The organism is Epilithonimonas xixisoli (genome assembly GCF_004365655.1).
GTDB lineage: Bacteria > Bacteroidota > Bacteroidia > Flavobacteriales > Weeksellaceae > Epilithonimonas > Epilithonimonas xixisoli.
Genome location: NZ_SOEO01000003.1, coordinates 288,358 through 346,028 on the forward strand (window position 1 = coordinate 288,358; position 57,671 = coordinate 346,028).

The 57,671-nt window shown below is 36.5% G+C and carries 57 protein-coding genes and 3 tRNA genes (1 of these 60 running past the window's edge); 35 read left to right on the top strand and 25 right to left on the bottom strand.

The window, feature by feature from the left end:
• The 5 genes from B0I22_RS13335 to B0I22_RS13355 all read left to right on the top strand — a co-directional run.
• A protein-coding gene (locus tag B0I22_RS13335) for a type II toxin-antitoxin system RelE/ParE family toxin (protein WP_133945684.1) crosses the window boundary here: on the top strand, positions 1-9 show its 3' portion. It extends 285 nt beyond the left edge of the window; the window shows 9 of its 294 coding nt (coding positions 286-294); its start codon lies beyond the left edge, outside the window; it ends in the stop codon at positions 7-9.
• A 206-nt stretch (positions 10-215) separates the two neighbouring features.
• Positions 216-905 (top strand): ABC transporter ATP-binding protein, encoded by a 690-nt coding sequence (locus B0I22_RS13340; RefSeq protein WP_133946565.1) that lies wholly within the window; start codon positions 216-218, stop codon positions 903-905.
• Between the two features lie 112 nt (positions 906-1,017).
• On the top strand, positions 1,018-2,247 hold the full coding sequence (locus B0I22_RS13345) for an ABC transporter permease (protein ID WP_133945686.1): 1,230 nt from the start codon (positions 1,018-1,020) through the stop codon (positions 2,245-2,247).
• Between the two features lie 74 nt (positions 2,248-2,321).
• Positions 2,322-3,590: an ABC transporter permease gene (locus B0I22_RS13350; protein ID WP_185145348.1), complete on the top strand. Its 1,269-nt coding sequence runs from the start codon at positions 2,322-2,324 to the stop codon at positions 3,588-3,590.
• A gap of 40 nt (positions 3,591-3,630) precedes the next feature.
• Positions 3,631-4,827: an efflux RND transporter periplasmic adaptor subunit gene (locus B0I22_RS13355; RefSeq protein ID WP_133945688.1), complete on the top strand. Its 1,197-nt coding sequence runs from the start codon at positions 3,631-3,633 to the stop codon at positions 4,825-4,827.
• Positions 4,828-4,965: 138 nt separating this feature from the next.
• On the opposite strand, the gene B0I22_RS13360 is transcribed toward B0I22_RS13355, so the two are convergent.
• The 3 genes from B0I22_RS13360 to dapF all read right to left on the bottom strand — a co-directional run bounded on the left by B0I22_RS13360 (position 4,966) and on the right by dapF (position 9,511).
• Complete coding sequence (locus tag B0I22_RS13360) at positions 4,966-7,560, bottom strand: TonB-dependent receptor domain-containing protein (RefSeq protein ID WP_133945690.1); 2,595 nt, start codon at positions 7,558-7,560, stop codon at positions 4,966-4,968.
• Positions 7,561-7,593: 33 nt separating this feature from the next.
• Entirely contained in the window at positions 7,594-8,619 is a 1,026-nt protein-coding gene (gene mltG, locus B0I22_RS13365) for an endolytic transglycosylase MltG (RefSeq protein WP_133945692.1), read from the bottom strand.
• Between the two features lie 64 nt (positions 8,620-8,683).
• On the bottom strand, positions 8,684-9,511 hold the full coding sequence (gene dapF / locus B0I22_RS13370) for a diaminopimelate epimerase (protein WP_133945694.1): 828 nt from the start codon (positions 9,509-9,511) through the stop codon (positions 8,684-8,686).
• 468 nt (positions 9,512-9,979) lie between these two features.
• Between dapF and B0I22_RS13375 the strand changes: the two genes are divergently transcribed.
• Positions 9,980-10,537 (top strand): RNA polymerase sigma factor, encoded by a 558-nt coding sequence (locus B0I22_RS13375; RefSeq protein WP_133945696.1) that lies wholly within the window; start codon positions 9,980-9,982, stop codon positions 10,535-10,537.
• 13 nt (positions 10,538-10,550) lie between these two features.
• A complete protein-coding gene (gene lipA / locus B0I22_RS13380) occupies positions 10,551-11,420 on the top strand; it encodes a lipoyl synthase (RefSeq protein WP_133945698.1) in 870 nt (289 codons plus the stop codon).
• A gap of 33 nt (positions 11,421-11,453) precedes the next feature.
• Here the strand turns inward: lipA and B0I22_RS13385 are convergent, their stop codons facing one another.
• On the bottom strand, positions 11,454-11,642 hold the full coding sequence (locus B0I22_RS13385; protein WP_133945700.1) for a hypothetical protein: 189 nt from the start codon (positions 11,640-11,642) through the stop codon (positions 11,454-11,456).
• A gap of 168 nt (positions 11,643-11,810) precedes the next feature.
• Here B0I22_RS13385 and B0I22_RS13390 point away from each other — a divergent pair, with 168 nt between their 5' ends.
• The 3 genes from B0I22_RS13390 (at position 11,811) to B0I22_RS13400 (ending at position 15,013) form a co-directional block, all read left to right on the top strand.
• Entirely contained in the window at positions 11,811-13,154 is a 1,344-nt protein-coding gene (locus tag B0I22_RS13390; protein ID WP_133945702.1) for an ammonium transporter, read from the top strand.
• A 94-nt stretch (positions 13,155-13,248) separates the two neighbouring features.
• Positions 13,249-13,584, top strand: a complete 336-nt coding sequence (locus B0I22_RS13395; protein WP_133945704.1) for a hypothetical protein — start codon at positions 13,249-13,251, stop codon at positions 13,582-13,584.
• Positions 13,585-13,678: 94 nt separating this feature from the next.
• Positions 13,679-15,013 carry a hydroxymethylglutaryl-CoA synthase family protein gene (locus tag B0I22_RS13400; RefSeq protein ID WP_133945706.1) on the top strand — a complete coding sequence of 445 codons (1,335 nt, stop codon included), beginning with the start codon at positions 13,679-13,681 and terminating at the stop codon, positions 15,011-15,013.
• A gap of 178 nt (positions 15,014-15,191) precedes the next feature.
• Here B0I22_RS13400 and B0I22_RS13405 read toward each other — a convergent pair whose 3' ends face one another.
• Entirely contained in the window at positions 15,192-16,109 is a 918-nt protein-coding gene (locus B0I22_RS13405; RefSeq protein WP_133945708.1) for an AraC family transcriptional regulator, read from the bottom strand.
• Between the two features lie 206 nt (positions 16,110-16,315).
• Between B0I22_RS13405 and B0I22_RS13410 the strand changes: the two genes are divergently transcribed.
• Complete coding sequence (locus B0I22_RS13410; protein WP_133945710.1) at positions 16,316-17,845, top strand: aldehyde dehydrogenase family protein; 1,530 nt, start codon at positions 16,316-16,318, stop codon at positions 17,843-17,845.
• Between the two features lie 233 nt (positions 17,846-18,078).
• A complete protein-coding gene (locus B0I22_RS13415) occupies positions 18,079-18,468 on the top strand; it encodes a DUF779 domain-containing protein (RefSeq protein ID WP_133945712.1) in 390 nt (129 codons plus the stop codon).
• Positions 18,469-18,558: 90 nt separating this feature from the next.
• On the opposite strand, the gene B0I22_RS13420 is transcribed toward B0I22_RS13415, so the two are convergent.
• A complete protein-coding gene (locus B0I22_RS13420) occupies positions 18,559-19,773 on the bottom strand; it encodes a dicarboxylate/amino acid:cation symporter (RefSeq protein WP_133945714.1) in 1,215 nt (404 codons plus the stop codon).
• A gap of 158 nt (positions 19,774-19,931) precedes the next feature.
• Between B0I22_RS13420 and B0I22_RS13425 the strand changes: the two genes are divergently transcribed.
• Positions 19,932-21,182 carry a CinA family nicotinamide mononucleotide deamidase-related protein gene (locus B0I22_RS13425; RefSeq protein WP_133945716.1) on the top strand — a complete coding sequence of 417 codons (1,251 nt, stop codon included), beginning with the start codon at positions 19,932-19,934 and terminating at the stop codon, positions 21,180-21,182.
• A 55-nt stretch (positions 21,183-21,237) separates the two neighbouring features.
• On the opposite strand, the gene B0I22_RS13430 is transcribed toward B0I22_RS13425, so the two are convergent.
• The 8 genes from B0I22_RS13430 to B0I22_RS13465 all read right to left on the bottom strand — a co-directional run bounded on the left by B0I22_RS13430 (position 21,238) and on the right by B0I22_RS13465 (position 28,114).
• Entirely contained in the window at positions 21,238-21,981 is a 744-nt protein-coding gene (locus B0I22_RS13430; RefSeq protein WP_133945718.1) for a dienelactone hydrolase family protein, read from the bottom strand.
• 2 nt (positions 21,982-21,983) lie between these two features.
• Complete coding sequence (locus B0I22_RS13435) at positions 21,984-23,177, bottom strand: MFS transporter (protein WP_133945720.1); 1,194 nt, start codon at positions 23,175-23,177, stop codon at positions 21,984-21,986.
• 3 nt (positions 23,178-23,180) lie between these two features.
• Positions 23,181-24,125: an aldo/keto reductase gene (locus B0I22_RS13440; protein ID WP_133945722.1), complete on the bottom strand. Its 945-nt coding sequence runs from the start codon at positions 24,123-24,125 to the stop codon at positions 23,181-23,183.
• A 20-nt stretch (positions 24,126-24,145) separates the two neighbouring features.
• Positions 24,146-25,141: an alpha/beta fold hydrolase gene (locus B0I22_RS13445; protein ID WP_133945724.1), complete on the bottom strand. Its 996-nt coding sequence runs from the start codon at positions 25,139-25,141 to the stop codon at positions 24,146-24,148.
• A gap of 77 nt (positions 25,142-25,218) precedes the next feature.
• On the bottom strand, positions 25,219-25,785 hold the full coding sequence (locus B0I22_RS13450; protein ID WP_133945726.1) for a hypothetical protein: 567 nt from the start codon (positions 25,783-25,785) through the stop codon (positions 25,219-25,221).
• Positions 25,785-26,198 (bottom strand): DUF6157 family protein, encoded by a 414-nt coding sequence (locus B0I22_RS13455; RefSeq protein ID WP_133945728.1) that lies wholly within the window; start codon positions 26,196-26,198, stop codon positions 25,785-25,787. Before B0I22_RS13455 ends, B0I22_RS13450 begins: the two co-directional genes overlap by 1 nt.
• Complete coding sequence (locus tag B0I22_RS13460; protein WP_133945729.1) at positions 26,198-26,566, bottom strand: hypothetical protein; 369 nt, start codon at positions 26,564-26,566, stop codon at positions 26,198-26,200. Before B0I22_RS13460 ends, B0I22_RS13455 begins: the two co-directional genes overlap by 1 nt.
• Positions 26,567-26,575: 9 nt before the next feature.
• On the bottom strand, positions 26,576-28,114 hold the full coding sequence (locus B0I22_RS13465; protein WP_133945731.1) for a sodium:solute symporter: 1,539 nt from the start codon (positions 28,112-28,114) through the stop codon (positions 26,576-26,578).
• A 614-nt stretch (positions 28,115-28,728) separates the two neighbouring features.
• Here B0I22_RS13465 and B0I22_RS13470 point away from each other — a divergent pair.
• Positions 28,729-28,929: a hypothetical protein gene (locus B0I22_RS13470; protein ID WP_133945733.1), complete on the top strand. Its 201-nt coding sequence runs from the start codon at positions 28,729-28,731 to the stop codon at positions 28,927-28,929.
• Between the two features lie 106 nt (positions 28,930-29,035).
• On the opposite strand, the gene B0I22_RS13475 is transcribed toward B0I22_RS13470, so the two are convergent.
• Together B0I22_RS13475 and B0I22_RS13480 are read right to left on the bottom strand one after the other, a co-directional pair.
• Positions 29,036-30,253, bottom strand: coding sequence for an MFS transporter (locus B0I22_RS13475; protein ID WP_246022240.1), 1,218 nt, complete (start codon positions 30,251-30,253; stop codon positions 29,036-29,038).
• Positions 30,254-30,349: 96 nt separating this feature from the next.
• Positions 30,350-31,867: a trypsin-like peptidase domain-containing protein gene (locus B0I22_RS13480; protein WP_133945735.1), complete on the bottom strand. Its 1,518-nt coding sequence runs from the start codon at positions 31,865-31,867 to the stop codon at positions 30,350-30,352.
• A gap of 310 nt (positions 31,868-32,177) precedes the next feature.
• Here B0I22_RS13480 and B0I22_RS13485 point away from each other — a divergent pair, with 310 nt between their 5' ends.
• From B0I22_RS13485 to mtaB, 3 genes are all read left to right on the top strand, one after another.
• Positions 32,178-32,501: a hypothetical protein gene (locus tag B0I22_RS13485; RefSeq protein WP_133945737.1), complete on the top strand. Its 324-nt coding sequence runs from the start codon at positions 32,178-32,180 to the stop codon at positions 32,499-32,501.
• Positions 32,502-32,537: 36 nt separating this feature from the next.
• Positions 32,538-33,017, top strand: a complete 480-nt coding sequence (locus B0I22_RS13490; protein ID WP_133945739.1) for a hypothetical protein — start codon at positions 32,538-32,540, stop codon at positions 33,015-33,017.
• 303 nt (positions 33,018-33,320) lie between these two features.
• On the top strand, positions 33,321-34,679 hold the full coding sequence (gene mtaB, locus B0I22_RS13495; protein ID WP_133945741.1) for a tRNA (N(6)-L-threonylcarbamoyladenosine(37)-C(2))-methylthiotransferase MtaB: 1,359 nt from the start codon (positions 33,321-33,323) through the stop codon (positions 34,677-34,679).
• A gap of 73 nt (positions 34,680-34,752) precedes the next feature.
• Here mtaB and B0I22_RS13500 read toward each other — a convergent pair whose 3' ends face one another.
• Positions 34,753-35,487 (bottom strand): hypothetical protein, encoded by a 735-nt coding sequence (locus tag B0I22_RS13500; RefSeq protein WP_133945743.1) that lies wholly within the window; start codon positions 35,485-35,487, stop codon positions 34,753-34,755.
• A gap of 58 nt (positions 35,488-35,545) precedes the next feature.
• Between B0I22_RS13500 and B0I22_RS13505 the strand changes: the two genes are divergently transcribed.
• Positions 35,546-35,980 (top strand): RNA-binding S4 domain-containing protein, encoded by a 435-nt coding sequence (locus B0I22_RS13505; RefSeq protein ID WP_133945744.1) that lies wholly within the window; start codon positions 35,546-35,548, stop codon positions 35,978-35,980.
• Here the strand turns inward: B0I22_RS13505 and B0I22_RS13510 are convergent.
• Positions 35,977-36,492 (bottom strand): shikimate kinase, encoded by a 516-nt coding sequence (locus B0I22_RS13510; RefSeq protein WP_133945746.1) that lies wholly within the window; start codon positions 36,490-36,492, stop codon positions 35,977-35,979. The two genes, B0I22_RS13505 and B0I22_RS13510, sit on opposite strands and share 4 nt — an antisense overlap.
• Positions 36,493-36,599: 107 nt before the next feature.
• Here B0I22_RS13510 and B0I22_RS13515 point away from each other — a divergent pair.
• From B0I22_RS13515 to B0I22_RS13525, 3 genes are all read left to right on the top strand, one after another.
• A tRNA-Lys gene (locus tag B0I22_RS13515) sits at positions 36,600-36,672 on the top strand.
• A 35-nt stretch (positions 36,673-36,707) separates the two neighbouring features.
• Positions 36,708-36,790: transfer RNA gene (locus tag B0I22_RS13520), tRNA-Leu, on the top strand.
• 87 nt (positions 36,791-36,877) lie between these two features.
• Positions 36,878-36,950 (top strand) — tRNA-Lys (locus B0I22_RS13525).
• 112 nt (positions 36,951-37,062) lie between these two features.
• On the opposite strand, the gene panC is transcribed toward B0I22_RS13525, so the two are convergent.
• Positions 37,063-37,908 carry a pantoate--beta-alanine ligase gene (panC, locus tag B0I22_RS13530; RefSeq protein WP_133946570.1) on the bottom strand — a complete coding sequence of 282 codons (846 nt, stop codon included), beginning with the start codon at positions 37,906-37,908 and terminating at the stop codon, positions 37,063-37,065.
• Positions 37,909-38,200: 292 nt separating this feature from the next.
• Here panC and B0I22_RS13535 point away from each other — a divergent pair, with 292 nt between their 5' ends.
• The 8 genes from B0I22_RS13535 to B0I22_RS13570 all read left to right on the top strand — a co-directional run bounded on the left by B0I22_RS13535 (position 38,201) and on the right by B0I22_RS13570 (position 48,671).
• On the top strand, positions 38,201-38,971 hold the full coding sequence (locus B0I22_RS13535) for a glycogen/starch synthase (RefSeq protein WP_133945748.1): 771 nt from the start codon (positions 38,201-38,203) through the stop codon (positions 38,969-38,971).
• Between the two features lie 16 nt (positions 38,972-38,987).
• Entirely contained in the window at positions 38,988-40,565 is a 1,578-nt protein-coding gene (locus B0I22_RS13540) for a DUF4270 family protein (protein WP_246022242.1), read from the top strand.
• 18 nt (positions 40,566-40,583) lie between these two features.
• Positions 40,584-42,437, top strand: a complete 1,854-nt coding sequence (gene glmS / locus B0I22_RS13545; RefSeq protein WP_133945752.1) for a glutamine--fructose-6-phosphate transaminase (isomerizing) — start codon at positions 40,584-40,586, stop codon at positions 42,435-42,437.
• A 106-nt stretch (positions 42,438-42,543) separates the two neighbouring features.
• Positions 42,544-43,968: a T9SS ring complex lipoprotein PorK/GldK gene (gene porK / locus B0I22_RS13550; protein WP_133945754.1), complete on the top strand. Its 1,425-nt coding sequence runs from the start codon at positions 42,544-42,546 to the stop codon at positions 43,966-43,968.
• 37 nt (positions 43,969-44,005) lie between these two features.
• Complete coding sequence (gene porL, locus B0I22_RS13555) at positions 44,006-44,683, top strand: type IX secretion system motor protein PorL/GldL (RefSeq protein WP_133945756.1); 678 nt, start codon at positions 44,006-44,008, stop codon at positions 44,681-44,683.
• A 48-nt stretch (positions 44,684-44,731) separates the two neighbouring features.
• The gene (porM, locus tag B0I22_RS13560) at positions 44,732-46,306 is read left to right on the top strand and encodes a type IX secretion system motor protein PorM/GldM (RefSeq protein WP_133945758.1); all 1,575 of its coding nucleotides are present in this window, start codon (positions 44,732-44,734) and stop codon (positions 46,304-46,306) included.
• A gap of 54 nt (positions 46,307-46,360) precedes the next feature.
• Positions 46,361-47,581, top strand: coding sequence for a type IX secretion system ring subunit PorN/GldN (gene porN / locus B0I22_RS13565; RefSeq protein WP_133945760.1), 1,221 nt, complete (start codon positions 46,361-46,363; stop codon positions 47,579-47,581).
• 58 nt (positions 47,582-47,639) lie between these two features.
• Complete coding sequence (locus B0I22_RS13570; RefSeq protein ID WP_133945761.1) at positions 47,640-48,671, top strand: NAD(P)/FAD-dependent oxidoreductase; 1,032 nt, start codon at positions 47,640-47,642, stop codon at positions 48,669-48,671.
• On the opposite strand, the gene B0I22_RS13575 is transcribed toward B0I22_RS13570, so the two are convergent.
• Entirely contained in the window at positions 48,672-49,037 is a 366-nt protein-coding gene (locus tag B0I22_RS13575; RefSeq protein WP_133945763.1) for a VOC family protein, read from the bottom strand.
• A 1-nt stretch (position 49,038) separates the two neighbouring features.
• The gene (locus B0I22_RS13580) at positions 49,039-49,554 is read right to left on the bottom strand and encodes a hypothetical protein (protein ID WP_133945765.1); all 516 of its coding nucleotides are present in this window, start codon (positions 49,552-49,554) and stop codon (positions 49,039-49,041) included.
• Positions 49,555-49,637: 83 nt separating this feature from the next.
• On the opposite strand from B0I22_RS13580, the gene B0I22_RS16180 reads away from it, so the two are divergent.
• Positions 49,638-49,805: a hypothetical protein gene (locus tag B0I22_RS16180; RefSeq protein WP_166668241.1), complete on the top strand. Its 168-nt coding sequence runs from the start codon at positions 49,638-49,640 to the stop codon at positions 49,803-49,805.
• On the opposite strand, the gene B0I22_RS13585 is transcribed toward B0I22_RS16180, so the two are convergent.
• Entirely contained in the window at positions 49,802-51,691 is a 1,890-nt protein-coding gene (locus B0I22_RS13585; protein ID WP_133945767.1) for an ABC-F family ATP-binding cassette domain-containing protein, read from the bottom strand. The genes B0I22_RS16180 and B0I22_RS13585 overlap by 4 nt on opposite strands.
• Before the next feature lie 298 nt (positions 51,692-51,989).
• On the opposite strand from B0I22_RS13585, the gene B0I22_RS13590 reads away from it, so the two are divergent.
• Complete coding sequence (locus B0I22_RS13590; RefSeq protein ID WP_133945769.1) at positions 51,990-52,814, top strand: carboxypeptidase-like regulatory domain-containing protein; 825 nt, start codon at positions 51,990-51,992, stop codon at positions 52,812-52,814.
• 38 nt (positions 52,815-52,852) lie between these two features.
• On the top strand, positions 52,853-53,632 hold the full coding sequence (locus B0I22_RS13595) for an alpha/beta fold hydrolase (RefSeq protein ID WP_133945771.1): 780 nt from the start codon (positions 52,853-52,855) through the stop codon (positions 53,630-53,632).
• Here the strand turns inward: B0I22_RS13595 and B0I22_RS13600 are convergent.
• Positions 53,629-54,489 (bottom strand): glycoside hydrolase family 25 protein, encoded by an 861-nt coding sequence (locus B0I22_RS13600; protein WP_133945773.1) that lies wholly within the window; start codon positions 54,487-54,489, stop codon positions 53,629-53,631. The two genes, B0I22_RS13595 and B0I22_RS13600, sit on opposite strands and share 4 nt — an antisense overlap.
• A gap of 133 nt (positions 54,490-54,622) precedes the next feature.
• Here B0I22_RS13600 and B0I22_RS13605 point away from each other — a divergent pair, with 133 nt between their 5' ends.
• Both B0I22_RS13605 and B0I22_RS13610 read left to right on the top strand, forming a co-directional pair.
• Entirely contained in the window at positions 54,623-55,003 is a 381-nt protein-coding gene (locus tag B0I22_RS13605) for a hypothetical protein (RefSeq protein WP_133945775.1), read from the top strand.
• Between the two features lie 136 nt (positions 55,004-55,139).
• Positions 55,140-55,778, top strand: coding sequence for a LolA family protein (locus tag B0I22_RS13610; protein WP_133945777.1), 639 nt, complete (start codon positions 55,140-55,142; stop codon positions 55,776-55,778).
• A 75-nt stretch (positions 55,779-55,853) separates the two neighbouring features.
• Here the strand turns inward: B0I22_RS13610 and B0I22_RS13615 are convergent, their stop codons facing one another.
• Positions 55,854-56,438: a DUF3109 family protein gene (locus tag B0I22_RS13615; protein WP_133945778.1), complete on the bottom strand. Its 585-nt coding sequence runs from the start codon at positions 56,436-56,438 to the stop codon at positions 55,854-55,856.
• Between the two features lie 23 nt (positions 56,439-56,461).
• Positions 56,462-57,361 carry a DUF6427 family protein gene (locus tag B0I22_RS13620; RefSeq protein WP_133945780.1) on the bottom strand — a complete coding sequence of 300 codons (900 nt, stop codon included), beginning with the start codon at positions 57,359-57,361 and terminating at the stop codon, positions 56,462-56,464.
• Positions 57,362-57,403: 42 nt separating this feature from the next.
• Between B0I22_RS13620 and B0I22_RS13625 the strand changes: the two genes are divergently transcribed.
• Positions 57,404-57,637 carry a hypothetical protein gene (locus tag B0I22_RS13625; protein WP_133945782.1) on the top strand — a complete coding sequence of 78 codons (234 nt, stop codon included), beginning with the start codon at positions 57,404-57,406 and terminating at the stop codon, positions 57,635-57,637.
• Positions 57,638-57,671 lie beyond the last annotated feature (34 nt).

The window sequence follows — 57,671 nt, forward strand, 5'->3', positions numbered from 1 at the left end:
GAAATTTAAAGATTTTATTAAAAAAATTATTACAACATTTAAAAACAATAAAGCTATTCACTGAGTAGCTTTTGTTATTTTATAATCTTAAATGGAAAATCGGAGCTAAAATATGATACTCAATCATTCAACCTTTTCAATAATATTTCTTAATTAATGTAACAAATTGGTATTCGGATTTACTTATATGTAAAATCCAGACAATGTCTCATCCGATTCTGAAAATAGAAGATGTCAACAAATCTTACGATACAGGTAAGAGCAAACTTCACGTGCTGAAAGGTATTAATCTTAATATCAATCAAGGTGAGTTTGTTTCTATTATGGGAAGTTCCGGTTCCGGAAAATCGACTTTGCTTAATATCATCGGAATCTTGGATGAAGCTGATAACGGAATCTATGAGCTTGATGGATTTCCTATCAAACATCTTACAGAAGTAAAAGCGGCGGAATACAGAAGCCGTTTCATTGGATTTATTTTTCAGTCATTTAATTTGATTAATTATAAAACGGCGCTGGAAAATGTGGCGCTTCCACTATATTATCAAAATGTTTCCCGAAAAGAAAGAACCCAAAAAGCTCTCGAATATTTGGAAAAAGTAGGTTTGAGAGAATGGGCAGAACATCTTCCAAGCGAGCTTTCCGGAGGACAAAAACAAAGAGTTGCGATTGCAAGAGCATTAATCTCCGAACCAAAATTAATCCTTGCTGATGAACCAACCGGAGCGCTGGATTCCAAAACGACGCACGATATTATGAAGTTGCTTCAGGAAATTAATAACGAGGGAAAAACAATTGTTGTTGTAACTCACGAAAATGATGTTGCAGCGCAAACCAAAAGAAATGTTGTCCTGAAAGACGGCAGAATAGAAAGTGATGAATTCATTAAGCAAATAGTACTTTAAAACTGGATGATGGAAGTTTAAAAATTGAAAATTTAGAGATTACGAAATAAAAAATAATGCGACAAGCGGGCAACTTCTAACTTCCTGCTTCTAGCTTCCAACCTAAAAAAATATGTTTGATTTAGACCGCTGGCAAGAGATATTTAGTTCCATTCGCAGTAATGTATTGCGGACGGTGCTTTCTGGTTTTACAGTTGCGCTGGGGCTTTTTATTTTCATTGTTTTATTTGGAATTGGAAATGGTCTTAACAACTCATTTGCGAAAGCTTTCACGAGAGATGCTACCAATCTGATTATGATCTGGGCTGGCAAAACCACAGTTCCTTACGCAGGATTACAATCGGACAGAACCATTACTTTTAACAATGATGATTTCGATGCCATTGTCAAAGAAAGTGAAGGGAAATTAGAGTACGCGTCACCAAGATATCAAACCAGTCTTACCGTAAAATATGGTAAGGAAAGCGGAGGATACCAAATCAATGGTGTTTTGGGAGATGAGAAATTTCTTGAAAACAGAACGATGATTGATGGTAGATACATCAATGAACGAGATAACGAACTGAAGCAAAATGTAGCCTCCATCGGAAGAATGGTTTGGAGAGATTTGATTCGAGATGGAAATCCGATTGGGAAAGATTTGGAAATCAATGGAACGATGTTCAAAGTGGTTGGCGTTTTTTCTGACCCAGGCGGTGATTGGGACGAGCGGCATATTTCTGTTCCGCTTTCCACACTTCAGCAGATGAAAAAAAGTTCTGATACAATTAGCACCGTGATGCTTTCTTATAATCCCAATATGACACCGGAAGAAGGTGTAAAATACGGCGATCAACTAGAAAAAAACATCAGAGCAAGACACCAAATTTCTCCGGAAGATCAGCAAGGAATCAGGATTAATAATAATGCGAAAAACACGCAGGATTCATTTGCTTTCTTGTTTGTGATTACCATCGTTGTAGGATTTATCGGGCTTGGAACGTTGTTGGCGGGAATCATTGGAATCAGTAATATAATGGTTTATATCATTAAAGAAAGAACTAAGGAAATTGGTGTTCGGAAAGCAATTGGTGCAAAACCAGCCGGGATTGTCGCCCTGATTTTACAGGAAAGTATTGTGATTACAGTAATTTCCGGAATTATAGGCGTGGGATTGGGCGTTTTGACTTTAAAATTAATTGGAAATAATCTGGAAGAATACTTCATCACAGAACCGTCCGTAGGTTGGGGATTGATTGCGGCAGCATTTTTCTGTCTTGTGCTTTCTGGCGCAATTGCAGGATTTGTTCCGGCTTACAAAGCTTCGAAAATTAAACCGATTGAAGCATTAAGAACAGACTAAAGAAACAATAGTAGAGAACAAATAATCAAGACAATAGATTCCAAAACTTTCAACTAAGAATCATCAACTAAAAAATGAATATACTTTTCAAAAGAGATACTTGGCAGGAGATTTATTATTCCCTTCGGAACAATAAGCTCAGAACGTTTCTTACGATGATAGGCGTGGGTTGGGGTATGTTTTTGTATGTGAGTCTGCTGGGTGCGGCAAAAGGAATGGAAAATGGATTCAACAAGTTGTTTTCCGGCTTTGCAACCAACTCGATTTTCCTTTGGCCACAGAATACCAATATTCCTTACGAAGGTTTTGCGAAAGGCAGAAAAATGGACCTTCATCTAAAAGATATCGAATACATCACGAAGAAAATACCGGAAGTTGATTATATATCGCCGCAGAGTGTGAGGGGAAATTTTGGAACGCCAGGCGAGCAGATTTCCCGAAACGGAAAGAAAAATACTTATATGATTACGGGGGATTTTCCGGTTGGTAATCAGATTTCTAAGAAAAAATTATTATTCGGAAGGTATATTAATGATGCCGATATTCAGTCCAAAAAAAATGTGATTGTAATAGGAGAGGAGATTTATAAAAATCTTTTCGATGCTAAGAAAAACGAAAATCCAATTGGAAAATCGGTCAATTTGAAAGGCATATTTTTCAATGTCATAGGCGTTTTTCGAGTGCCAAGAGGTGGCGGAATGGAAAATGACCAATCGGCTTATATTCCGTTTTCAACTTATTCTGGGATGTATAATGAAGGTGATAAAGTTGGTTTCTTTGCGATTGTTGGAAAACCCAATGCAGAAGCTTCCATTGTAGAAACCAAAGTGAAAGATGAACTTAAAAAAATCAATCACGTTTCGCCAGAAGATACCAATGCATTTGGAAGTTTCAATCTTGCAAAAGAATTTAAAAAATTGACGGGATTCCTTACAGGGATGCAGTTACTGACCATTACTGTGGGAACGTTGACGATTTTAGCAGGCGTTATTGCGATCTCAAATATTCTATTGATTACAGTAAAAGAAAGAACCAAAGAAATTGGAATCAGACGTGCTTTGGGTGCAAAACCAGCTGAGGTGAGAAATCAGATTTTGCTGGAAAGTGTTGTGATTACTTTGTCATCCGGATTGCTTGGATTTCTATCGGGAATTTTCCTTTTGATCATTCTGAATATTGCGACAATGAACAACGATGCTTTTCCTTTCAGCAATCCAACGGTTGACTATGGTAATGTATTTTCTGCAATGGGAATTATGATTTTCCTTGGACTGATTATCGGCTTGATTCCAGCACAAAGAGCGGTAAAAATCAAACCAATTGAAGCTTTGAGAAGCGAATAACGAATAATAAAAAATTAATAATAAACTATATTTCTATATAATGGAAAAAGAAAAGAAGAAATTTACATTCAAAAAAGCAATTTCCATATTTCTGGGATTACTTTTTGCAGTTGCTGTGATCGGTGGAATCGGTTATCTTATCAAATCCAATTCGGCTGAGAACGAAGTGTTTCTTACCAGAAAACCAAGCATCAAAAATCTGGATGACAAGGTAATGGCAACCGGAAAAATCGAACCTCGCGAAGAGATTGAAATCAAACCAAACATCGCCGGAATCATCCAAACAATCAATGTGGACGAAGGCGACAAAGTACAAGCCGGACAGTTGATTGCAACCATCAGAATCGTTCCGAATATCACGGAAGTGAATAATGCGACAATGCAGGTCAGCAATTCTCAAATCCAATTGACCAACGCGAAAGTGAATGTTCAAAATCAACAGAAACAATACGAAATGCAGGCGAAGTTGTACAAGCAAGGTGTGATTTCTAAACAGGAATACATCACGGCGCAACAGCAATTGGAGACAACAATTCAACAACAAAAATTGGCTGCCCAACAACTTAATGCTTCGCAAAAACAATTGCAAATCGTAAGAACGGGAGCAACGCCAGAACTTCAAAGTATGGCAACCACTCAGATTCGTGCAAAAGCTGCCGGAACGGTTTTGGAAATTCCTGTGAAAGTCGGAAGTCAGGTGATCGAAGCTAACTCTTTCAACGCTGGAACTACGATTTGTTCTATCGCAGATCTTAATTCATTGATTTTTAAAGGTAATATCGATGAAGCACAAGCTGGAAAATTGAAACAAGGAATGGATATGAGCGTTGTAATTGGAGCTTTGCAAAACAAATCTTTCCCGGGTAAATTAACATTGATTGCACCAAAAGGAACGGAAGAAAGCGGAACGATTAAATTTGCTGTGGAAGGCGATGTTTATAATAAAACAGGCGAATACATCCGAGCTGGATTCAGTGCGAATGGAGAAATCTTATTGAGTTCTAAGAAAAATGCACTACTTTTAGATGAGTCATTGATTCAATATGAAAAGGGCAACAACAAATCCTTTGTAGAAGTGAAACAACCGAATGGCGGTTTCAAAAAAGTGTATGTTAAGTTAGGCTCAAGTGACGGGATCAATGTTCAGATTCTTTCCGGAATCGATAAGAATGCGGAAGTGAAAGTTTGGAATCCATCAGACAAAGACAAAGAAGAACTGAAGGAACAAAAGAAATAGATAGACCTTTAAATTATAATTGTTAAAAAGATCCGTCTCGTTTTTATAGCGAGACGGATTTTTTGTTTTTATAATTAATGCAAAAAATCCTGCAAAATAATTTGCAGGATTTTTAATTTTATGATAGAGATCCAATTATTATATTGGTCCTTGCTCATCACCGCCAGTTGCATTGGAGTTGATGTCTTTTTTACGCTTAGGTTGATCTACTTTTTCCCCTTGTTTGAATCTATACGTCAAAGAAACCGTGAACTGTCTTGGTTGCCATTGCATATACGTATCTCTTGTACTGTTGGCTGTGTAAGTAGTTGCCTGCATCGCTCTTGTGTTGAAAACATCCTGAATGTTGAAGGCAATAGTTCCATTTCCGCTCCAGATAGTTTTGGAAGCACCAAAATTGATGGCATACATTTCTTTTCTATGTTGGAATTCCGTTTTCGTAGCACCTCTAAAGAAACCTTGAACTTGGAAATTTAATGTTTTATCAAGTTTAAAAGTACTTGTCAATCGACTTCTTGTGGAAACTCCGGTTCCGTTAAAATTGGCTGTACGAACAATATCATTTAAATCTTGATCCAATGTATCATACAAAGTACTTCCTTTGATATTATATCCAAAGACATCCACATTTCCCATAAACTTCAACCAACTGGTCGCATCCCAATTGAAATTAAGATCCAAACCATAAGTTTCTTCTGATCCAAGGTTGATTGGTCTTGTGTGGAATTCTATCCTTTTTCCCGTTTGTTCGATTCCTGCATCATCCAGATATTTATATTCAATCGCTTTATTGTAAACCAACATTTTGGTGTCATCAGTTTTACGCTTATAATATAAAGTCGGATTGATCGTGAATTTTTTCTTAGAAATACTGTATCCAACTTCGAAAGAGTCAACATAAGCAGGATTAAGGTCGATGTTTCCATCAAAAATATTCTGATTATCGCTGTAGCTCGGATTTGGAATCAAGAAAAATCCTCTTGGTCTGTCAATTCTTCTGGAGTAATTTACCAATAATTGATTGTCCTTAGCAAACTCATAGCTCAAGAAGATGCTTGGGAAAAGATTGTTATAAGTTTTCTTATCGTTTACAATGGGTGGTGTGTAACCTGCAGATCCAGGAGTTAAAAGATTTTGATAATCAATTGTTACATTGGAAAGTTCATTTCTAAGTCCCACTTGATAACCTATTTTTCCAATTTTACTTTTAAATTGTAAGTAGAAAGCATTGAATAGCTCTTTATAATTAGCATCATAAGTATACAAAGGTAACAATGCTAAATTTTGAGCAGATGTACCTTCCAAAACATTATTGTCATAGCTATTATCATTGGAATCCAAACGGTAGCCAGCCTCTAATTTTGAAATTTCACCAATTGGCAATTCATAATCAAGTTTTGCAACGATGTTTTGATTCTTAGTTTTTTGATTGATAATGTTTTCAAGGGAAGTTGCAGGATTGAAATTCTCGTATTCCAAGATGTTTGTATCATTGTTGGAACGGTTTCTCTGTAAACTTAATGATAATGATAAGTTCTGTCCTTTGTCATCAAATTTATGATCCAAACCAAAATCTCCTTGGAAAGCCAAGTTGTTATTAGTCCCAATATTTCTTCTCAAAGTATAAGTGCTTGGCGCATTCAGTAGTGAGAAATTATAATCAATATTTCCAACATTGTCGCTTTCAAACGTTCTTACAGTTCCGGAAGCATTTACCGAAGTTTTATCATTGATGTCATAAACAATCCCAGCCGTCGCATTGTAGTTGCTGTTTTTGTTTGTGATTTCAGAATTTTGACGAGATTCTAATTGATTTCCAACTATCGTTACGTCGTTATAGATATTGGTGTTTCTGTTGGTATTTTTAGATTCTCTGTATCCGCCTCCGCCATTTAGAAACCAAGAGAATTTTCCTTTTCTCCAGCTAAGACTTGTATTAAGATTGGTTTGAGGAAGATAACCAAGCGTTCCGATCACACTTCCGTTGAAACCTGTTTTTTTGTTTTTCTTAAGGATGATATTCAAAATACCAGCTGTACCGCTCGCTTCAAATTTCGAAGAAGGATTCGTAATCACTTCAATTTTTTCAATTTGATCTGCCGGAATACTTTGCAACGCATTTGCACCATCATCGATTCCAAGTAGGGCAGAAGGTTTTCCATTGATCAAAAATCTCACATTGGAGCTTCCTCTCATAGAAACTGTTCCGTCCGTATCCACAGAAACTGAAGGTACATTTTGCAAAACATCCTGTAAACTTCCACCTTTGCTCACCAAATCCTGAGAAGGGTCGTAAGTTTTTTTATCGAGTTCTACTTTGTAAGGTTTTGTAGTTGCTGCGGTAATTACAACACCTTGGATATTGGTAGTGTTATTAAGATTGGCTTTCCCATCAGATGTGATCACAAATGGCGCAATGGCTCCTGCTTTTTCAACCCGGATGGTTTGAGTGAATTTTTTGTAATCTACCGCTTCTATGCTTACGTCATAATTTCCTGGCGCCAAGTCCAGCTTGTAATTCCCATCCACATCTGCCAAAACAGCATCGCTTAACTGTGAATTTTGAGTATTCTTAAAAGTGACAGATGAATAGCCAACACCACCATTAGCGTCTTTTACATTTCCCGAAATATTCACTTTCTGCTGCGCCATCACAAAGCTAGCTGCACCTATTGTCAAAGCTAAACCAAAAGCTCTCTTTTGAAATATACTTACAATTTCCGTTCGTTTCATTCTTTTATTTTTTACTGAGTCTATACTCTTTATTTATTTTATTTGTCTGCTGTTCAGCCAGTCTTGATAAGCTTTCGCATTTTTCGCGTGTTCAACATCGCTGTGCGTGAATTTATGATAACCAAATCTCTCAGGATCGGCGCACATAAAAATGTAATTATTATTTTCCGCATCCAGAACCGCATTCAAAGAATTTTTGTCCACAATACAAATTGGTCCTGGCGGAATTCCAACATTGGCGTATGTGTTATATGGCGAAGGTTCTTTCAAATGTTTGTAATAAACACGTTTTATCTTTTGCGTAAAATTATTTGCTTTGTTGATGGCGTAGATTACCGTCGGGTCACTTTGCAGCTTCATTCCTTTTTTATAACGATTCAAATACAATCCGGCGATTGTTTTCTGCTCATCGGGTTTTCCGCCAGATTCTTTGTAAACGATAGAAGCCAAAGCATAGATTTGCTCTCTCGAAAGTCCTGATTGCTTTTCTTTCTCAATTCTTTCCGCAGTCCAAAATGCTTTGTATTCATTATCGAATTTCTCGAAAAATTCTTTTGGCGTCACAGTCCAGAAGAAATCATAAGTATTATTAAAGAAATATTTCTTCAAATCTTCTGCATTCTTATAACCTTTATTGATAGCTATTTTATCCAACTCATTCGCGAATTTTGCAGAATCGATTTCTGTCTTCTTAGAAACTCGTCCGATCATTTGATAAACGTCATCAAAGTCTTTGATTCTGAATGAATTCGGGGTTTGATTTCCTGCGAGAATCATATTTACGATTTCGCGGTTGTTCATTCCGGATTTCAATTCGTAGCGTCCAGCTTTGTAATTTTCAGCGAGGTTTTTATCTTTTGCAACACTGGTGAAGTAATCTTTATTTTTGATGAGAGGCGCAATCGAGTCAAAAATCTGCTGAGGTTTTGCATTGTGCGGAATCAAGACAAATCCATCTTTTTCCACATTGTTCCCAGCATATTTATTGTAAAATCTAATTCCAAAAAATCCCAGAATTACGATGACGACAACAAAAATTATTAGAATTATTTTTTTCATAGTTTAAAAAAGTAAAAGAGATTCAGAATTTTAAAAATCTTTTAATTGCATTCTATTATTTTTATTAAATAGAAATTGTTCCGCTAAAAACCTGACTTGCTGGTCCTTCCAGCCAAATGTTATTAAATCCCGCTCCATTTTTCTCAGCATAAACTTTCAATTTCCCGCCCAAAACCTTGACTGCAACGGAAGTTTGATTGTTTTTATCCATAAAAGTTAAAGCCGAAGCCGTAACGCCAGTTCCGCAACTGTAGGTTTCATCCTCCACGCCACGCTCGTAAGTTCTCACGAAAATCTCTTTATCAGACAAGGCTTCCACAAAGTTCACATTGATTCCTTCTGCTTTGTAAGTCGGAGAATTGCGGATTTCGTTACCGTTTTTGAAAACATTATAATTATTTAACATTTCCACGTATTTCACATAATGTGGCGAGCCGGTGTTCATCACAAAATCTTCTCCGTCATTATTAATATCAATAACATCAATCATTTTAAGCTTCACAATTCCATTTTTAATTTCCGCTCTATGAAGTCCATCGATGGCGTCAAAAGTCGTTTGGTCTTCGAAGATATCCAAGAAATGGGCAAATGCTACGATGCATCTTCCGCCGTTTCCGCACATTGTACTTTCGTTTCCGTCAGAATTAAAATACACCATTTTGAAATCCGATTTTTCATCTCCCTTTAGGGTTGGGGCAAAATCATCTGCATTTTGTCTCGGAGAATCATCATTTTCAAGAAGAATCAAGCCGTCTCCGCCAATTCCGAAACGGCGGTCGCAAAGTTTTTCGATGAGTTCCGTGCTTTGTGGAAATTCGAGGTCGCGGTTATCGATCATTACGAAATCATTTCCGGTGCCTTGGTATTTATAAAATTTGATTTGTTTGTTCATAGTTGTTTCATTTTCAGACAGAACGCGAGTTGCAATTCGGTTTCGTTTAATTTTCTGAATATTAGTCAATTAATAAATTTTCTCTTGCAAAAATCAAGCCCGTAAAAATAACCTTTTTAAAGACAATTCAATCTTGATATTTGTTATTTAAATTAAATCTAAAATGCTAATCTTTTCACAATCTCGGCACATAGATAAATATGCTTTTTTACGAGTGAAAGTGAAAATAGAAATGCAAAATTTTATCTTTCCGCAATTACAAATATCTGATAGAATTGTTTTTCTTTGATGAGTTTACGTCTTTGCGAGTCTTAAAATGTTTTCAATAATGTTAAAAAAAACTTAGCGTGCTTTGCGTTATTTTTTTTCTAAATTCAAATTGTTGATAGTGTCTGTTTAATAGAATTTTTCAATCTTTTAATTGTCTTATCTTTTAATTTATATGCCTTATCTTTGTTCGTCGAAAAAATGAAAGAAGATCAGTTGCTCACACTCATCCTAAAAGCCAGAGACAAAGATCAAAAGGCTCAGACACAACTCATTAATTCTTTTTGGGTGGATGTCTTTTCTTTTGTGATGAACAAAGTGAAGGATGAAAATGATGCAGATGAGATCACAGTTTCGGTATTTTCGAAGGTGCTGAATAAGTTAGATCTTTTCGATCCCAGCTTTCAGTTCAAGACTTGGATTCTTACGATTGCACAAAATACAATCATCGATTTCTGGAGAAAGAAAAGCCGAGAAAACGAAGATCCAAACGCCAACTTGCAGGATTTGAAAAACGAATTTGCAAGATCACCGGAAGAATTATTGATTTCTGAAGAAGATCAGCAAAAAATTATTCAAATCATCGAAACGATGGATGCGAAAAATCAAGACATCATTCGACTCAGGTTTTTCGAGGAAAAAAGCATCAAAGAAATTGCAGAAGAACTCAATCTTTCTGTTGCCAATACAAAAGTGAGAATAATGCGCGCCAAAAAGATCTTGGCCGAATTGTTAAAAGAAGACGAAACCGATTTTTAAATTTAAGATCAAAATGGAGGATTTAATTCAACAAGATACAGCCATTCAAAAACCAAAATGGATCCGCGTAAAATTGCCAACTGGTAAAAATTACCGCGAGCTCAGACATTTGGTAGATAAATATAAGCTGAACACCATTTGCCAAAGTGGAAGTTGTCCAAATATGGGCGAATGTTGGGGCGAAGGAACGGCAACTTTTATGATCCTCGGAAACATCTGTACCAGAAGTTGTGGATTTTGTGGTGTGAAAACCGGAAAACCTTTGGATGTAAATTGGGACGAACCAGAAAAAGTAGCGCGTTCTATCAAATTAATGAAAATCAAACACGCTGTTTTGACTTCGGTTGACCGTGATGATTTGAAAGATATGGGCTCGATTCTGTGGGGCGAAACGGTGAACGCTGTTCGTAGAATTTCCCCAGGAACTACGATGGAAACTTTAATTCCAGATTTTCAAGGCATTACAAAACATCTGGACAGAATGGTAGAAGTTGCTCCAGAAGTGATCTCTCACAATATGGAAACCGTAAAACGTTTGACCAGAGAAGTAAGAATACAAGCAAAATACGAGCGCAGTCTCGAAGTTCTGAGATATTTGAAAGAAGCTGGACAAAATCGTACAAAAACTGGAGTAATGTTAGGTCTTGGAGAAACAAGAGACGAAGTTTTCCAAACGATTGAAGACATTAGAAACGCAAATGTGGATGTGATTACAATGGGTCAATATCTTCAGCCGACCAAAAAACACCTTCCTGTAAAAAGCTTCATCACGCCAGAACAGTTCGACGAGTATGGCGACTTTGCAAGAAGTTTAGGTTTCCGTCACGTAGAAAGTTCGCCTTTGGTGAGAAGTTCTTATCACGCAGAGAAGCATATTCACTAAGATTTTTATCAGATTTAAAATAAAAAAAGACTCCTATATGGAGTCTTTTACTGTTTGTTCTACTGGTTCTATGTTTTCGGTTTTGTTCATTTGTTCAATCTGTTTTGGGATGAACATCATATAACCGAAATAGCCTAAAAGAAATAACACGATGATAACAATGATGGCAATCATCGGGCCTTTGTTGGTTTGGCTGTCTGATTTTGGAATATCTGATCGCATAGCTTGATTTTTTTAATCTATTGCAAAACTAATGCCTGATTGTTATTTGAATAATTTTAATGCGATTAATTTATTTTCTGTAAAAATTATGAGGGTTTAGTTTTTAAAATATATGTTTTTTGAAATTAACCCCATATATTTGCAGGGTTAAAAATTAAAATCATTAAAATGAAAATCGAGAAGCGCTGGATTATTTCTTTTATCATCATCAGTCTTGTTTCAATCACGGCTTTATTCTGGCCAGAGCAAACATCGCTTCCAAAGCCAGGAACATTCTTGGGCGAAGAAGATATTGTAGGTTCGGATGTCGCTTGGATTTTGGCATCTTCCGGTTTGGTTTTGTTGATGACACCTGGGCTTTCCTTTTTCTACGGTGGAATGGTGGGGAAAAAGAATATGATTTCTACGATGTTGCAAAGTTTCATTGCCTTGGGCGTGATTAGTATTTTGTGGGTAGTTGTCGGTTTCAGTTTGTCTTTTGGCGAATCTATTGGGATCACAATTAATGGTCAACATTACGGATTGATAGGAAATCCAACCACCTATTCGTTTTTCAACAATGTTGGTGTTTTGCCTCACAGCCAATTGGCTTCTACGGTTCCCTTCGTTTTGTTTGCGATGTTTCAGATGAAATTTGCTGTCATCACACCCGCTTTGATCACGGGTTCTTTTGCGGAACGTGTTCGATTTATTTCCTATTTGTTATTTATGGTGTTGTTTAGTTTGATCATTTACACACCGCTTTGTCATATGGTTTGGCATCCAGAAGGTTTGTTGAACAAATATTTTGGAGTGAAGGATTTTGCTGGAGGAACAGTTGTGCATATGAGCGCAGGATTCGCAGCTTTGGCAGGCGCGATGATGATTGGAAAAAGAAAAAATCCACACCACGAACCTTCGAATATTCCATTTGTCATCTTAGGAACAGGAATGCTTTGGTTTGGATGGTTTGGTTTTAATGCAGGTTCAGCTTTGGCAGCCAATGCAACAGCAGCGATGGCTTTTGGAACAACGACGGTCGCTTCTGCTACAGCAATGTTATCTTGGATTTTCTTTGATAGGGTAAACGGGCGCAAAGTTTCCGCTTTGGGCGCTTGTATCGGAGCAGTTGTCGGATTGGTTGCGATTACGCCTGCTGCAGGTTTTGTGACGATTCCACACGCTATTTTCATTGGATTTATTTCAGCTATCATTTCTAATTTGATGTGCAACTGGAAACGTTTGAAAAAAGTGGATGACACTTTGGATGTTTTCGCTTGTCACGGCGTTGGTGGAATTATGGGAATGATTCTAACAGCGATTCTGGCACAAGGAGAGAATGCAAGTCTTCTGCACGGCGGTTTCGAAGTTTTTGCGCATCATATGATGGCTCTCGTCTTAGTTTCCGCATTTACGTTTTTAGGCTCGTTGATTTTATACAAATTTACAGATGTGATTATTCCGTTAAGAGTGGCGGAAGATTCTGAAAATATTGGGCTTGATTTGTCGCAGCACGATGAAAGCTGTATCTAAAAATTAAAGATTTTATTTTGTTTGCCTCGTTTGTTTTTTAACAGCGAGGTTTTTTGTTTAAAATTTTTAAATTTGGAGGAAAAAGATTGAAGCTATGATAGATCTTGGAAAACTTTACATACCTACTTTATTAGATTATAATCCTGAAACACAAATAATTTGTTTTGCTAAACCAGAATTTGGCTCAGACGATTATATTTATAATTTAGAATGTTCTTTAACATTTAGTTTTTCAGGGACTGATGTTTTTATTGATTATTATTGTGATAATGATACATATTTATCGGAAAATTTAGGTTGTCATAATGGATGTATAATAGTAGGGGATCTGGAGATTGAAAATTTTGAAAGTATTCAAAGAAAGGCTCTAGTCTTTCTAAGTAAATTTATGAATAGTCCTGATTCTGAAATACTCAATGATTATATTTAATCAAAAATTTGTAATTAACTAATTACTTAATTTTCTCACCAAAACACACCCAAAATCATCAAAAAAATCTCTAAATTCGTGTCTAAATTTTTTTATGATGACGAAATTCGGAGTGGATGCGGCCAGTTTTTATGTGCCTTCTTTATATTTAGAAATCAAAGACCTTGCAGAGAAAAGAGGAATCGAACCAGCAAAACTGGAAAAAGGTTTAGGTTTACATAAAATGGCTTTGCCCGATGTTCACGAAGATGCAGCAACGTTTGCTGCTGAAGCTTTGCTCAAATTAATTCAAGATTACAATCTCAATCCTAAAGAAATCTCCAAAGTTTACCTCGGAACAGAAAGTGCTGTGGATGCAGCAAAACCAACAGCAACTTACGCGGTTCAAATGGTGGAAGAATTCTTAACCGAAGAATTTGGTGAAAGAGTTTTCAAACATTGTGACGTTGTCGATATGACGTTCGCCTGCATTGGAGCTGTGGATGCTTTGCATAACGCTTTGGATTTCGTAAGAGCAAATCCAACCAAGAAAGCTGTTGTCATTGCCAGCGATTATGCAAAATACGAGTTGGCTTCGTCAGGCGAATATACGCAAGGAGGTGGCGCAGTAGCCTTATTGGTTTCCGCCAATCCGAAATTAATCGAGATTGACAACAATTGGGGCGTTGCGACAGAAAGCGTTTTCGATTTCTTCAAACCGAGACGTCATTTTTCCAAAGATGATTTTCCAACTGCTCCAGAAAATTTCCCTGATAAAATTGAAGTGTTTACAGATGAACCTGTTTTCGATGGACAATATTCAAATGTTTGTTATCAGGACAGAATCCGTGAAGCCTATGAGCATTACAAAGAGCAAACTTTTACAGTTAGACCTTATGAGAATTGGCGATATTTGATTTTCCATTTACCGTATGCATTCCACGGAAAAAGAGTCTTCACCGAAATTTATAGTTTAGAAAATCATCTGGATTATTCTGATGCGGAAAAACAAAAAGCCATCGCAAAATCCGAAGATTATATCAATTTCATTAATGAAAAAATAGAAAAATCTCAACGCGCTTCTTCCGAGATTGGAAATATGTACACAGCTTCAATCTTTATGGCGTTGTTGTCAGCTCTGCAAACTTCGTTTAATGAAAATGAAGATTTATCAGAAAAAGAAATTGGATTTCTTGCTTATGGAAGTGGTTCTAAATCAAAGGTTTTCGTCGGAAAGGTTTCTCCAGAATGGAAATCAGTTGTAGAAAAATGGAATCTTTTTGAAGAACTGAAAAACAGATTGCCAATCGATTTTGAGACTTATGAGAAACTACATCGTAAACAACTAGATTTTTCGGTTAACCAAAAATACAAAGGATTTGGATTGACGAGAATTGAAAAAGAAAGTCCAGTTCTGAAAGGTGCGAGATATTATGGTTATAATAAATAATAGCGCCGTAGGTGCTGCCTGTTAATAGAAAAAAATGATGCGAGAGAATACAAGCTCCGTAGGTGCGACCTGATAATCTTATATTATTAAATCACTAATCATATAATCATAATCGAAAACGAGCAGAAAATTTCTGCTCGTTTTCTTTTGAAAATCTATAACTAACTACTAACTTAATTCAAATTAATTTTTTATTCTGAAATATTTTTGGCGTCACACCTTCCACTTGTTTGAAAACCCGAATGAAATAATTAGTATCCGAAAATCCAGTGCTAAAAGCTACTTCACTTACAGAACTCCGTGAAATCAACAATTCTTTAGCTTTCTTAATTCTTTCTTTAATAATAAACTCATTCGGAGAAAGTCCTAATTCCTGTTTGAACATCTTAAAGAAATTCGATTTGCTGACATAAGCCATTTTCGCAATCACATCAATCGATAATTTCTGATGAAGATTCTTCTTGATAAAATCTGCTACAAAACCAATTCTCGATTGAGTTTTCAAAGTATTTTTTTCTACCAGATTTCTCGCTTGAGTTTGCATCAATCTTATTAATAATTCTTTCAAAGCAAAATCTGCAATCACGTCTTTGTGGGAATTATCGTCCATCGCGATTCTCATAATGTTGTTCGTCGCTGAAGCAAGAGATTTACTATTGAGCAAATAAAACTCATCAAGCGAAATATTCCATTGCGAAGAATCATCGATTTTTGTGGTAGTGAAATTTAAGTTCTCCAAAGATTCTTTCACAAATTCAGGATTCAAAGTCAAAGAAACACATTGTGCTGGCTGAACATCAGCTTCCGGAAAATCAATCACCATTGTTTCTCCAGGCGCAACCAAAACACTTTCTCCCGGAAGATATTCGAAGTAATTGCTCTTATCCTGAAGCTTCATCCATTTCTTTCCTCGCAACATTCCAGTGAACGCCAGATGCTCAAAATGCAGTTTCACATCGTAAGCCGTCTTGTGCGTTTCATAGACACTGAGTTCACAATTATTTAAACTGAACTTGGTTTGATTTTCTACAAACGTATTCAATTTGTTTTCGTGCGTCAGGCTTGGTTTGTTGAGTTGAAAATGATTTGGATTCATAATTTCAAGTTTTGTAACATCCTGTTTTTCAAATATAAGATTTATTTATGACTTCAGCTCTTAAATTTTGTTAAGGACTTATAAACTATTATAAATGTAGGATTTTACTGTTTATTTGGAGGATTGTGCTATAATTCTTGTTGGGTTAATAATTAATTTAGCTTTAATCAAATATTAATTCAGTATTAATAAAACCAAATATTATTATGAGTACTACAGCAGAACAAACACAAAATTCAACCACTTTGTCTTGGCCAGAATTCAAACCAAAATATGATAATTACATCGGCGGAAAATTTGTGCCTTCAGCAGGCGGGCAATATTTCGATGTCATTTCTCCAATCAATGGTCAGGTTTTCACGCAAGCCGTACATTCCAACAAAGAAGATTTGGAAAACGCCGTCAACGCAGCAGCAGAAGCTTTCAAAACGTGGAAAGATACTTCCGCAACAGAACGAAGCATCATTCTAAATAAAATCGCTGACAGAATAGAAGAGAATTTGGAATATATCGCGACAGTCGAAACGATTGACAATGGTAAAGCCGTGAGAGAAACGTTGGCCGCCGATATTCCTTTGGCGATTGACCATTTTAGATATTTTGCTTCCGTAATTAGAGCAGAAGAAGGTTCTCACAACGAGTTGGACAAAGATACCGTTTCGTTGATTGTTCACGAGCCACTTGGTGTGATTGCACAAATTATTCCTTGGAATTTCCCAATCTTAATGGCAGTATGGAAACTCGCTCCCGCTTTGGCCGCAGGAAATTGCGTGGTGTTGAAACCAGCAGAAAGCACGCCGGTTTCTATTATGGTTTTGATGGAATTGATTGGCGACTTGCTTCCTGCAGGCGTCGTGAATATCGTCAATGGTTTCGGAGCAGAACTTGGTAGAGCATTGGTTACGAATCCAAAAGTTAACAAGGCAGCCTTCACAGGTTCTACGGTGACGGGGCGAATGGTAATGCAATATGCGACAGAAAATATTATCCCAGTTACTTTAGAGTTAGGTGGAAAATCACCAAATATTTTCTTCAATTCCGTGATGGATGAGGACGATGAATTCCTTGATAAAGCCGTTGAAGGTGCAGTGATGTTTGCTCTTAATCAGGGGGAAATTTGTACTTGTCCATCAAGATTGTTGGTTCAGGAAGATATTGCAGATGCTTTCATTGCAAAAGTAATCGAAAGAACCGAAGCTATCAAAATCGGAAATCCATTGGATAAAACGGTAATGATGGGAGCGCAGGCTTCGAAAATCCAGAAAGATAAAATTATGGGTTATTTGAAACTCGGTAAGGAAGAAGGTGCAGAAGTCCTTACTGGTGGCGACGTGAATACTGTTGAAGGTTTGGAAGAAGGTTACTACATCAAACCAACCATCTTCAAAGGGAACAACAGAATGAGAATTTTCCAAGAGGAGATCTTCGGTCCAGTTGTAGCTTTCACGACTTTCAAAGATGAGGCGGAAGCTTTGGAAATTGCGAATGATACGATTTATGGCTTAGGAGCCGGTGTTTGGACGCGTGATGCACATCAATTGTATAATATCCCGAGACACGTGGAAGCGGGTAGAGTTTGGGTAAATCAATACCACGCTTATCCTGCTGGTGCGCCTTTTGGAGGTTACAAACAGTCCGGAATTGGTAGAGAAAATCACAAAATGATGCTTGACCACTACCGTCAAACCAAAAATATGTTGATTTCTTACAATAAAAATAAATTAGGGTTCTTCTAATCTGTTAATAATGATTATGGCAACTTATCCGCCCTCCGTTCCCAATCTTTTTTTGCAGATGTTTGTCTATCAAAATAACGTTTGTAGAAGCAAAAAAAGGATTTCCACTCAGGTCGGGTTGCGGATTTCAAATCCAAATGACGCGAGTCGATAAGTTGTAAAAACCTAAAATTCAAAATTAAGACCCGACAGAATTTTTTGTCGGGTTTTTGTTTAACTTTAAAATAAAAAAGATGGAAACTAAAGATAAAATCTCCAGACTTTCCGTGACCGACGAGGCGATGGAAGTCATCTGGGAACTCGAAAAAAAACACGGTGAACTGATGTTTTACCAAGCTGGTGGCTGTTGCGAAGGCACGCAACCACAATGTTTCGAGAAAGGTGGATATTTTCCGAGGATGAATGACGCTATGATTGGAACCATCAACGGCTTCGAATTCTGGATAGACCGCGACCTTTTTGAATACTGGAAATATTCGCATTTTACGTTGGATGTTCTGGAAGGATGGGGACCAGGAGGGTTTTCTCTGGAAACGCCTTTGGGCAAAACTTTCAAAGTTCATTACAGACTTTTTACGGCGGAAGAATTGGAAAATCTGGAGCCTGTGAAAAGAAGTGAATAGAAAATAGAATCGTGACATAGCCCCGATAGGAAAGGCATCTCCCGAAGCTTCGGGAATTAAGTAAATAGTGGAAAATAGCTCCTAAAAAATTCAGACGGTTTCTACTTTCACGAATTTCGAGACAATCATCGACGCCAAAATGTTTCCGACGGAATTGAGGACAGTTGCCAACGGGTCCACCAAAGTTCCGATGATAATGACCGCTGGAACGACGTCGGGCGGAATTTTGTAAACTGAAATCATCAGCATTTCTCCGATGTAACCTCCATTAGGAATTCCGCCAGCGACGGCACTTACGAAAACTGTAATTCCAAGAGCCATTATAAGATTCATTGGTTCAAAGAAATTCCAGCCGAGTAACTGAAAAGCCACATAGATTTTGATAATAGATGAGATGGAAGAACCGTTTTTGTGAATCGTAGTCCCAATCGGAATCACGACGTTGGCGATGGATGCTGGAACGCCCATTCTTTTTGCGGATTCGATGGCGACTGGCATTGTTGCCAAACTACTACAAGTACTGATGGCTGTTGCGGTCGGCAAAAGGCTTTCTTTCCAGAATGCTTTCACGCCTTTTCCACCCTTCCAAACGAAGGAATAAAGGTTGAAAAATACGATGAAATAAATGGTTCCGGCAATGTAATAAAGTCCCAATGGCTTGGCGTAAAATCCGAATAATTGAGGTCCAATTGTACCCACTTGGTACGCAAAATAAGCGCCTAATCCGACGGGCGCAACTTTCATAATTAATAACAAAAGCTGTTTCATCACTTCGTTGCCGGAAAAGATGAAGTTTTGAAAAGGTTTCCCTTTTTCTCCTGATTTTCTAATGGAGATTCCAACTAAAAATGAGAAGACTAACAATGCGAGCATATTTTGTCTCGAAAACAAATGATAGAACTCACTGACAGTAAAGAATCCTACGATTTGGTCATTGATATTAGAATTATTTTGAAGATTTTCTGATATGGTTTCGCTGATATTTTTCGGCGTTTCGGTTGGGAAAAAGTAAACCATTATGATGCAAAACGTTGCCGAAATCAATATGAAACTTAAGAAAGTCAACACCATTGTTCCGATGATTTTTCCCAATTGATTTTGTTGTTCGATGCCGGAAATGGCTGAAACAATTGCAAAAAAGACGAGTGGAATGACTGTGACGAATAAGAGATTAAGGAAAATATCACCAATCGGTTTCAGGTAAACGACAAAATCCGGTGCAAAAATTCCCACGAGACTTCCGATGAAAATCCCGATGAGAAGCAGGATGATGTTGCTGTAGTTTTTCCAGAAATATGATTTCATTCCTCAATTTTAATCAAAGATAAAATAAAACCACATAGACACATAGAGATAAATCAAATTTTAGAAGAAAAAAGAGTTGAGCAATTTCTCTATTTAATCTAAAAAAAACTATGTGTCTATGTGGTTGAGAATATAAATTATTCCCGAAATTTGTTCTTATGAAAACAGCAGTTCTGATTACCATTGGCGACGAGATTCTCTCAGGAAACACAGTTGATACCAATTCCAATTTCATTGCCACACAACTCAAAGAAATTGGTGTGAAAGTGACTTCCATCTTCACAATTCCCGATGACGAAAATGCGATTGTTTCGACTTTGGGAAAAGCATTTGAAGTGGCTGATGTGGTTTTCACAACTGGCGGATTGGGGCCAACGAAAGATGATATTACCAAGAAAGCTTACGCTGAATTCTTCGAAGACGAATTGATTTTTTCCGATAAAGTTTACGAACATTTGAGAGCTTATCTCGAAAAGCGAAACCGACTTTGGATTTTGGAACATAATAAAGACCAAGCGATGGTTCTATTTAAAGCGAAGGTTTTTATGAATCATTTTGGGACTGCACCTTGTTTGATGGTGGAAAAAAACGGAACGTTTTGTTTCAGTTTGCCAGGCGTTCCTTTCGAGGTGAAACCTTTGGTGAAAGACCAAATCATTCCATTTCTGAAAGAGAAATTATCATTAGAGCACATCGTGACGAGAATCGTTTCCGTTGTGGATGTTCCCGAAAGTATTCTGTCAGAAAATATTGAAGGTTGGGAACTGGCTTTGCCGAAACATATTGCGCTATCTTATTTGCCAATCGGAACGAGAGTTAAATTGAGATTAACCGCTTCGGGAAGTTCTCAGGAAATATTAGAAAAGGAGTTGGAAACTGAAATCCAGAAATTAATTCCAATCATCGGCGAAAATATCATCGCCACACAGGAAGATAAAATCGAAAAAATCCTTGGCGAATTGTTGAATGACAGAAAGTTGACAATTTCGGTTTCTGAAAGTTGTACTGGTGGAGAATTATCGCGATTAATTACATCAATAACAGGAAGTTCAAAATATTTTATCGGTGGAATTGTGAGTTACGCGACCGAGAAGAAAATCGATATTCTGAAAGTTAATCCGAAAAAAATCGAGGAATTCACGGTAGTGAGTGAGCAAGTTGCTTCCGAGATGGCGAAAGGTTGTCAGGAATTATTCAAAACTGATATTGCGGTTTCTACCACTGGCGTTGCTGGTCCTGGAAAAGGCGAGGACGGGAAAGATGTTGGAATGGTTTATTACACGATTAGAATTGGAAACGATGAAACAACTTCCAAACTGTTTCTGCCACATTTGGAAAGGATTGATTTTATGCATTTTGTTTCTCAGAAAGTATTGCAGGATATCATTTCATTACTTATCAAAAAATAAAAAAAGACAGCTGTAATGGCTGTCTTTCTAACTTCTAATATCTAAAGTCTAACTTCTATTTCAATATTTCTTTAAGGAAAGTCAAGGTGTGATTCCACGCTCGTTTCGCCATTACTTCATTGTAATCTGGAGATTCGGGACTGGTGAAAGTATGTTTGGAATTGGCATAAGTGATGATTTGAAAATCGGTTTTTCCCGTTTTTAATTCAGCAATCAGGTTGGTCATATCTTCCGGTTTTACGCTTTCGTCGTCGGCTGGATTTTCCACGAGAACTTTAGTTTTGATGGGAACATTCAGTCGGTCATTGCCTTTCGCCAAACCACCGTGAATAGAGACAACGCCAACAACTGGAAGTCCAGCTCTTGCGGTTTCCAAAGCGCCAGTTCCACCGAAACAATAACCGATAACCGCAATTTTATCTGAATTCGCACCTTGTTTTTTCAGTTCTTCCAAAGCCAGAGCAATTCTTTTTTGATACGCTTTGTAATCTTGCTTGTAAGTTCCTGCAATCTTTGAAGCTGAAGCATTGTCAGTCGGAATATTTCCTTCGCCATAAATATCAGCGATGAAAGCGATGTAACCTTGCTTTTCTAATTCTATTGCCGAATTTTTCGCTTCGTCGTCGATGCCTTTCCAAGCTGGAAGAATCAAAACGCCGGGAAGTTTTTTTCCTGCGTTGGAAGTGACTAAACCATTCAATTTTTGAGAGCCGTCTTGGTAAGCGACTGGTTTTAATTTTTGTGCTAATGTGAGTTGCATTCCGAGGTACACAGCGAATAATGTGAGTGAGAGTTTCATATTTAAGATTTTGTTTGATTAATTTTCTTCTGCTTAATGACGTTCATTAGATTCATTAAAAGTACAACTAAACTGAATACCACGAGCTGAATTCCAACATAATGCCAACCGCCAAGTTCCCAGCATTTGAGACCGATGAAAGTTCCCAAAGCGCCACCAACAAAATATGAAGTCATATAAATCGTGTTGATTCTGCTGTTCGCTTTTTCATCAAGTCTATAAATCAATGCAACATTCGTGAATTGAATAGACTGAACGCCAACATCAATGAAAATCACGGCGAGAATAATTGAAATTAAATAACTTGGAAAAAGAAAAATAACGACCGAACCTGCCAACAGAATCACACTTGCAATCAATTGTGTGTATCTGGAATCACCTTTGTCAGAAGCTTTTCCAATCAATGGCGCAACCAAAGCACCTGCAATTCCCAATATTCCGAAAAGTCCAATTGTGTCTGAACTGTAGTTGTAAGGTTTTTCAACCAACAAAAATGTCAAAGTTGTCCAAAACGAGCAAAACACCGCAAATGCAATTCCGCCAAGCAAAGCCATAAACCGCAATTGTGGAAATCTCTTTAACTGATAAAATGACGATGAAATCAATTTAAAATAAGATTGTTTGAACGTCGGTTTTACACTCGGCAATTTGAAATAGACAAAAGCCAAAGAGAAAACCGTGAATCCAGCCGAAAGATAATACACTATTTTCCAACTGCTCCATTCCGAAATATATCCGCTGAAAACCCTTGCCATTAGTATTCCGACAAGAATTCCGGTAAAAATAATTCCAACATTTTTTCCTTTTTCATTCCCTGATAATTCCGCTGCCATTGGTAAAATAACCTGAGCCGCGACCGCCGTCAATCCCAATAATAAACTGAATAAAAAGATAAAATAATAATTGGAAACCAACCCAATCGCTATCAAGACAAGGAATAAAGTTCCCAGTAAAGTCAGAATCAATTTCTTGCGGTCAACTTTGTCACCTAACGGAACTAATGTCAAAAGTCCAGCGCCATAACCGACTTGTCCGAGTCCGACCATAATTCCCATTTTACTTTCAGGAACTCGGAAACTTTCGGCAATTTGATGGAGAATTGGCTGCGCAAAATAAATATTCGAAACACTGATTCCTGCGACAACAGCCATTCCCAAAACCTGACCTTTGCTCAGTTGTGATTGTACTTCTGACATCGCTTATTTCGAAGCTTGATTAAGGATTTCCAAATCTTCAGAATCCAAGTTTAATTTCGGCGCATCAAATATCGTTTGTAATTGTCTTTCGCTCGTCGCACTTACGATTGGCGCTGTGATTAATGGATTTGCCAACAACCAAGCCAACGCAACAGTTGCAGGTTGGGATTGGTGTTTTTCTGAAACTTTGTCAAGTGCACTCAAAACTGCTTTCCCTTTATTATCAAAATATTTCTTGATGCCGGCGCCTCGGGTTGTTTTTTCAAAATCTGCTTCTGTTCTGTACTTTCCGGTTAAAAATCCCGCTGCTAAAGACCAATATGGGAAAGCGCTCAATCCGTATTTTTCAACTAATGATGCATATTCTGTCTCGAATTTTTCTCTTTCCACCAAATTATAATGAGGCTGAAGCGCAACATATTTTGGCAAATTATTTTTCTCAGCGACTTCAAAAGATTCAATCAATCTTTCTGGCGAAATGTTTGAAGCGGCGATGTATCGAACTTTTCCGGCTTTGATGATTTCGTCGTATGCAGATAGCGTTTCCTCAACAGGCGTTACTTTGTCATCAAAATGCGTGTAATACAAATCGATATGGTCAGTTCCAAGACGTTTCAAAGATTCATCCACCGATTTCAGAATGTGTTTTTTGCTGATGTCGAAGCCGTGTTCTTTAGTTTCGGAGCCAACTTTTGTGGCGAGAACAATGTCTTGTCGGTTCTTTTTCTCCTTCATCCATTTTCCGATAATTTCCTCAGATTGTCCACCTTTTCCGTTTACCCACCAAGAATAAGTGTCGGCTGTATCGATGAAATTAAATCCACCTTCTTCGAATTTGTTCAGAATATCGAACGATTCTTTCTCGTCCAAAGTCCATCCGAAAACGTTTCCTCCAAAGTTGATAGGCGCGATTTCTAAGTCTGTATTTTTAATAGTTACTTTTTTCATTTTGATAATTTATTAATAATTTAAGGTTTTAAAAATTCTTTAACTGGTTTGATGAATTGGTCAAAAACCTCGATGTGCGGAAGATGTCCCACATTATCAAGTTCCACCAATTTTGAACCTTTGATTTTTTGTTGAGTAGCTTTTCCTAATAAGTCGTATCGTCCCATCGTTTCAGCTATTTTCGGATCTTTTACGTTGGCTTTTCCGATGGCTGTTCTATCTCTTGTTCCGATAATTAATAAAGTGGGAACATTCAAATTTTGAAATTCATAAACGACTGGCTGCGTGAAAATCATATCCGAAGTTTTGGCATTTACCAAAGCGACTTTTGCATAATCTGGCGCTTTTGTCCAACCTGTCAAAAGATAAACCCACTCGTCATATTCCGGTTTCCATTTGTTGTCGTAATAGAATCCGTTTTGATATTTTTTTGTGGATTCATAATCGGCTTTCAGTTCTGTTTCGTAATTTTTATCGATTGAATTGTAAGGCGCAACCAGCTTCCAATCTTCCAGTCCTATTGGATTTTCTAGGATTAATTTCTCAACGGTTTCGGGATACATCAATGAAAATCTTGTCGCCACCATTCCGCCCATCGAATGTCCGAGCAAATAGATTTTGTCAATTTTCAAATCATCCAAAATGGCTTTTGTATTCTGAGCCAATTGCTGAAAAGTAAATTGATAGTCAGTTGGTTTTGATGACTTTCCAAATCCAATCTGGTCAGGAACTATCACTCGAAATCCTTCTTTTGTCAAAGCATCAATTGTCGTTTTCCAGTAAGCGCCGTTGAAGTTTTTGCCGTGAAGCAGAACCACAGTTTTTCCATTCGCTTTATTGGGTTTGATGTCCATATAGGCCATCTTCAAATCCTGATTTTGGCTTTTGAAATTCAGGAAATCGACTTTGTACGGATATTCATAATTTGTCAACATAATATCCAAAATCGGACGATTTTCTTGACTAAAAAATAAGGTCGAAATAATAAGGAACGCAAGTGCAAAAATCTTTTTCATAGAACAATGATAAAGCTTTTCCGCAACAATAATGGTGCCTGCGCATTGATTAAATCAATAATTGTATATGAACAAATCTAAGACAAATGCGCGATGCATAGCTCACGGATGTCCCATATTTTTTCAAGTGAGTAGGGGATTTGAGGATTTTCAATAAGCCATTTTTTCAAATAACTTCTATGAAATTCAATTTTGAATTGGTTGATTTGATGAGGTTGGATTTCTATTTCATCCAAAAGGTCAGTGATAAAATCATTTTTCGAAGAATTCCTTTTTGTGAAATCTAAGATTTGATTTTTGAATTTCAGATAATTATGCGCTTCGGGAATATAATCGAGATTGTAAGTTTCTAAAACTGATTTGATTTTCGGTGTATTGACGCCATTCATTCGGAAAATCCCGAGAATCAATTTAAAATCAGATTGGTTGTTTTCTTCTGTTAGTGTTTTCAGAAGAGCGTGTTTCGTACTGCAAGTTCCGCATTCATCAATGAAAACGGTCGCAAGATTATCTTTGTTGAGGTTTCTTCGATAAGGTAAATTCTGGACAAATTCCGAAGCCGAATGAAAATCAGAACAATTATTTTGTTTGAAAAGCTGAGAGATTTCTTGGTCAAAAGTGATATTGAAATTGAATGATTCCATTACTTTTTAGATTTCATTGCTTTTACTTTTTTGATAGAATCATCAGCCAACAATTTTTGATAATCATCAGATTCTGCCGGAACCAATTGGATTTTAGAATCTTCATTATGAAAAATCCCAAATCCATTTTTCTTTGCCAAAGGTGACGTTCGCAAACAAGCCTGACCTTTTGAAAAGAACTTCTGTTTCTCTCCTTCAAACTCCGAGGGCGAAATATCATTTCGTTCCGCAAAAATTTCAAACAGCAATTCGTCGGAAGTATATTTCAAAGGCTTTTTCGACAACTTTTCGAATTGATAATTGGCAATCGTTTTCTTCTCATTTTTCATAACAGGAATCACTGCTTTGGAAACCGGAGAATCTTCTGCGATTTCTATTAAAGTGTTTGTGTAATTGGTGGTATGGATTTTCACTATTTAATTACTTTTTGAATAATTAGTACACTTAAAGCAGAAGTTAAAATTGCAATGTAATTCCAAAAGGTTAATTCTATATGAGGAGCTTGTAGTTCATTACTAAAAGGATTTGCTTTAAAATAGAATATTAAAATTGAAAAACAAATTCCAACAAAAATTAAAATATTCCAATCGTATTTATACTCAAGCTTTTTTCTGAAAATATAAATAACCAAAACACTTATTATAAATCCAAATATATTTGTCAGAATAATAAATATCGGAGCCATTCCTGCTTCTCCTCCAGAAAATTGAGATGATTTTAAAATATAAATTATAGTAGATGCTATAATTATTAAAACAAAATTTCTAACATTCTTATACATTTTTGAAAATTATGTCGTTGCAACAATTTTACCTTTCGACCGCACCAACCACAATCCCAAAAACGTCAAAAACCCATTCAAAATAATCAGTTCCACCCCAATTCTGTAATCCGTATTATTGGTAACATAGAGATTTATCAAATAAGTCAAAACCGGCGCAGTTAGCGTCACAGCCAATATCGAATACTTTTTAACAATCGTAAATTTCGTCAAAATCCCAAAAGCAAACAATCCCAAAAGTGGGCCGTAAGTGTAACCTGCAATTTCCATAATCAAATAAACAATCGACTTCTCATTGATAGCTTTGAAAACCATAATCAACGCGAAAAATATGACTGTGAAAGCCAAATGAACTCTCATTCTCAATCTTTTCTTTTGCTTCTCGGTTTTTTGTTGGTCTTCATTCAAGCCCAAAAGATCAACGCAATAAGAACTCGTCACCGCCGTCAAAGCACCATCAGCAGAAGGAAACAAAGCCGAAATCAATCCGATGATGAAAATCACAGAAATAGCAATAGGAAAATGTCCGAGTGACAAAGCTGGGAAAAGGTCGTCGCCCATTATGTTGTTGATTTGTCCATCGGCACCTTTAAATCCGAAAACGCCAGCGCCATAAACTGCCCCATTTTGTATCGCAAAAAGATAAAGCAAACCACCCAAAAACAAGAACGCCAGATTCACAAAAAGCAAAGTTCCCGCAAACGTCAGCATATTCTTTTTCGAGTTTTTCAGGTTGTCCACCGAGATGTTTTTCTGCATCATTTCCTGGTCAAGACCCGTCATCGCAATTGTGATGAACATCCCGCCCAGAATGGTTTTCAGGAAAAAAGTTTTTGAATTGATGTCAGTATTAATGAAATGCGTGTACTTCTTTTGCTCCAAAATCGAGTAAGCTTCACCGAACGACAGATTCAAATTTGATAAAATATAAACGATGCACGCAATCAAACTCAAAATCATAAACGAAGTCTGCAACGTATCCGTAATCACAATCGTTTTCACGCCACCTTCAAAAGTATAAAGCAAAATCATCAGCAATAGCACAAAAGCCGTTACCCAAAACGGAACGCCAAGATTCTCCAAAAGGAAAATCTGAAGAATATTCACCACCAAATACAGTCTCGCCGTCGCCCCAATCGCTCTCGAAATAATGAAAAACAAAGACCCGATTTTGTGCGCCTCCACATTAAATCTTCGTCCCAAATAAGTGTAAATCGAAGTCAGATTCATCCGGTAATAAAGTGGAAGCAGAACGCCCGCCACAATGAAATAACCGATGAAAAACCCAATCACCATCATATAATATTCGAAACCGCCAAACGCATAATCGCCCGCCGTCATCTTGCCGACCGTGCCCGGAACGGAGATAAACGTCACGCCCGAAAGCGACGTCCCAATCATCCCAAACGCCACCAGCCACCACTTGCTTTTCTTGTTTCCAATGAAAAAAGACTGGTTGTCCGAGTTACGGCTTGTAAAATAAGAGATGACCAAAAGCCCGATAAAATAGGCAAAAACGAATAATAATAAAATAGTTCCCGGATTCATTGTTCAAATTTGAGTTGAACAAAAATAGTTTTTTTATCGCATTGGTGTGAAAATAATTATTTGGGCAACTATTCCGCCTTCCGTTCCCGCTTTTTTGCCATTGCGAACGACGTGAAGCAATCATTAGAACCATTGTACAATCGCAATGACAAAAAGAGCTCCACTCAAGTCGGGTTGCAGATTTCTCATCCAAACAAAAGAAGTTTATCATAACAACGCTTATCATTCCATAGAAAACCCAAAGAAGTCGTTATACAAAACAAGTAGCTCCTCAATTAAAATTAAACCAAAATTTGTCATTCCGAAGGAATCTCAACAAAGTAGATACGGTTTTAAATGAAAAATAAATCTGTACCTAGCTTCAAACCTACTACGCAAACTACATTAAATATAATTTTTAGGTCGCTCCTACGGAACTTGATTAGCCGATATTCGAATTCTATTAACAGAGCGCTCCGCTGGAGCTGATGGATTTAGCTAATAGATAAAAGTAATTTTCACAAACTCGAATTTCCAATATTCTCGCATCCTGAAACAATATTCTTGCATCCGTAAATTATATTCTTGTTCCTGCAAACAATATTCTCGCTCCTGTAACTTCTATTTTTGCTCCTGTGAACTATATTCTTGCTCCTGTAAGTTATATTCTTGTTCCTGCAAACAATATTCTTGCTCCTGCAAATTATATTATTGTTCCTGTAACTTCTATTTTTGCTCCTGCGTACTATATTCTTGCTCCTGTAAGTTATATTCTTGTTCCTGCAAACAATATTCGCGCTCCTGCAAATTATATTCTCTTGAAATTCGCTCCGTAGGAGTACCCTGTTAATAGAATAGCAAAAACCAATAGAATCTCAGCTCGGTAGGAGCGACCTGTTAATGACAACAACAAACAAAATCATTGATTAAAACACCAATAGATTACCGCGTCGGAATCATCTTCTTCACCACAATATAAATCAAAACCGCAGACAACGCCAACACGGCAAACGACCCAATCCACAAACTGTTAAACCCAAATTGACTCACCACATAAGTTCCCAAAAACGGAGTGAAGATAAACGAGAAGGAGAATGCAATCCCATTTAGTCCCATATACGCACCTTTGTTTCCCCGCTCAGCGCGCAAAGCGGTCACAGTGGAGATAAACGGAAGTACCCAAATCTCAGCCACGGACAAAATCGTCATCGAAAGCAAAAGCAACGCAACATTACTTCCCAAAAGCAAAATCAAATAAGACAATCCAGCCATCACAATTCCAATTAATAAGATTTGCGGAATCTTCAAAGTTCTTTCAGCAATACTTACCAAAGGCATTTCCAACAACACAATGATAAATCCGCTGTATCCCAAAATAAACCCAATCGTACTTTGACTCAGTTTCGCAACGTCTTTATAAAACAATGGAATCGTATTAAAAAACTGAAAGAAACAAACCGCAAAGACAGCACACAAAATACTATAAATCAAAAATGGGAAATCTTTGTAAGGTGATTTCGTGGCGACGTTCTCAACCTTTTTTTCAGGTTCCAATCTTTTTTTCTCCCGGAAGATTTGATTTCTCTTTCTGAAAAACACAACGTAAATAATGCCTGCAACCAAGGCTCCGATTGCATTCACAACAAATAAAAAATTATAAGAAATCCCGCTCAAGATTCCACCCAAAGCTGGCCCAATCGAGAATCCAAGATTGATTGCCATTCGGTTCAATGAAAAAGCTTTCGTCAGATTTTCTGGTCTTGCGTATTTGGTAATCGCTACAGAATTCGCTGGACGGAATGTGTCGCTAATCGTACTTTGAAGGAAAATCAAAAATGCCATCATCTCAATACTCGGAAAAAATGGAATGATGAGAAATATTGGTGCACTCAAAAACAAACTCCAGGATTGAACATAATATTCACCAAACTTATCCGTTAAAAATCCACCTAAATAAGAACCCAACACAGAACCAATCCCGTAAAAACTCAAAACAATTCCTGCATTTTCCAAACTGAACTTCAAATGGTCTGTCATATAAACACCCAAAAATGGCAAAACCATCGAACCAGAACGGTTGATGAGCATTACGATAGACAACATCCAGGCTTCCCTTGAAAGCCCTTTGAAAGTTTTAATGTAAGAATTGAAAAGTTTCATTCTGATTTTCGAACCGCAAATTTACCCAAAAAAGAAAGCCATCCGTAAAGAATGGCTTTCAAAATTTATCATTTAGAATTAATCTAACATCTAATCTTACTGTAATTTAAATCCTCTCGTCGTGATTCTTCCGTAAGCGTCCACATATTTCACTTGCACGTTTCCTTTATAACCATTCAGGATTTTCTCAACATCTTTCTGAGAATTAACTGGTTTTCCGTTGATTTCCATCACGATGTAATTATCAACGACACCAATTTTATCCATCTCGCTTCCTTCTGTCACATTTTTCGCGATAACACCGCTTTCGAGACCGTAATCAGTTTTCACTCTTTCGCTTAATGGCTCGAACTCAGAGCCGATTTTTTCAGTCACTGTCAGGTCATCTTTGCTTCTGGATGAGGTTCCGCCTTTCAAATCTTTCAGGGTCACATTCACGTTATTAACTTTACCATTTCTGGTGTAAGTTACCGCTACTTTGTCACCTGGTCTTCTGCTTCCAATCGCTAAAGAAAGGTCAGAGAATCCGGAAATGTCTGTGTTGTCGATTTTTGTGATGATGTCGCCTGGTTGGATTCCTGCATCTTCAGCACCACTTTTTTTCGTGATTTCTGTAACGTAGATTCCGTCGCCGGCTTTTACATTTTTCTTTTCTCTTTGGTTGTAGGCCGCAACTTGCATTTCATTAGACAAATCTAAACTTCCGACTCCAAGGAAACCTCTTTGTACCAAACCAAACTTCTTGATATCTTCAACGATTTTTCTGGCAAGATTCGAAGGAACTGCAAATCCATAACCTTCATAATATCCCGTTTTAGATTGAATCGCTGTATTAATTCCAATCAAATCTCCATTCACGTTGACCAATGCGCCACCACTGTTTCCAGGGTTGATCGCTGCATCGGTTTGAATGAAACTTTCAATTGGTGTTCTGGATTGCTGACTTAAAATATCGATGCTTCTTCCTTTCGCAGAAATAATTCCCGCCGTTACAGTGGAATTAAGTCCAAGTGGATTTCCAACTGCCAAAACCCATTGTCCAACTTCTGTCAAATCAGAATTGGCGAAATTAAGATAAGGCAAACCTTTCTCCTCAATTTTCAAAAGGGCAATATCTGTATTTGGATCTGTACCGATTAGATTGGCGATGTAGGTTTTTTTGTTGCTAAGAACCACTTCCAGTTTATTAGCACCTGCAATCACGTGATTGTTTGAGATGATGTACCCGTCTGGGGAAATGATCACACCAGATCCCATTCCAGAAGGCATATTTTTAGGTGTTTGCCTTTGCTGAGGTCTTTGCTGATTTCCGCCTTGTGGACCAAAGAAAAAATCAAACATATCTGTTTCTGGCATTCTTTGAGAAGCCGCTCGGTCTTGGTAATTTTTGATTGTAACAACAGCTGGAACTGTTGTTTTAGAGGCTTTTACAAAATCATCTCCAACCGTAGAACCCATTCCTACGAAAGCTGATTTTTTGGAAGCAGTTGTGAAATATGAGAAATCTTCACCATTGTTGTTTGAGCTAAGATATTGACTTGCTCCGAAAACCGTAGCTCCGGAGATAACGCCGGTCAATGCAAAAGGCATTAGTTTTTTTAAAGTATTCTTCATCTTAATATTCATTTCTTTTTTGAGATTATTGATACACAAATTTAATGCTAAATTAGTATGAACTAAAAACTTAGTGTTACAGTTTTAACGAAGTTTAACCAATTTTAAAAATTCCTTAATAAATTCTCTTCTATTTTAAGTCAAATTGGCAGTTTTAACAATTGTAAACTTATATCAAATTAAATTTAATCGTAATTTTTTTGTCAAAGTTTCCATAAAATTTAAGTTTCAAATCTGAATTTTAAAACTTAAGAAATTCGTGAATCCACTTTTGGCAGAACTTTTGTTTTTAAGCTTGTAAATAAATTATATGAAAAATACGATAAAAGTTGCGTTGGGATTTGCTGCAGGAGGAGCTTTGATTTTACTAAATCAATTGAGAAAGAAGAAGAAAAAGGAAAACGAAAAATTTACAGCACCAGATGGTCACAAGTACATCAAAAATGAAATGTACAGAAATTCGGAAGGTGAGATTTTCAAAAATGGCAAAAAAGTGAATTTCGAAACGCCGCAACATTTGACAGATGCGAACAACAAAATCGATTCTCGTATTAATCAAAACCTTAGCCCGAAAAATCAAAATCCTGTGAACAGAAATGTAACTTATCACAAAACAGGGACAAGACACAGATAATAGTTCAGAAAATAATAATCACAAAAAAAATAAATTATGGAATCAGAAAATATAGTTGAAAGACTCAACAAGTACGAGTACAACAATAGCAACGTTTACACAGGTTTTAGGTCTGTAGGAGAAGCCAGAAAATTTGCCGAAGATAGAAATGGAACTTTGGTAGAAGTGGGCTTCCTGGATGGAAATGATAATCCAGTCGAAGATTCTTCGCAAAATCTGATCAACGAAAATAAATATTATAAAGCTTTTGCCGGACCAGATTACAAGATCTTACATTCTTCGGACGATGGTTTTCAGGAAATGGCAGAGAAGCTGAAAGAAAGACAAAATGCTGTGACTGAGAAAAGTCCGGACGAAAAATACTTCTCTGATGCGGACTGGCAGATTGAAGAGGATGCGGTAATTGTCCTTTTCAAAGGGGAAATTGAAAATGTGACATCTAGAGAAAGATCAAAATACTTGATGCATACGAAGGTTTACGAAGTCGCAGTAAGTGTTCCAAAATCATCAGATTAAAAATATTCAAATCACTATTTTATAAGTAAATCCGGATTCAATTCGGATTTTTTTGGTTTAAAAACTGTTTAGATTTATAATGTCAAGTTTTTTCAACCACATAGACACATAGTTGTTGTAAAGATTTTAAGACAAAATAGTATAGCATTTCGTTCTATTTTGTCTTTTTTTGATGGAATTTATTGCGCTTTTCTATGTGTCTATGTGGTTTAATTTTTTTCTAATAGACTCTTAATAACTTAAGGATTTCAAACAAATCTGCATTTGGATGGATTTGGATTTTATTAATAACTTTGCAGACTTATGTCAGATGTAATTTCTCAACCGAAAACCGTTGCGTTTCACACACTTGGATGCAAATTGAATTTTGCAGAAACTTCCACTATCGCCAGACAGTTGACGGATGCTGGCTATCAGAAAGTCAATTTTGATGAGCCTGCAAAAGTTTATATTATCAACACTTGTTCTGTAACGGAAAATGCAGATAAAGAATGCAAACTCCACGTGAAGCGCGCTGCGAAAGCAAATCCAGACGGATTGGTAGCAATCATCGGTTGTTACGCGCAATTGAAACCTGAGGAGATTTCTGCAATTACAGGCGTTGATTTGGTTTTAGGTGCCAAAGAGAAATTCAATATTCTAAGTTATCTTGATGATTTGGAAAAATCTGAAAGTCGCGCTGAGATTCATTCTTGTGAGATTGACGAAGCTGATTTTTTCGTTGGCTCATATTCAATTGGTGATAGAACGAGAGCTTTTTTGAAGGTTCAAGATGGTTGCGATTACAAATGTACCTATTGCACAATTCCTTTGGCGAGAGGAATTTCGCGCTCTGATACCATCGATAATGTAGTTGCTAATGCAAAAGAGATTGCAGGTAGAAATATCAAAGAAATTGTCTTGACCGGCGTTAATATCGGAGATTACGGAAAAGGCGAATTCGGTAATAAAAAACACGAACATACTTTTCTAGACCTAATTTCTGAATTGGACAACGTAGAAGGTATCGAAAGAATAAGAATTTCATCCATAGAACCAAATCTTTTGAAAGACGAAAGTATAGAATTGGTTTCCAAAAGCAGAAGTTTTGTGCCACATTTTCATATTCCACTTCAGTCTGGAAGTGATGAATTACTGAAGAAAATGAAGCGTCGTTATTTAACGAATTTATATTATAATCGAGTTAATAAAATCCGTGAAGTGATGCCAGAAGCTGCGATTGGTGTAGATGTGATTGTTGGTTTTCCGGGCGAGACAGAAGAATTGTTTATGGAAACTTATAATTTCTTGAATGATTTGCCTATCAGTTATTTGCACGTTTTTACCTATTCAGAAAGAGAAAATACGGAGGCTGCAGAAATGTTTGGCGCAGTTCCAATTCCGGAAAGAAAAAGGCGAAACAAAATGCTAAGAATCCTGTCTGAGAAAAAGAAAATGGAATTCTACAGAAATCAATTAGGTAGAAAACTAAGCGTTCTTTGGGAGCACGAAAATAGAAATGGATTGATGTTTGGCTTTACAGAAAATTATGTCAGAGTTTCAAAAGCATTCGATGAGAAATCTATCAATCAAACAGAATTTATCATCCTTGATAAGATTTTGGAAGACGGAAGCGTATCTATCATAGAAACTCAGTTTGAAGATTTCTTAGCTAAGATTTAAAAATTTAGATTTAAATATAAAAAAGCGACTTATTAAAAATAGGTCGCTTTTTTATTTTATTGAAAGAAGACGATTAATCTTCAGTTTGCATATTTCTAGTCTTCGCGTTATAAAGCTGGAAATTGAAAACAAAACTTCTATTGGTGTAATTGAAAACATTGGCATCTCTAGCATAAGCTGCCCTAGATGGTACAATGATGACCCCTTGCATATTGTAATCTGCAGAAGGCTCTAAATCAAAAGCTTTAAAATATTTCAAACCCTCTTGCAGACCTTCCATTTCGTAAAAACTTCTGCCGTGGGTTGTATTATAAGTTGTATTGTAATTTTTAAGAACTGAACTTTTTACATAATAATAAGCAGGATCATCAGTTGGTACGCCGCTTCCTTCAATATTATTACTAAAAACAGTAGAACTAGCAAATATAATCTGCTCATTTACTTTTGCAGAAACGTAACTTGTTGTTACCTGCATCAAGCTTAAAACATCTGTTGTAGCTAATTCTTTCCCCACAGTAGGCTGTGCTCCCGGTCTTACTATGTAAATAACACCAGAAGGTAATTTCACGGGGCTGTATGACGACAGTTTTGGATTGTTGTCATCCGTATCTACTTTATCATCAAAAGCAACTATAAGGCCTTTGCTGTCAAAATAGTGCGAGTCCAAGAACTTGGTTGCAGCAGCATCATCATAGGCGTTTTGCTCTTCTATTGTAAGGGCTACAACTTCTTCCTCATCATCACCATCCTTCTTGCATCCTTGTAGCGCGACCACAGATAGAGCAATTCCTAAAAGTATTTTCTTCATTTTTTTTATTTAATGTTAAATTGCGATTAATTTTAACGTGACAAAAGTATAAAAAATTATGAGAATAGATAAATATTTGTGGAGTGTAAGATTTTATAAAACAAGAACTATCGCTACAGATGAGATCAAAAAGAACAGAGTTAGTATTGGCGAAAATACGGTAAAGTCCTCAAAAGAAGTAAAAGCGGGTGACATAATCAAAATCAGAAAAAATCAAATTGATTATAAAATTAAGGTCATTGATATTCCCAAAAGTAGAGTAGGAGCCAAGTTGGTGGCTTTGTACGTGGTGGATATGACGGAGAAAGATCAATACGAAATCCTGCAGATGAGAAAGTCTTCCCAAGAATATTACCGCCAAAAAGGTGTGGGCAGACCAACCAAAAAAGACAGAAGAGATATGGATGATTATTCCGCGGATGGCTCTACCGAAGATATGGATGGCGATGATTGGGATGCTTTTTTCAAAGAAAATCCAGAATCGGAAGATTAGAATTCTAATTTTTTGATGATTTCCTCAGAGATTTCTGATGCCGTTTTAGAATCTGTATCGATGCTGAAGTGCGCTTGGGAATAATAGGGATTTCTCTCAAATAAATGTTTTGCGATGAACTCCGGAATGTCAGAATCTTCTAATTTCGAAATCAAAGGACGCGAGTTTTTTTGTAATAAGACTCGATTGGTAAGAGTGTTTACGGAAGCTCGTAGAAAGATACTTTTGGATTTTTCGTTGATAATATTCATATTATCATAGTAAACGGGCGTTCCACCGCCAAGACTGAGAATAAGATTTTCCTCGGAGTTTAATAGTTGTTCTAAAATTCTTTTTTCTTCCTTTCTGAAATAGATTTCGCCTCTTGTTTGGAAAATTTCGGGGATGCTGATTCCGTGTTGCTCAGAAATTTTTTGATCGAGGTCAATTAATTTAAAATTTATTTTCTGGCTCAAGTTTTTGGAAATGTGAGATTTACCACTACCCATGTAGCCTAAGAGGGAAATAATCATAATTTTATTTTAAACAAAGTTCGAAAAAAATTTTGAGATTTTAAAAAAAGACCTATCTTTGCACCACTTTAAAACGAAATAGTAATATTGAAATTTTAAATGTGGCCGACTCGGTAGCTCAGCTGGTAGAGCAATACACTTTTAATGTATGGGTCCTGGGTTCGAATCCCAGCCGGGTCACAAGCAAAAAATCCGTAGCGATACGGTTTTTTTTTGCCTGCGTGGTGAAATTGGTAGACACGCCATCTTGAGGGGGTGGTTTCCTAAGGATGTGCTGGTTCGAGTCCAGTCGCAGGCACTGCAAAAATAATCGATAAAAGATAGTCGATAATTGATTTATTACGGAATCATTTATTTCTCATCAATTATCATTCATCAAATGGCCGACTCGGTAGCTCAGCTGGTAGAGCAATACACTTTTAATGTATGGGTCCTGGGTTCGAATCCCAGCCGGGTCACAATTTACGCAAGTAAATTTTTTTCATATTAATATTTTGTGATTTGGTGTAGAAGCTTCTTGTAAAAGAAGCTTCTTTTTTTGTTTGTATCTCACGGATTAAGAAAATTATTTTAATCCAAATGTAGATTGTCAATCAGTCTAACATTTCCTACATTCACGACGATGAAGGCGCGGAAATCGTCATCCGCAGAAAAGAAATCCACTTCTTTCAAAGTCGATTCTTCAGCAATCATAAAATATTCCAAATCCATTTCTTCATTATCAAAAATCTCCTCAACTCGGGTTTTGATTTCCGGAACAGAAATCACGCGGAACCAGTCATTCACTTTTTTCAAAGTTTTGTAAATGAGTGCCGATGTTTCTTTTTCTATTTTAGAAAGTCGCATATTTCTGGAACTCATGGCTAGTCCATTTTCTTCTCGATGGATTTTCACACCGTGAATTTTGATATTCAAATCAAGACCTTCTACCAATTTTTCAATGATTTTAAGCTGTTGAAAATCTTTCTCCCCAAAGTATGCATTGTCTGGCTGGACTTGTAAGAACAATTCTTCCACCACAGTTCCGACGCCGTCAAAATGTCCTGGTCTTGCTGCGCCTTCCATCTCATTTTCGATTCCTCCGAAGTCATAGTGTTTTCGATCCATTCCATTTGGGTAGATATCTTCAACTCTCGGGACGTAAACGGCGTCCACAAGATTTGAATCTTCCAATTTTTTAATGTCATCTTCCACAGTTCGTGGATACTTTTCCAGATCTTCCGGATTGTTGAATTGGGTTGGATTGACGAAAATTGAGGAAATTACGACGTCATTTTCTTTCCTTGCTTCGGCATAGAGAGAAATGTGTCCTGCGTGCAACGCGCCCATTGTAGGAGCCAATCCAATGGTTTTATTAAGCTGTTTTTGACTGGTGATGTAATCTGCGAATGAGTTTTTGTCATAAAAGACCTGCATGTTCATTGTATTTAATTAGATCAAAGGTAATGGTTTTTGTAAATTCTGTGATAGATTAATTGTCAATATTCAGGATTTTGAGGGCAATGTGGCTTAGTGTAATATTTTGATGAAATATAGATGGGTTAAAAAAAATCATATTCAGTGAAAATTAACATATTTAGATTCTTAACTTGTTGATATTTAGATTATTTTGAATAATAGTATTAATGTTAATGAAAATAAATAATTTGATTTAATTTTTTGTAATTTTGCAAAATGAAGATTTTATACTTCATCTAAAGTAAATTTTATGCCTAATCAAAAGATTTTATACGTTACTACAGAGATGTTTCCGTACCAAGAGGAAACCAATATGGGAAGTTTGGTACACAAAATGGCGCTGAAAATGCACGGAAGTGGTAACGATGTCAGGGTTTTTATGCCTAGATTCGGACAAATAAGTGAAAGAAAATTCCAACTTCACGAGGTAATCAGACTTTCCGGGATGAACATTATTATTAATGACTTGGACCAGCCTCTAATTATCAAAGTAGCCTCTTTGCCAGGTGAGCGTTTGCAGGTTTATTTTATCGATAACGAAGAGTACTTCAAAAGAAAACAATACTATCACGACGACGAGGGAAAAGCTTTTGAGGATAATAATGAGAGAGCTATTTTCTTCGCAAGAGGTGTGATAGAAACCATCAAAAAACTAAACTGGGTTCCAGATGTGATTCACCTCAATGGCTGGATGTCTGCTTTGATTCCGATTTACTTGAAGACTTATTACAAAGATGATACTTACTTCAATGATACCAAGATTGTACTTTCGGTTTACAATGAAGATGATGTAGAACTCAATAATAATACAAAAGAAATTTTGGCTTTTGATAATATTTCCGATTTGGAATCGTTAGATAATCCTAGCTTTTTGAATTTTGTGAATGATAGCATGCAGTATGTAGATGTCATCGTAAAAGGAAATGAATTTTTGGAAGAAAAGCTGGATCAAGCGTATGGAAAGGCAGAAACCGAGAAATCGGATTACTTGAATGCAGATTCGATAGCTAAAGTTTATTAATTACGATTTTTTTATAATGATAAAGATAAAAACTTTGATGAAGATGATCCCGTTTTTGGTAATGGGAATGGTGGTTTTAAATTCTTGTGAAGGAGAGCTGGATGATCTAGGTTCACAGCTTGTAGAGGCAGGCGCATCGGAAGGTGTGGATAAAATGTTTGGAATTGTAGCTTATAATATCAATAATAATGATACAATTCAAACAGATGCTTCGAGAATTGACAGTGTAAGAATTGGTGCTTTTGATGAGCCTGTTTTTGGGAGTCAGAAAGTATCTTACATTACACAGTTGAGACTCAATACTTATAATCCAGATTTTGGTGTAAACCCTGTGGTAGATTCTGTTGTTCTTACTTTGAAGCCAAGGTATGCAACAGCTACAGACTCTATTACAACTACAACAAATGAAGATTATATCTATCCGGAAGGATCTGTGGCTGCAAAAAAAGTAGTTACGACTTATCCAGTAAGCAAGTATGGTAAATACAAAATAGGCGGTCAAAAAACACCATTGACTATCAAGGTTAATGAAGTAAATGACTTTTTAGGTGCATCTACAGACAAGGTAATTTCTAACAAAGCGATTGCAGTCGGAGCAGAAATAGGATCTAAAAATTTCAACGGGACAATCAATTCTGTCAAAATCACAAAAGATTCTGATAACAGTGATATAATTCCTGAGATCACGCCATCTTTAAGAGTGAACCTCGACAAAGATTTCTTCCAAAACAAAATTATTGCTAAAAAAGGAGATCAAGTATTGAAAGATGCTGCTTCTTTCATTAGATATTTCAAAGGAATTAGTATATCTGTGTCGGATTCCGACGGTTATCTTTTTTCTATGAGACCAAATGATGCAGCCATTACGATTTATTATAAAAATGATGTTACGGCAAATAATGTAGTCACTCGTACAAAAGCAGAAACAGCTCTTAGCTTAGGTTCAGGTAATGCCCATATCAGCAAAATTGTTTACAATAGGCCTGCTTCTTACGTGGCGGCAATGTCTGCTGCAGGAACTCCAAATGATGTAAGCGGAGATCAACTTCTCTACACACAAGGAATGGGAGGTGCTGGTTTTGGGATTAAGATTCCTGCATCAATAATCGTACAATTGAAAAATCAATATAAGAACGAAAAAATCGGAATTGTATCTGCAAAAATCAGAGTTTACAATGATGATGTTACTTGGAACAATTCTTATAGAAAGCCTACCAGTATGCTTGTCATCGAAAAAGGAGAAAAAGGATTTTTACCAGATATGAGTGAGTTGAATGGAACAGGATATTCTCTTATCAGAACTGCAAATCTATCAACTAAAGATGCTTATTATGATATAGGAATTACAGCTTCTCTTAAGAAAATCATTCAAGATGAAACTTATGATGTAACGAAGGCGAAAGAATTTTTTGTGAATCTGGGAACTTATTCTTCTGATGCTTCTACAGGACTTTTGCTAGGACAGAATTATAATAACAGGGCTTATACGCCAAATCGTATCGTTCTGAAAGGAACAGATCAAACCAAAATTGGCCAAGAGTTGAATGCAACTTCAAAGGCTGCTCAATTAAGATTAATATACACCAAAAAATAATTAAAAACTGATAAAAAAATGTGTGGAATTGTTGGATATACAGGTTTTCGTGACGCTTATGATATTGTAATCAATGGATTGCGTCGTCTGGAATATCGTGGTTACGATAGTGCCGGAGTTGTGCTTGAAACCGAGAATGGAAACTTCGAAGTTAAAAAGACGAAAGGTAAAGTGGATGACCTAGTTGCTATTTCTAATGGATTGAAAAATACTTCAAAAATTGGAATGGGACACACGAGATGGGCTACGCACGGCGTACCAAGTGATAAAAATTCTCACCCTCACGTTTCTAATAACGGAAAAATTGCATTGGTTCACAATGGTATCATCGAAAATTATGATACAATCAAAACCATGCTTATCAATAAAAATTTCGAATTTCACTCTGAAACAGATACTGAAGTTTTGGCAAATCTTATCCAGTATTTTATGGACAAAGAGCCAACTTTGGAATTTTCTGAAGCTGTAAGATATGCTTTGAACGAAGTTTATGGAGCTTATGCTATCTCTGTAATGCACGAAGATTTCCCTGGTCAGCTGATTGTAGCGAGATTAGGATCACCTTTAGCGGTAGGTATTGGCGAGAACGAATATTTCGTGGCTTCTGATGCTTCTCCGTTTGTAGAATTTACAAAAGAAGCTGTCTATTTGGAAGAAGGTCACATGGCAACTATTTCTTTAGAGTCTGGAATTGACATCAGAACAATTAAAGAAAATGCTAAAATAGAACCAGCAATTCAGGAATTAAAACTAAATCTTGAGCAAATAGAAAAAGGAGGTTACGAGCATTTTATGTTAAAAGAAATCTTCGAACAACCAAAATCTATTCTTGATACAATGAGAGGTAGATTACTTGCTGATGAAGGAATCATCAAAATGGCGGGTATCTGGGATCACTTGGAAAGATTGACAAATGCAGAAAGAATTGTTATTATTGCTTGTGGTACATCTTGGCATGCAGGTCTTATTGGAGAATATCTAATAGAAGAATTTGCCAGAGTACCTGTAGAAGTAGAATATGCATCAGAATTTAGATACAGAAATCCAATCATAGGACCAAAAGATGTTGTGATTGCAATTTCACAATCTGGAGAAACTGCCGATACAATGGCAGCAATCAAATTGGCTAAAGAAAAAGGAGCTTTCGTATTCGGAATTTGCAACGTTGTAGATTCTTCTATTGCTAGATACACAGATGCAGGTGCTTACACGCACGCAGGACCTGAGATTGGAGTGGCTTCTACAAAAGCTTTCACAGCTCAGTTGACGATTTTGTCATTAATTGCAATTAAGTTAGGAAATCACAATGGAAATCTTGGTAAAGCAGATTTCATGAGATTGATTACCGAATTGGAATCTATTCCTAAAAAAGTAGAAGATGTACTGAATTCTGTGGATAGTAATGTAAAAGAGATTGCTAAACACTTTGCAGATGCTACCAACTTCTTATATCTAGGTAGAGGATATAATTTCCCTGCCGCTTTGGAAGGTGCTTTGAAATTGAAAGAAATTTCTTACATCCACGCAGAAGGTTATCCAGCTGCTGAAATGAAACACGGACCAATTGCTTTGATAGATGAAAATATGCCAATCGTAATCATCGCACCAAAAATTGGACATTATGATAAAATTGTAAGCAACGTTCAGGAAATCAAAGCAAGAAAAGGAAAAGTAATTGCGGTTATCAATAAAGGAGATACTCAAGTTGCAGCTATGGCAGACTATATTATTGAGATTCCTGAAACCTCAGAATGTTTCTCTCCAATCTTGGCTTCTGTTCCATTGCAACTTCTATCTTACTACATTGCAGTAGAAAGAGGAGCAAATGTTGACCAACCGAGAAACCTTGCAAAATCAGTAACTGTAGAATAATTTCATGGTTTGTGAAATATTCTTTAACAATTTACGTTTTGAATAAAAATTAATAATTATTCATAAAAAAAATTATATATTTACCGCTTAATTTCTTTAAAATAGGATGAAAAGGATATTACTAATATTATTATCAACGTCGGTTATTGTTTCTTGTTCCAAAGGGAGCAAGGGAAGTGCTGGTAAGCCCGGTATGAAGGGAGAACTTGTTCCGAGAGGATCAGCCAAATCATTTATTGCAGAAAGACCTTATGGGATGGTTTCTATTCCCGGTGGATCTTTCGTAATGGGTATGGCAGACCAAGATTTTGCCGCTACTCCAGAAAAAGCGATGCCAAAAACGGTTACCGTGAATTCCTTTTTTATGGATGAAACAGAAATTACCAATGCAGAATACCGCGTATTCATTAATGCTGTGAGAGATTCTATCGCAAGAGGTTTGCTAGCGGAAGCTGCTGGTGAAGGCGGTGGAGAAGAAGGCGGTGATGGAGGATCTATCGGCGATTATGCTTATGCTGGTAAGAAAACTGGAGATGAAGAAGCTAATGCTTATCAAAAATTCATGGAGTCTCAAGGTGGTAGAGATGGTTACAACGAATCTAAAAAATTGGATTGGAAAGTGCCATTGCAATATAATACATCAGCTTATCCAGATGAGAAATACGCAGAGATCTTAGAGTCTATGTATTTGCCTGCTGAAAAGAGAATCAACAACGAGAGAATTATCGACTGGTCTAAAATTAAATACAATTACCAATGGGAAGATGTTCTTTCTGCTGTTAAAGATAAAGACAGAAGTGCAAACTATCTGAAAAAAGAAAGTATTGCAGTTTATCCGGATACAACCGTTTGGATCAGAGATTTTAATTATGCTTACAACGAGCCACTGTTCGATCAGTATTTCTGGCATAATGCTTATAAGGAATATCCTGTAGTAGGTGTTACTTGGGATCAGGCAAGAGCGTTCTGTGATTTCAAAACTAAATTGAAAACCGATCACAACAATAGTCTTAAAAAGAAGAAACAAAAAGCAATGAGATTCCGTCTTCCAACAGAAGCAGAATGGGAATATGCTGCAAAAGGAGGAATTGAAAATGCTTCTTATCCTTGGGGAGGTCCTAACTTGCAAGACTCAAGAGGATGTTACCTTGCTAACTTCAAACCAAAAAGAGGTTCTTATATAGAGGATGAGAAAAAAGGAAATTACACCTACACAGCGCCTGTAAGAAAATTCCCTAAAAACGGTTACGGATTGTATGACATGGCCGGAAACGTTGCAGAATGGACAGAGTCGCCATACAGCAATTCTACTTACGAATTCTCTTCAACATTGAATCCTTATTTGTCAAATCAAGCTTACAGAGAAGCGAAGAAAACCGTAAGAGGTGGATCTTGGAAAGATGTAGGATATTTACTAATGACTGGTTACAGAGACTGGGAGAGAAAGGATTCTGCAAGAAGTTTCATTGGTTTCAGAACCATCCAGGATATTCCTTCCGGAGCAGGTAAATTTAAAAGAACAACTAAATAATTAACTAACTATTACTAACTAACTAAAAACTAAAAAAATGTTTAAAACTAAAGATTCTATCACGAATTTTGTCTATTCGTTTGGTGCAGCTATCGTAATCCTTGGAGCTCTATTCAAAATGACACACTGGAGCCTTGGTCCTATTACTGGTAACGTAGCGCTTGCAGCTGGTTTGATTACAGAAGCATTAATCTTCTTATTCTTTGCCTTCGATCCACCAAAATCTGAAGAGAATTATGCTTGGGAAAATGTTTACCCAGAATTGCTAGATGAAACTGCTGAGAGACAATCAAGAAAAGCTGTAGCTAAAGTTGAAAATAAAGAACTAGAAGTATCTTTGTCCGACAAACTTGATAAAATGTTGGCAGATGCTAAATTGGATGTTTCATTGTTCGAAAGACTGAGAGGAGGAATAGATAAATTCTCTTCTTCAGTAGATCAAATCAACCAAACTGTTGATGTTTCTGCTTCTACTCACAAATATAACGAGCAACTTAATATGGCTGCTTCTCATTTGGAAAGTATGAATGCTTTGTATGCACTTCAATTGGAGCAAGGACAAAAGCAATCAGAATTCAGTAAAAAATATGTTGAAGATATTCAAAAATCTGCTGCACATTCTGAGAAATTCAACGAAGAGCTACAAGGACTTACAGGTAATCTAAATAATCTTAATAGAGTTTACGGTGGCATGCTTAGCGCAATGAAGTCTTAATTCACTATCATTTTAATTTTTGTTTAACAATTAATTTAATTTATTAAAATGGCAGGAGGCAAACAGACACCACGTCAGAAGATGATTAACCTGATGTACTTGGTTTTCATTGCGATGTTAGCAATGCAGATCGATCAGGAAATCATCAGATCATATAAGGATACCAATGATTCTCTTACTAATACAAGAACAAACATTGTAGAAGAGAAAAATAAAATTTTCTATACCACGTTAAAAGCTAAGGCAGCTACATCTCCAGAAATTTATGGTCCTTTACAGGGTCAGTATGAGGAATTGTCTGGTAAAACTGATGCTTTGGTTGGTTTGATAGAAAAGTATAAACAAGAAATGTCAGCACAAGCTGAATATAATGCAGGATTACAAGTTGAAGAAAGCTTTACCGCTCTTAACAATACGGAGCCCGCGACGGTTTTGTTTTTTACAGATGGAGATGAAAAGAAAATATCCCCAAAGTCAACAGAGTTGAAGAGCAAAGTTGATGATTTGAGAAATTTCATTGTGACTTCTTTTTCGAATAATCAACAATTGAAATCTGTAGCAGATAGAGCAACCAACAACCTTTTGGCAGATTTTCCTAAAGGTGATAAAAGAGCAAATAGTGGTAAGAACTGGTTTCAATACAAGTTTTATAACCAACCTTTGATTGCAGCTTTATCTAATCTTGAATTAATTCAGTCAGAAGCTAGAAACTTGCAGGCAGATGCTGTTGCGGCAATGCTACAGGAAAAAGTGGATGCAGATATCAAGTTTGATGCTTACGAAGCTTTGGTTTCTGGACCTAGTTCAGTAATGAAAGGAGAACCAGCTCAGATTAAAGTAGCGATTGGAACTTTCGCAAGTTCTGTTCCAGGTTTAGCGATTACAGGTGCTAAAGTTGTAAATGGTCAAGGAATCATTACTCCAGCAACTGGCGCAGTTGGAACTCAAGAATTGAAAGGAACTGTTTCATTTACAGATAAAAATGGAAAAGTTCATTCTCTTCCTTACGCACATACACTTAATGTAGTTTCTGGTGCAGAAGCATTGAAAGAGCAAAGTGGTGCAATCTTAGCAGCAGACAAAATGAACGTTTTGTACAGAGGCTTATCCAACCCAGTTTCTGGTTCTATTTTAGGTGCTAATCTTGAAGCGACTACATTGTCTGCAGCAGGAGCATCTGTAAGTGGAGGAAAAGGAAAATGGAATGTAACTCCTAGTGGAGCAAATGAAGTAACACTTACAATTGCGGGTAAATCTCCAAGTGGGAAAACTATTTCTCAACCTTTCAAATTTAGAGTTAAAAATATTCCGCCACCAAGAGGAGAAATCAGAGGTAAGAGTTATGACATTATGCCTGCAAATATGATTTCGAAACAAACTTTGACAGCAACTCTTAAGGATTTTGATTTCCCAGTTAGCTTCAATGTTGTAAGTTTTAAAGTCAAAGTACCAGGAAAAGCAGTTATGTCAGTTAATGGTAATTCATTGGCACCAGTAGAATCTTTGACAAAAGGACTTAGATCTGGCGACAATATTGCGATTTTCGATGTTCAAGCGACAGCCCAAGGATTAAGTGGCGTTGTACTTCCTAATATTGGTGGAGTAGTTATCAGCGTACTTTAATTTATTAAAAAAAAGTTATTATCAACTTATTGATTTTATATTTCAATATTTATTATGAAAAAGATTTTATATAGTTTAATTTGTCTTTCCTCAACTATGGCTTTTGGTCAAAGTAGCATTCTTAATGCTAATTCACCACAGACATTTAGAGAAGATCGTGAGATCAAGAAAGATAGTATTACACCTCTTAAGTATGGGTTTATCGAAGATAAGGACATTTTAAGAAGTATGGTGGTGTGGGAAATTATTGATATGAATGATAAGATTAATCAACCTTTTTATCATAACAGTGATGGGCTGGTAACACAAAATAAATCTCTTTATCAAATTTTATTGGAATCAGTTAATTCCGGTAAAGTAAAAGAAGTTTATTCTGATGATAGTTTTACTACAAGATTGACTCCTGAAGGTATTGCTGCCGCAACATCTGTTCCAATGGTTGATGATTACTTTACTGAAAAATTAAACGAAGGTAAGATAGAAGATGCAGAAGCTCAGAGAATTTTAAAATATTTTACGTCTCTTAAAGGGTCGGATAATAAACAGATCACTGGTTTGTTTATTAAATATTCTACTAGATTGTCTGATGTTTTGGAATTTAATGGTTCGGCTCAACCTGCAGCTACAGAAGAAACTGTAACTACCGGAAAGGGAAAGAAAAAGAAAACTGTTAAAAAACAATCCAAAGCTCCTACAATTGAACCTGGCACTGTACTCGTGAATTTAGACGGATCTTGGTACAAAATCAAAAAATCGGATATTGATGCCAATGTTGGTTTTGCTGAAACAAATAGTGAGAAAGTTAAAGCACTTAAGTTGATGGGAATGTGGTATATCGATAAAAGAGATACACAATTGAGATACAGATTGCTTGGAATTGCAGCCATGGGCGAAGATCCAAATTCTGCCATTCTTAAGAAAGAAAGAATGCAACAAATGCAAGATTCTGGTGCTCCTGTAGATCCTTCAGCAATGCAGGATATTGGAGCGGATTTGATCGATCTTTTCTGGATTTATTATCCAGATGCGAGACAGGTTTTATCTAGCAACTATATCTTCAATGCCAAGAACTCTACTTCTGATATTACTTTTGATGATGTCTTGAATGCAAGAAGATTCTCAGCGGTAATCTACAAATCCGATAATGGAATGGGAAGAGGCGGAAGTGGTATCATCGACGAGTACATCCCAGCTGATGCAGACGGACAACTAGATGAAAGCGATAGAATCAAAGCACAGATTCTTCAAATGGAAAACGATATGTGGAATTACTAATATTTCTCATATTCCAAATAGAAAAACCTGAGTATCTTTACTCAGGTTTTTTATTTTTATGAATCAAGTTGATTATATCATTGTCGGAGGTGGATTTGCAGGTTTTTTTCTTGCCCATCAGTTGAAGAAGAGCAACGCTTCTTTTGTCATTTTCAATGGAAGTCAGATTTCTGGTTCACATATCTCGGCAGGCGTTTGTAATCCGGTTATTCTAAAGCGATTCAGTACTTTCTGGAAGTCCAAAGTTCAAATGGATTATTTGGATACTATTTTTTCCGAAATTGAAACCTACACCCGCAAAAACTACCTTATAAAAGAGCCAGTTGCCAGAATATTTCATGACCAAGCTGAGAAAGTACAATGGTTGAGAAACTCTGATAAAGACGATTTAAAACCTTTCTTAAGTCAGGATTTCGTAACATTAGAAAGCGTCGAAAATCCATTGGAATCGGGAATTGTGAGTGGGTCTTGCCGTATAGATGTCGAAGGTTTTTTTAATGATATGAGAACATATTTTGAAAGTCAAGGCCATATCATTAATGACAATTTCGATTATGATTCCATCGACTTAAGCAACTCGGTCTATAAAAATTTCACTTTTAAGAATATCATCTTCTGTGAAGGAATTCATGTCAATCAAAATCCATTTTTCAGTACGCTTCCCGTTGTGCCGAACAAAGGACATTGTTTGGAAGTGGAAATCAACCAAGAGATAGATCCTTTTATCATCAAGAAAAAACACTTCCTTTTTTCGCTTTCGAAGAATCGTTTTTATTATGGCGGAACTTACGGACGGCTAGATAATTCGGAAGAGATTGACCCGGAATTTGTAGAGGAATTGGAAAATGGACTAAAAGCGTTTTATAAAAATCAATATGAAATTGTCAAAGTCAAAACCGCATTTCGTGCAACGGTAGATGACAGAAGACCGATTTTGGGGACGCATCCTGAATATGACAATTTGAAAATTTTCAATGGTCTTGGGGCGAGAGGTGTGCTCAATGGAAGTTATTTTTCCAATGTTATGTGCGATTATCTGCAACACAAAACCGAGCTGGATCCAGAGATAGATGTGAAAAGGTTTTATTAATTATGACCTGATTTCCTGTCCAAATTGTAGGATAAAACCATTGTTGTCATAGATCGCAAATTCGCGCATTCCCCATTCAAACGTTTCCAATCCGTAGCAAATCTGAGTTGCAGATTTTAGACTTTCCCAGATTTTATCTACGTTTTGAACATTGATGTAAAAACTTCCTGTAAAATTAGGTTTAATGAAAACCGACTGATGGTTTGGCTTGGCAAACATCAGTTCCACATTGTCTCGGAAAACAGTCGCCCAGCCCCAGTCATCATTCTTTTCGCTAAGTTCAAAACCAAGTGTTACTGTGTAGAATTCTATTGTTTCTTCAAATTTATCGGTCCAGAGAATAGGTCTTAAAGAGTTAAATTTCATCTTATACAAAGGTTAAAAGCAATGCCAATACAAATCCGATAGCTGCGAAAATCATTCCTCTTCGGAAAACTTTGGACTTTGGCGGAAACATCCAAAAACTGGATATGACGAAGAAAAGAAGACAAACTCCAAAAAATGTATTGAGTGGAGAAAGAGCCTGCGCTGATTTTGCTTTGTGAAGTTTCGTCATTTTGTCCCAAACAAAAGGCAGTTCTTTCTTCGTATAATCTGCTTTTCCGGTTAGAGAGTTATAAGTTCCTTCTTTGAAATATGCTATGCCGTTATCAATTTTGGTGATTTCAAAATTCTTGATTTTCGTTTCTTCGCCTAATTGCTTTTCGGTCAGATTTTTATCAAAGATTTTTTCGTAATGATTTTCTCTTTTCAAGAAATCAGTATCACGATAAACCAAGATTACACCGCTAATGGAATAGACCGCCATAATTCCTGCCATCAAATAGCCCAGATAACGGTGAACGATTCTCATAAAACTTCTCGTATCTTTGATTCTATCCATAGTTTGTTTTTAAATTGTTTGATATTTATTTCAATCCAGTAACGTTTGCTAAGCTTTAACTACTTATTATTAAATTAAGTGTTATGAAAAAAAGAAAATCAACAAGCTTCACAGTTATTGGATTATTGTTCGTTGTTTCCGGCTCTTTTCTATTTGAAGATAATGAGATTTTGCGATACAGTTTTTTGATTCTCGGAATCCTAATGCTTTTAACCAGTATCTATCTAATGGTAACTTCAAGCAAAGATTAATCCTGAAGCTCCAACCAACGCATTTCGAAGTTTTCCAATTTTTCCGAAATCACCTCCAATTCCGCAGAGAATTTTGCAATCTTCTCGTAATCGGTTTCGTTATTCAGTTCATCAAGGATTTTGCTTCGTTGAGCTTCTAATTTTGGCATTTCCTTTTCAATGGTTTCCAGCTCGTGTTGCTCTTTGAAAGATAATTTTTTCTTAGCTGGTTGATTTGTCACAATTGGCGCAAGCGTTTCTTTCGGAGCCTCAACCTTTTCAACTTTCGGAGCTTCAACCTTTGGGTTTTTCTCCTCGTTTTTAAGATTCTCACGATATTCTGAGAAATTCCCTACAAACTCTTTGATTTTCCCTTCGCCTTCAAAAGCCAAAACGTGATCCACAATTCTGTCCATAAAATAACGGTCGTGAGAAACGATAATCAAACTTCCTTGGAAATTCTGAAGGAAGTTCTCAAGAACCGTCAAAGTCGGCAAATCCAAATCATTCGTAGGCTCATCAAAAATTAAAAAATTCGGGTTCTGATAAAGAATATACATCAAATGCAGACGGCGTTTTTCTCCTCCCGAAAGTTTCGAAATCGGCGAATACTGTGTTTGGTCATCAAACAAAAACAATCTCAAGAACTGAGAAGCCGAGATGGTTTTTCCATTAGCCAAAGGGAAATTTTCTCCAATTTCTTTGATGAAATCAATCACACGTTCGTCTTCTTTATATTGAAGTCCTTTCTGCGCAAAATATCCGAATTTAATTGTTTCTCCGGTTTCTATCTCTCCTGAATCTTTCGGTTCAAAACCTTGAATAATATTCAGTAAAGTTGATTTTCCAGCCCCATTTTTTCCAACAATTCCCACTTTTTCACCTCTTTGAAATTGATAAGAGAAATCTTTAAATAATACTTTTTCGTCGTAACTTTTATTAATGTTTTTAAGTTCAAGAATTTTATTCCCCAATCTTTTCATCTCGAAATCAAGCGCCAACGTTTCTTTTCTCGTGTCGGTTTTCGCTACTTTTTCAGTTTCGTAGAAGTCATCCTGACGGGATTTTGACTTCGTGGTTCTCGCTTTCGGCTGTCTTCGCATCCATTCCAATTCCTTTCTGTAAAGGTTTTGCGCTTTATCAATCGTCGAATTCAAATTGTCCTCACGAATCATTTTATTCTCAAGATAAGTCGCGTAACTTCCGTTGTGGAGATAGAGGTTTCCGTCTTCCATTTCCCAAATCTTGTCACAAACTGCATCCAGGAAATAACGGTCGTGCGTCACCAAAAGCAAAGTTATTTTTGCCTTACTCAAATAATTTTCCAGCCATTCTACCATTTCCACGTCCAAGTGGTTGGTCGGCTCATCCATTATCAGAAGCGTATGACGATGTTCCGCTCTGGTTTCTGTTAAGAGTTTTGCCAATGCAATTCTTTTAATTTGACCTCCGGAAAGTGTTCCCATTTTCGCTGATAAATCTGTGATTTTCAACTGAGAAAGAATTTGTTCCATCTCATTTTCCAAATCCCACGCTTTATGGATTTCCATCTCAGCCAAAGCCGTTTCCATATCATCCGGATTTTCTGAAGTCAAAGCGTGATGATACTTTTTCAAAGCCAAAATTGGTGCAGAATCCAAAGTCATCATAAATTCCTCCACAGAAAGTTTCGGGTCAAAATCTATTTCCTGGTCAAACAAAACAACTTGAATGTCTTTGTTAATGACCACTTCACCGCCGTCCGCAATTTCTTTTCCCATTAGGATTTTCAAAAGTGTAGATTTTCCGCTTCCATTTTTGGCAACGATGGCAATTTTGTCGCCTTCGTTCACGTGGAAGGTAATATTTTTGAACAGAACTTTGACGCCGTAAGATTTGCTAAGATTTTCTGCAGAAACGTAATTCATTTTAGGTTGGATGATGGAGGTTAGATGTTGGAAGTTTTTCCAGCTGCGAAAGTACGAAAATGAAATTTTAAAATTCAGATAATCATAATTATTTGGGCAGCTTTATCCGTCTTCCACTCCCAATCTTTTTGCCAACGCTTTTCCCACGCAAAAAAGGATTTCCGCTCAAGCCGGGCTGCGGAGATTCTACGTTTCATAGGCATCTTTAGGAAAGTTTAACAAAAAACAAAATTGATTTAACCTTTCATTGAGATAATTGAAATGGAAAATTTCAGAAGTTTGCTGAAAATTAATTTCAATGAAAAAAATCAACTTTATCTTTGCATTATTCGCATTTCTAACCCTTGAAGCTCAAGTTATTTCTGGAATAGTTGTTTCTAAAGATGACAACCAACCTGTTCCTTTTGCCAAGATTGGAATCATTAATAGCGATTATGGAATTCAGGCTGGCGAAGATGGGAAATTCCAAATTAAGCTTGATAATGTAGCGAAGGATAAAGTAGTTATTGTAGATGTTCCTGGATACAAACAGTTCAGAAGTTCTGTGGAAGATTTTGTAAAACAGAATCCTCACAATATCTATTTGTACGAAAAAGTGACCAATATCCAAGAAGTTGTAATCGCTCCAAAAAATTATAAAGAGAAGAATCTGGGTGTGAACAGTAAGTCAAAATCGATAATGTTTACGCCAAATATGGAGAAAGGAAATGCGGTAGTGGAGGAGACTGCGGTAGAATTCAGTTCTAATAAAAAGTTGAAAATCAATAAAATCAATATCAATTTTTCCAGATTCGAATCTACCACGCCAATCAAAGTTCGTTACACAATTTACGACGAAAAAGATGGCAAACCGAATAATTTGATTTTGCAGAATGACATCATTGCGACCATTAGTAAAGATGAATTGCAGGATTCAACATTCTCTTTGGATCTTAAAAAAGAAAAAATCTGGTTGGAGGGTAAATTTTTTGTTGGCATTCAGTTCATTGGCGAGTCCGATGGGAAAGTTGCTTTGAGTGGTGCGCTTTTCAGATCCGGTTATTACAGATCTTTTTATGGTGCTTGGCAAAAAATTGGAATGGTTGCGCCCGCGATTAATATTGATGTGACTGTGAAAAAGTGATTCAATTTATTTTTAAATTTGATAATCAATCACTTGAAATGAAAAAAATATTAGCCCTAATCACTCTGTTTGTTTTTGCATTTTCTTTTGCCCAAGTTATAGACTTTGGTAAAAATCGGAAAGCTGGAAAAATTCTTAATTTGAAAGATGCGGATATCTATTATGAAGTTTACGGAAAAGGCGAACCGTTATTTTTGCTCCACGGAAACGGAGGAAGTATTGATGCTTTTTCTAAAGAAATTCCTGAACTTTCTAAATATTTTAAAGTCATTGCGATGGATACGCGAGCACAAGGAAAAAGCACAGATACTTCAAAAGAGCCTTTGACTTACATAAAATTTGCGGACGATATGAAAGCTTTAGCTGATGAATTAAAATTAAAGAAAATCAATATTCTCGGCTGGAGTGACGGAGGAAATACAGGAATTGAATTTGCTATCAAATATCCAAAAATGGCAAATAAAATCATCACAAGTGGTGCTAATGTTTTTCCAAATGGTGTTGGTGAAAATGAAGTGGAGAATATGAAAAAAGATGCTGAGAAAATGCGTACTGAAAATAAACCAGAGCGTGATATCAGATTACTCCAATTGATGATTGATGAACCGAAAATTACCCAAGAACAACTCAATAACATCAAAGCAAAAGTCTTTGTACTTGCTGGCGAAAATGACTTGATTCTTCGTTCTCATACAGAATACATCGCAAAAGAAATCCCAAATTCTAAAATGAAAATTTATAAAGGCGCATCACACGGCGTTCCGATTGAAAGAGCAGAAGAGTTGAGTAAAGATGTGATTGAGTTTATAAAGAATTAATCAATCGTCAACATTTTCAAACTCCAAAGATTACCATTATAAATATCCAAATCAACTTTTGTGTTGATGCCGTAAACAATGCCGTTTTCTGAGAATTGCCAAAACTGCCATTCGTCGTCGGGAGAAGGTGTGGGAACATCATTGTAATTGGCGAGCCAAAGCGGATAATCGTCAAATTCTCCCTTCAAATAATCTTTGTAAAAGTGATAATAAGTGTAGATGATTGGCTTCTCGCCGTAGGTTTCTTCCATTATTTTGATCCAGATTTTGAGGTCAGAAATCAATTGCTCTTTTGATTTTTTTCTTGGCGCTTTTTCGATGTCGAGGATAGGAGGCAAATCGCCGGATTCCAACTTTGCCACAGAAAGAAAAGAATTCGCCTGCATCACAGGATCTTCGTCTGGTCTGTAAAAATGGTAAGCACCACGAATCAGTTGGTGTTGTTTCGCCGTTTCCCAAAAATGGTCAAAGTTTTTGTCTAATTTTCGGTTTCCCATACTTGCCCGCAGAACCACAAATTTCAAAGGAATTGTACGGTTTCCGATGCTGAGACTGTCCCATTGGATGTCTTCTTTTCTTTGATAATGAGAAATATCGAAGCCAAAAGTCTGGTTGGAATATAGTGCGGTGATTTTCTCGATTCTTTCTTTTTCCTTTTCAGAATTGGAAAGTTTTTTATGTTCGAATTCTTTTCCGAAGTAGAATGTAATATAATAATTGATTTTTTGGCGCAGATAAAATCCTGTTCCTAATAGCGAAAGACAAAGAATTATCAACAGAATCCAACGCTTTTTCATAAAAACGTTTTTTCTTTTTTGATGGATTTTTCTTTTTGCAGTCGGATTGATCTTCGCCATAAGTTTTGCAAAAATATATTTTTTATCGATTTGAAAAACGCGAAAATTTATTTTTTGTTAATTAAAATATTAATGAAAAAATTTGGCTTACTTTATGCTAATATTGTAAAATTAATTTTAAAATCAAAAAACGATGAAAAAGAAATTATTATCATTATCCGCAGTTGTGATTTTTGCAATTGGAATGAGCGCTCAAACCGTAAAAGAGCAAGTGAAAAAAGATGCTAAAGCTGTTGGAACTGCAGTCGAAAAAGGTGCAAAAGCCACAGGCGAAGGCGTGAAAGATGGCGCAGAATGGGTTGGAGACAAAACTAAGAAAGGCACAAAAGCCACCAAAAAAGGCGTAAAAAAAGGAGCGAAATGGACTGGCAAAACGGTTAAAAAAGGAGCAAATGCGACAGAAGAAGGTGTAAAAGACGGTGCAAAGTGGACTGAAAAGACAGCGAAAAAAGGAGCCAATGCAGTAAGCGAAACTTACAAAGATGTGAAAGATGACATCAAGAAAAAAGATTAATATTTTATAAAAATAATTAAGCAACTTCAGTTTTTGAAGTTGTTTTTTTGTAACAAAAACAAACTTAACTAAACTAATGAGGAAAGTTATTCTTTGGAAAATAACTATCTTCGTTCACATAACTAAAAAAAATATAATGAAAAAATTAGTATTGACATTTGCTCTTTCTGTAGTTTCAGTAGCAAATATTTCGGCTCAAACAGCAAAGCAAGTGATTGATAATTATGTAATTGCCTTAGGTGGAAAGCAAAAATTGGAATCTGTAAAAACACTTTCTATGAAAAATACCATCAGCGTGATGGGAATGGAAATGGAAGGAAAAACAGTGAAAAAAGATAACAAATTCAAGTCTAGTCAGTCTATGATGGGACAAGAAATGGTACAAGTTTTTGACGGAGAAAAAGGTTATGCAGATCAAATGGGACAAAGAATGGATTTCCCGGCAGATCAAGTGGCGAAGCTAAAATCTGCAAAATTGATGGATGCTCTTGGAATGAATCCTGAAAAAATGAAAACTGTTGAAAAGAAAAACGTGGATGGAAAAGATTTCGTGGTTCTTTCTTCTGATGACAGCAAGTATTATTTCGATGCAAAAACCAATCTGCTTGCTAAAACGGAAGGCGATAAAGGAACGATGGTTATTTCAAAATATACAGATGTTGACGGAATCAAATTCGTGGAGGAAATGTCTATCGATGCCGCAGGACAGCAAGTCACTGTGAAAAATTCTGACATCAAAATCAATCAACCAGTTTCTGATGATGAGTTCAAATAATTGAACTTAGTAATAAAATAAAAAAGGATTCAAATCATTTTGAATCCTTTTTTATGTCTAATATCTCGAGTCTTCTCAAGAATTATATTCCTTTTCCCATTCCTCAGCGGCTTCGCAAAGTGTTTTGTAGAAAGCTTCGCCATATTTTCGGATAAGAGGTTCTTTCAGAAATTGATAGATTCTGACTTGCAATTCTTTCCCCAAAGTACAGGCGTCATTGCAGATTTCCCATTCGTGATAATTCAGCGCCACGAAAGTTTTATAGTCATTCACGCGGATTGGATACAAATGACAAGAAATTGGTTTTTTCCAATCTACAACGCCATCTTCATAGGCTTTTTCGATGCCACATTTTGTGGTGCCTTTCTCATCAAAAATAACATAGGCACATTCGCTTCCGTTCACCAAAGTCGTCACATATCCGCCGTCATAAGGATCAACAACCCAAGTTCCCTGTTCCTCTATGGCTTTCACACCTTCTGGTCTTAGGTAAGATTTTATTTTTGGGAAAATTTCTTCAAGAATTGGCAATTCGTCCTTGTCAAGTGGTGCGCCTGTATCGCCATCTACGCAACAAACGCCTTTGCATTTGCTAAGATTGCAGACAAAACTCTCTGCGAAAACATCTTCTGAAATTAATTTATCATCTATCTGAATCATACAGCATCAATATTTTTTAAATTTTATACAAAATTAACTATTTTAAAAACGACCAGCGTAAAAACAATGATCCAAAGTCCCAATTCCTGCATCCAATATTTGGGTAAGAAACGCAACATTCTACTGATAATAATGCTGGCGGGCAACGCCAGAAGCAATAGATATTCGTAATGGTAACCCATATAAAAAATGATCGTAATCAGCTGGGCAAGAGAAAACACTAGAACAAAAGTATATTTGTACCGGCTGATCGGGCTTTTCTCATTGTAATGTTTGAAATGATCTGTAATGGAGAAGATCAACATGATTGCAACTGGAGCCAAAACGTACAACGGAAAGTAAGAATTTAGCATTTCGAATTTCCCGTAAAAAGGCAAATAATGTTTGTCCCAAGTCGTGTAGTGGATTAGATACATCACGCCAAAATAACTTAAAACCACCAAAATAATCCCAAATATCAAACGAAAAATATTAAGACCAACCCTTCCGGAAGTTCCAATAATATGGAAAATCACAAACACACCAAGTGGCCAACTTGCAGGGAAAACCAGAAAATTAAATGCTAAAATGGCGCCCACAAGCATAAAAGAACTTTTGCGCAATTGGTCATTTTGACTGGTCAATATCAAAAGAATAATAGAGCTGGAAAGAAAGGTAAATGCCAATCCTAAATCCAGATTCCCGGGATAAAAACAAATTACAAAAATGGTGTACAGAAAAAGTGGAAGATGTGAAAACTGATTCAGTGCAATCTTATTGAATAAAAAATATCCCAAACTGATTCCCATAAAGGTAATTCCTGTAGAAAAATAATCTATATCTCTGATATCTAATATATTAAGAGAAATGATGATTAGAAACAAAAAACCAATGTAAGCCGGGACAGAAAAAATATTGCTTTCTTTTGAAAGTAATCGAAACATTTTTTATAAATTTGTGCAAAGTTAATTTAAAAAAAGAAAAATATGACATCTTTCTGGTTAGCATTAAGTGCAGCTTTCAAATGGTCTTTCGGATTTTTTAATCTTACAGGCAACGTACTGAACTGGGTTTTGTTCCTTGTAGCTACAGGATTTTTCTGCTACTGGTGCTATATTTTGGTAGTAACTTTGGGAGGGCAAAAGGATAAAGATTACTTCTCACCAACAGAAGGGCATCATCCATATTACGACCCAAAAATTTATAAAAACGAAGGTTAAATAAATTGATTATATAATAAAAAACCCGTCTTGT

Bases quoted from the DNA above. Each gene is read 5' to 3' on its own strand.
- B0I22_RS13605 (WP_133945775.1), top strand. From the start codon at position 54,623: ATGAAAAAGAAATTATTATCATTATCCGCAGTTGTGATTTTTGCAATT.
- B0I22_RS13400 (WP_133945706.1), top strand. From the start codon at position 13,679: ATGATGACGAAATTCGGAGTGGATGCGGCCAGTTTTTATGTGCCTTCT.
- mtaB (WP_133945741.1), top strand. From the start codon at position 33,321: ATGTCAGATGTAATTTCTCAACCGAAAACCGTTGCGTTTCACACACTT.
- B0I22_RS13355 (WP_133945688.1), top strand. From the start codon at position 3,631: ATGGAAAAAGAAAAGAAGAAATTTACATTCAAAAAAGCAATTTCCATA.
- B0I22_RS13535 (WP_133945748.1), top strand. From the start codon at position 38,201: ATGCCTAATCAAAAGATTTTATACGTTACTACAGAGATGTTTCCGTAC.
- B0I22_RS13610 (WP_133945777.1), top strand. From the start codon at position 55,140: ATGAAAAAATTAGTATTGACATTTGCTCTTTCTGTAGTTTCAGTAGCA.
- dapF (WP_133945694.1), bottom strand. From the start codon at position 9,511: ATGAACAAACAAATCAAATTTTATAAATACCAAGGCACCGGAAATGAT.
- porN (WP_133945760.1), top strand. From the start codon at position 46,361: ATGAAAAAGATTTTATATAGTTTAATTTGTCTTTCCTCAACTATGGCT.
- B0I22_RS13505 (WP_133945744.1), top strand. From the start codon at position 35,546: ATGAGAATAGATAAATATTTGTGGAGTGTAAGATTTTATAAAACAAGA.
- B0I22_RS13460 (WP_133945729.1), bottom strand. From the start codon at position 26,566: ATGTATAAGAATGTTAGAAATTTTGTTTTAATAATTATAGCATCTACT.
- porM (WP_133945758.1), top strand. From the start codon at position 44,732: ATGGCAGGAGGCAAACAGACACCACGTCAGAAGATGATTAACCTGATG.
- B0I22_RS13375 (WP_133945696.1), top strand. From the start codon at position 9,980: ATGAAAGAAGATCAGTTGCTCACACTCATCCTAAAAGCCAGAGACAAA.
- B0I22_RS13540 (WP_246022242.1), top strand. From the start codon at position 38,988: ATGATAAAGATAAAAACTTTGATGAAGATGATCCCGTTTTTGGTAATG.
- B0I22_RS13590 (WP_133945769.1), top strand. From the start codon at position 51,990: ATGAAAAAAATCAACTTTATCTTTGCATTATTCGCATTTCTAACCCTT.
- mltG (WP_133945692.1), bottom strand. From the start codon at position 8,619: ATGAAAAAAATAATTCTAATAATTTTTGTTGTCGTCATCGTAATTCTG.
- lipA (WP_133945698.1), top strand. From the start codon at position 10,551: ATGGAGGATTTAATTCAACAAGATACAGCCATTCAAAAACCAAAATGG.
- B0I22_RS13350 (WP_185145348.1), top strand. From the start codon at position 2,322: ATGAATATACTTTTCAAAAGAGATACTTGGCAGGAGATTTATTATTCC.
- B0I22_RS13360 (WP_133945690.1), bottom strand. From the start codon at position 7,560: ATGAAACGAACGGAAATTGTAAGTATATTTCAAAAGAGAGCTTTTGGT.
- panC (WP_133946570.1), bottom strand. From the start codon at position 37,908: ATGCAGGTCTTTTATGACAAAAACTCATTCGCAGATTACATCACCAGT.
- B0I22_RS13465 (WP_133945731.1), bottom strand. From the start codon at position 28,114: ATGAATCCGGGAACTATTTTATTATTATTCGTTTTTGCCTATTTTATC.
- B0I22_RS13425 (WP_133945716.1), top strand. From the start codon at position 19,932: ATGAAAACAGCAGTTCTGATTACCATTGGCGACGAGATTCTCTCAGGA.
- B0I22_RS13345 (WP_133945686.1), top strand. From the start codon at position 1,018: ATGTTTGATTTAGACCGCTGGCAAGAGATATTTAGTTCCATTCGCAGT.
- B0I22_RS13390 (WP_133945702.1), top strand. From the start codon at position 11,811: ATGAAAATCGAGAAGCGCTGGATTATTTCTTTTATCATCATCAGTCTT.
- B0I22_RS13500 (WP_133945743.1), bottom strand. From the start codon at position 35,487: ATGAAGAAAATACTTTTAGGAATTGCTCTATCTGTGGTCGCGCTACAA.
- B0I22_RS16180 (WP_166668241.1), top strand. From the start codon at position 49,638: ATGAAAAAAAGAAAATCAACAAGCTTCACAGTTATTGGATTATTGTTC.
- B0I22_RS13595 (WP_133945771.1), top strand. From the start codon at position 52,853: ATGAAAAAAATATTAGCCCTAATCACTCTGTTTGTTTTTGCATTTTCT.
- B0I22_RS13625 (WP_133945782.1), top strand. From the start codon at position 57,404: ATGACATCTTTCTGGTTAGCATTAAGTGCAGCTTTCAAATGGTCTTTC.
- B0I22_RS13615 (WP_133945778.1), bottom strand. From the start codon at position 56,438: ATGATTCAGATAGATGATAAATTAATTTCAGAAGATGTTTTCGCAGAG.
- B0I22_RS13600 (WP_133945773.1), bottom strand. From the start codon at position 54,489: ATGGCGAAGATCAATCCGACTGCAAAAAGAAAAATCCATCAAAAAAGA.
- B0I22_RS13575 (WP_133945763.1), bottom strand. From the start codon at position 49,037: ATGAAATTTAACTCTTTAAGACCTATTCTCTGGACCGATAAATTTGAA.
- porL (WP_133945756.1), top strand. From the start codon at position 44,006: ATGTTTAAAACTAAAGATTCTATCACGAATTTTGTCTATTCGTTTGGT.
- B0I22_RS13385 (WP_133945700.1), bottom strand. From the start codon at position 11,642: ATGCGATCAGATATTCCAAAATCAGACAGCCAAACCAACAAAGGCCCG.
- B0I22_RS13580 (WP_133945765.1), bottom strand. From the start codon at position 49,554: ATGGATAGAATCAAAGATACGAGAAGTTTTATGAGAATCGTTCACCGT.
- B0I22_RS13620 (WP_133945780.1), bottom strand. From the start codon at position 57,361: ATGTTTCGATTACTTTCAAAAGAAAGCAATATTTTTTCTGTCCCGGCT.
- B0I22_RS13480 (WP_133945735.1), bottom strand. From the start codon at position 31,867: ATGAAGAATACTTTAAAAAAACTAATGCCTTTTGCATTGACCGGCGTT.
- B0I22_RS13410 (WP_133945710.1), top strand. From the start codon at position 16,316: ATGAGTACTACAGCAGAACAAACACAAAATTCAACCACTTTGTCTTGG.
- B0I22_RS13570 (WP_133945761.1), top strand. From the start codon at position 47,640: ATGAATCAAGTTGATTATATCATTGTCGGAGGTGGATTTGCAGGTTTT.
- B0I22_RS13585 (WP_133945767.1), bottom strand. From the start codon at position 51,691: ATGAATTACGTTTCTGCAGAAAATCTTAGCAAATCTTACGGCGTCAAA.
- B0I22_RS13490 (WP_133945739.1), top strand. From the start codon at position 32,538: ATGGAATCAGAAAATATAGTTGAAAGACTCAACAAGTACGAGTACAAC.
- B0I22_RS13450 (WP_133945726.1), bottom strand. From the start codon at position 25,785: ATGGAATCATTCAATTTCAATATCACTTTTGACCAAGAAATCTCTCAG.
- B0I22_RS13430 (WP_133945718.1), bottom strand. From the start codon at position 21,981: ATGAAACTCTCACTCACATTATTCGCTGTGTACCTCGGAATGCAACTC.
- B0I22_RS13415 (WP_133945712.1), top strand. From the start codon at position 18,079: ATGGAAACTAAAGATAAAATCTCCAGACTTTCCGTGACCGACGAGGCG.
- B0I22_RS13435 (WP_133945720.1), bottom strand. From the start codon at position 23,177: ATGTCAGAAGTACAATCACAACTGAGCAAAGGTCAGGTTTTGGGAATG.
- B0I22_RS13475 (WP_246022240.1), bottom strand. From the start codon at position 30,253: ATGAAACTTTTCAATTCTTACATTAAAACTTTCAAAGGGCTTTCAAGG.
- B0I22_RS13445 (WP_133945724.1), bottom strand. From the start codon at position 25,141: ATGAAAAAGATTTTTGCACTTGCGTTCCTTATTATTTCGACCTTATTT.
- B0I22_RS13485 (WP_133945737.1), top strand. From the start codon at position 32,178: ATGAAAAATACGATAAAAGTTGCGTTGGGATTTGCTGCAGGAGGAGCT.
- B0I22_RS13405 (WP_133945708.1), bottom strand. From the start codon at position 16,109: ATGAATCCAAATCATTTTCAACTCAACAAACCAAGCCTGACGCACGAA.
- B0I22_RS13510 (WP_133945746.1), bottom strand. From the start codon at position 36,492: ATGATTATTTCCCTCTTAGGCTACATGGGTAGTGGTAAATCTCACATT.
- B0I22_RS13440 (WP_133945722.1), bottom strand. From the start codon at position 24,125: ATGAAAAAAGTAACTATTAAAAATACAGACTTAGAAATCGCGCCTATC.
- B0I22_RS13395 (WP_133945704.1), top strand. From the start codon at position 13,249: ATGATAGATCTTGGAAAACTTTACATACCTACTTTATTAGATTATAAT.
- porK (WP_133945754.1), top strand. From the start codon at position 42,544: ATGAAAAGGATATTACTAATATTATTATCAACGTCGGTTATTGTTTCT.
- B0I22_RS13420 (WP_133945714.1), bottom strand. From the start codon at position 19,773: ATGAAATCATATTTCTGGAAAAACTACAGCAACATCATCCTGCTTCTC.
- glmS (WP_133945752.1), top strand. From the start codon at position 40,584: ATGTGTGGAATTGTTGGATATACAGGTTTTCGTGACGCTTATGATATT.